The sequence below is a fragment of the Arthrobacter sp. NPDC093125 genome, assembly GCF_044754225.1.
Lineage (GTDB): Bacteria > Actinomycetota > Actinomycetes > Actinomycetales > Micrococcaceae > Arthrobacter.
In genome coordinates this window covers 117,038-174,282 of sequence record NZ_JBIVOQ010000003.1, presented here as the reverse complement: position 1 = coordinate 174,282, position 57,245 = coordinate 117,038, and the positions used below count along the sequence as shown (strand labels likewise).

Below are 57,245 nucleotides of genomic sequence, written 5' to 3'. Positions count from 1 at the left end.
GTTCTCTGGAAAGGAACTGGAGCTGCAGCGCAAGCTCACCCAGGACGTCGGAGGATTTTTCCACGTCGTCGGCGGCGAGGACACCGCCGAGACGCTGACCGACTTCGCGCGGAACATCAACGCCAGCCAGATCATCCTGGGAACATCAGAGCAGCGGTCGCTGGCCTCTCTTGGACGAGGAACGGTGGACAAAGTCCGCCGGAACGCCGGAGACATTGACGTCCACCTCGTGGCCCACAACGCCGGGACCGGCACGAGTCCGCGACGCGGCCGCTCAAGGCTGGGCCGCCGTCGGGAAATCCCGGCGTTCGTCCTGGCCGTTGGTCTGCCGCCGCTCCTGCAACTGGTGCTGGACGTGCTCCCCCACCAGCAGCTGTCCACCGACATGCTGGTGCAGCTGACCGGCATCGTCGCTGTGGCCTTGGTGGGAGGGCTTTGGCCGGCAGTGGCCGCCGCGTTCCTTGCGGGACTGATCGTGAACTACTTCAGCGTCCGGCCCGTCGGTTCGCTCTCCGTGCTGGATCCGGAAAACGTGCTGGCACTGCTGATCTTCCTCCTCGTCGCCGTCGCCGTCTCGCTGGTGGTTGACCGGTCGGCCAGGCGCAGCAAGGAAGCCCACCTGGCCGGTGCCGAGGCTTCAGTCCTGGGCGAGCTGAGCCGCCGGGCTGTGGCCGAAGGAAGCAGCATCCCGGCCTTCCTGGAGCACGTGCGCGAACACTTCCAGGCAGCGGGGGCCGGGCTGTGGACCAGGAGTGAAGGCGGCCCACGGACACCACGCGTTTGGAGTCTCCAGGAGTACTCAGGGACGTCCCGCCCGGATGCCCTCACAGAAGCGGACAGTGTGGAGCCATTGGACGAGGACCGGATCCTGTCCTTGACGGGACGCGAGCTGTCCCAGGACGAACGCCGGCTGCTGGCCGCTTTCGGCTCCCATCTGCTGGCCCTGCTGCAGCGCGAGGAACTCAACGCGAGCCAGCGGGAAAATCTGCGTCTGGCCGAGGGAAACAAGATGCGCACTTCGATTCTGCGGGCCGTGTCCCACGATCTGCGGACCCCTCTGGCGGGCATCAAACTGGCTGCCAGCAGCCTCCGCGACAAAACCATCACCCTGACCAAGGAAGACCAGGAAGAACTGCTCGCCACCATAGAGTCGGGAGCGGACCGGCTCGACGGGCTCGTCAGCAACCTTTTGGACATGTCCAGGATTACCGCTGACTCCGTCTCACCTCTGATCACCCCTGTTTACTGGGCTGACGCGGTCGGAGAAGCCTTGAGGAGCACAACATCGGAGCGCCTGCGCGTGCTTTTGCCGGACAACATGCCGCCGGTGGACGCGGACCCCGGGATGCTGGAACGGGTCATCGCCAACCTCGTGGAAAACGCGCTGAAGTACGCACCGGACTCCGACGTGGTTGTCGCCGGGTCCGTAGGGGGTTCCGGCAGCGCGAGAATTGGCCAGAGACCCGCCAGTGAACTTACCGTGGTTGACCACGGGGCAGGCATTCCTGCCGAGGAGGTCCTGGCCATGTTCCGTCCCTTCCAGCGAGCAGGCGACACAACCCCGGGAACAGGAATCGGGCTGGGTCTGGCCGTCGCGAAAGGCTTCACGGAAGCCATGGGTGGGGTCCTGCTGGCCGAACCGACGCCGGGCGGCGGCCTGACCATGGTGGTCCGGCTGCCGCTGTCCACCGGTGTTCCGCCCGCCATGAGCCCGGAAGGACGCCATGCAGGCAGTACTGATAGTCGATGACGAAGTCCCGATCCTCCGAGCCCTGCAGATCAATCTGAACGCCCGGGGATACGCCACGGTCACAGCGTTCACGGGGCAGGGTGCGCTGGAGCAGGCCGCCCGGCATCCGGTGGACGTCGTGGTGCTGGACCTTGGGCTTCCTGACCTGGACGGCGTGGAGGTGATCCGCCGGCTGCGGCGCTGGAGTGACGTCCCGGTCGTCGTCCTTTCGGCCAGGCACGGCTCCGATGACAAGATCCAGGCCCTGGACGCCGGCGCTGATGACTACGTCACCAAGCCTTTCGGGATGGATGAGCTTCTGGCCAGGCTCCGTGCCGCGCTCCGCCGGGGCACGGCCAGCGAGGCCCCCGTGGTGACAACCAAGGATTTCGTCGTCGACCTGGCCGTAAGGCAGGTCACCAGGCAAGGCGTCCCCGTCCGGCTCACCCCGACCGAATGGAACATCCTCGAAGTGCTGATTCGGAACACGGGCGCGCTGGTGACCCACGACGAGCTGCTGACCCATGTCTGGGGACCGGCCTATGCAGGCGAAACAGGCTACCTGCGGGTTTACCTGGCCCAGCTCAGGCGGAAACTAGAACCGGAGCCGGCCAATCCGCGCCACTTCCTGACGGAAACAGGGCTGGGCTACCGCTTCCAGGAATAGTGACTCCGCCGGTCACCGCGGGCCTTCAGGGCCGTGGAAATGCAGGCGTTAAGAAAGCATTAAGAACCTCGAAATGACCCAATGACGCGGTCTTTGCCGGTGCTACGCTCCGGTGGTTATCAGGCCCATCCTGCAGTACAGAAAGACAGTCATTGACGGCATCAGCCCAGTTCTCGATTCCCGCGACCGTTCCTAAACCCGCGCATCAAATGGAGCCTGGCTCATCGCTCTCCAGGTGGCTGCTGGAGCACCGGGTGAACCAGCCAGTCGGGCCCGAATCGGCGGAAACCCGTGCGCCCGGGCACAGCTGGTGGAAGGTCATGTGCCTCACAGGCGTGGATTACTTCTCCACCCTCTCCTACCTTCCGGGCATCGCCGCGCTCGCCGCGGGCGCCCTGTCCCCGCTGGCGACGCTGCTGATCGTGGCCCTGACCCTGCTCGGCATGCTGCCGATGTACCGGCGAGTAGCGAAGGAGAGCCCGCACGGCCAGGGATCCGTGGCAATGCTCGAGAACCTGCTGCCCTTCTGGCGCGGGAAAGTTTTCGTCCTGATCCTGCTGGGTTTCGTCGCCACATCCTGGATCATCACCATCACGCTCTCCGCCGCCGATGCCACCGTCCACCTGCTGGAGAACCCCTACGTCCCGCCGTTCCTACATGACCAGGCAGTCCCCGTCACTGTCGTTTTGCTGCTGGTCCTGGGCGGCGTCTTCCTGCTTGGTTTCTCGGAGGCGGTGGCGGTGGCCATACCGCTCGTGGGCGTCTTCCTCCTGCTGAACGCCGTCATCATCTGTACGGGAATTTACGACGCCGTCACCCAGCCGGGTGCCATCGCCGGCTGGACGGCGGAACTCACCTCCTTTGGAGGCGGCTTCGGCGACATCGCCGGGCCGGCGCTGATGGCCTTCCCGCTGCTGGTGCTGGGCCTCTCCGGTTTCGAAACCGGGGTCAGCATGATGCCTTTGGTGGCGGCTTCGGGGTCCACGCCGGAGGAGATGCTGCAGAACCGGATCCGCAATACCCGCCAGCTGCTCACAGCCGCCGCGGCAATCATGAGCGTCTACCTGATCGGCAGCAGCTTCGTCACCACGGTCCTGATTCCTGCGGAAGCCTTCGAGGAAGGGGGCGCAGCCAACGGCCGGGCCCTGGCCTACCTGGCCCACGAACGCCTCGGCAACGGCTTCGGCTCCGTGTACGACGTCAGCAGCATCCTCATTCTGTGGTTCGCCGGAGCGTCCGCGATGGCAGGGCTGATCAACATCGTTCCCCGGTACCTCCCCTCCTACGGCATGGCTCCGGACTGGTCACGGGCTGTCCGGCCGGTCGTTCTCGTCTATACCGCAATCAGCATCCTGATCACCATCGGGTTCAACGCCGACGTCGATGCCCAGGCCGGGGCCTACGCCACGGGCATCCTGGCCATGATGGTTTCGGCGGCGGTCGCCGTCGCCATTTCCGCCGCCCGGAAAAGGCGGCGCGGCGCCGCCGTCGGCTTCACCGTCCTGACCCTGGTGATGCTGTACGCGCTGGTGGAGAACGTCATCGAAAAGCCGGACGGCATCACGATTTCCGGATTCTTCATTCTGGGCATCGTCACTATTTCCCTTGTGTCCCGTGTCAGCCGTACCACCGAGCTGCGCGTGGACCGGATCGAGTTCGACGACGGCGCCCGCCGCTTTGTGACCGATTCCCTCGAATACGACGGGCGGCTGAACATCATTTTGAACCGTCCGCAGGTGCGCGACGCCGCCGAATACGCCGGCAAAGAGGCGACGCAACGGGAAAACAACCCGGTCCCCGGAACCGCCGATGTCATCTTCCTGGAGATCGACGTCACCGACCCGTCCGAATTCAGTGAAGTTCTGGAGGTGCGGGGTGTCGAGGTGGACGGGCACCGCGTCCTGCGCGCGGCAAGCCCGGCAGCGCCCAACGCCATCGCGGCCATCCTCCTAGCGCTGCGGGACGCCACAGGAGTCCGCCCCCACGCCTACTTCGAATGGTCCGAAGGCAACCCCCTGGCACATCTGATGCGCTACCTGCTGCTCGGCCGGGGTGACACCGCCCCCGTAGTCCGCGAAATCATCCGCGAGATCGAACCCGCCCCGGAGCGCAGGCCGGGCATCCACGTCGGGTGAGTGTGGAAGCCGGATGAGCGTGGACGAAGACCAGACGGGACCCGGGATTCTGGTTTCTAAGGAGACCGGAATTCCGAGGGCTGCGGTTCCCGTCCCGTTGCGGAATCGCAAGCCATTCCGGAACCGCAAGGAGACGGGAACACGGAAAGAGTCTGCGGTCCGCCGCGCGCTCTCCCATCCCGTCCGCTCTGTTCCGTTGGCATTCCTCTGCGTCATCGTCATCGGCGCCGGACTGCTGATGCTGCCGGTGTCACGCACAGGCAGTGAACCCGAGGTCTTCATGCCGGCACTGTTCGCGTCGGTTTCCGCAGTGTGCGTCACCGGCCTGATCACCGTGGACACCGCGACCTTCTGGACCCCATTTGGCCAAGGTGTCATCCTTGGACTGATCCAGGCCGGCGGCTTCGGCATCATGACCCTCGCGACCCTCCTCGCGCTGCTGGTCCGCAAAAACATCGGCCTCCGCGGCCAGCTCGTCGCCCAGTCCGAATCGCACACCGTGGAATAGCATCGACTACGGTGCGGCCGCCCCGGAAACGCTCATGGTGACCAACATCCTCATGTTCACGGACTACAGCCTTGAGAAGGTACTGTTCGAATCCATCTCCGCTTTCGCCACTGTCGGCCTAAGCACCGGCATCACCTGTAACCCTGCCGCCCTCGGCAGAATGGGTACTGATGGCCCTCATGTTCACCGGCAGGATCGGCACCGTCACCGTTGCGTCCGCGCTCGCCCTCTCCGCCCGGCCCCGCCTGTACAGGCTGCCCGAGGAACGGCCCATCATCGGATAGGGCTGTCCCTCGCGCCAGGAACATCTGCCCCTGACCAGGATAAAGGCCCCAGTGTTCTGCTCGTAGTAGGCCAGCGGCGGAGGGACCCTTCGCCGAGGCCTGGCAGCAGGGTTTTCCCAAGCCCTCCCGCGCATGGTTTAGCAGGGTCAAGCAACGGCTTCGGGGGCACCATCGGTCTCGTGCATGACGCATGTGGAGGGACCGATGGCAACACGGAGAAATGTTTTGAAGCTCGGCATGCTGGGCGGCGCTGTTGCCGTTACCGGCGTCGGAATGGGCCCTGTCTTATACGGGGCGCAAGCGAGCGGCGGGGATGACTCGACAACGTCGTCGAGCCCTTCCCCCAGTCAGCTCGCCTCCGGGAATATGCCGGTTCCGTTCCGGGCGCTGTTCCGACGCCCGCCAGAGCTGGTGCCCTATGCCACGGGCCGGGATCCAGACGGCCAACCGTTCGCGAAGTATTCCGTGTCGCAGCGTCTGGGCAGGGTCCAGATAGCGAACGGGCTGCTGACCACGATCGCCGGCTTTAACGGGATCTTCCCGGGTCCGACCATCAGGGTGCCGCAGGGTACCCGGACGGAATTTCGGATCAGCAACAGGCTGCCCGCGAAGGGTCTGCTGTACCCGGACACGTTCAACACGGTCACCCACCTGCACGGCTCAGCGTCCCTGCCCCAGTACGACGGGTACGCGAATGACCGCACGGCGCCGGGAAGGGTGAAGAACTACCACTACCCGAACTGGCAGTCCGCACGCACGCTCTGGTACCACGACCACAATCACTTGCTCACAGCCCAGGGCGTCTATTCCGGGCTCGCCGCGCTGTATATGCTTTCTGATCCCGCTGAGCAGGCGCAGCTCCCCCAGGGTGAATTTGACGTGCCAATGGTGATCTCTGACGTAATGCTCAAGGCGGATGGGTCGCTGGGCTACAACGACAACGGCCACTCGGGTTTGTGGGGCGACATCATCCTGGTCAACGGCGTTCCGTGGCCCACGATGAAGGTCAAGCCCAAGATCTACAGGTTCAGGTTCCTCGTCGCTTCAATCACGCGCTCGTACCGTTTCGCCCTCTCCAATGGGAAGCCGTTTTACATTGTGGCCACGGACGGCGGCATGACCCGTAAGGTCGAGGCGGTATCGTCGTGGCGGCAGGGCACTGCGGAGCGCTATGAGGTGCTGATCGACTTCCGAAGCTACAAACCGGGCCAGACGGTGGACCTGCGGAACCTGAGCAACAAGAACAACGTGAATTTCACCAACACCGGCAAGGTCATCCGGTTCGAGGTCGTGGCGGATTCACCGTCGCTGATGCCCGGCTCCCGGACCCTCAGCTCCATCCCCTTAACACTGGATCCCGGCGAACATCCCACAAAGGACACTGGCGGCATCGAAACGATGAAGCTGACCCCGGACATGGCGGTGGCCAAGAAGGTTCTGCGCGTGAAGCGTGAAGGCGGGGAATGGACCATCAACGGCGTGACCTGGGAGGACGTGGAAGACTCCGGCTTCAGAAAGTGCTTCTCCACCCCCGAGCGCAACGAGGTGGAGCAGTGGACCATCGTGAATGATTCCGGCGGCTGGTTCCACCCGGTCCACATCCACCTGGTCGACGGCAAAATCATCGGCAGGAACACCAACGGCGGCAAGCCTTTCGCCTGGGAGAAGGGCCCGAAGGACGTCTTCTATGCCGGCGAGAACGAATCCATCACTGTGCTGATGCAGTTCGACACGGGAAAGCACGAAGGCGGCCGGTATATGGTCCACTGCCACAACCTTGTACATGAGGACCACGACATGATGGTGCAGTTTGCCGTGGGCGACCTCGAGAACAACGATCCCATCACCGCTGACCCGCCTGTGCTGGAGACGGTGCCTGAGGGCTTCTTCGCCTCGGCCTACCGGCTCGCGTATCCGGCGGGAACCTGACATGAGTGGACGGGGCCTAAGCGCATCTGTGGTGCTGCTGGCCGCGCTATTGGCGGGCTGCACCGGCGACGGTCCCGACTTCCCGCAGCCTTCCGGGACCGGGGACGCGGCACTGGCGCAAGTGAACCAAGGCCAGGACCTGGGAAACGGTCGGCCCGACGTCAGCTACGACGGGCTGATGGTGCGGCGCCGGGTGGTGATCGCCGTGCATTCCGACATCAACGCCGAACTGCAAGGCGTCCGGGCGAAGCTTGATGCAGCAGCCGCGGCGCGGAACATGATCCTGGACGCCACTTCCCCGACCGTGCTTGAGCCGGCGGCACTCCAGCAGGTCACGCCCGAACTCATCGTGGCACTCCCGGCTTCGGCAACCCTCGACGACGGCCGGGCCTTGGTGGATCGGGCCGTCGGTGAAGGAGCGGGAGAGGGAACGGAGACCCTGGCCGCTGAGCACTTCCATGTCCTTCCCGTCCTGATGCATGACCTCCGGTTCTCGATAGGAACCGCCAGCCCCGCTGCACTCTCGGCCGCCGTAGACAGAGAGGGCATTCTCTCGGATGCCTTGGGGAATTACGTAACGACTGTGGGCAGCGGCCAGGCCACCTTTAGCTACACCGGCCCGCTGCTGGGCGATGGCACGGTGGAAAGCGTCCGCGCCGGCATCGCGCGCCAGGCGCACGTGGCCGCGTCCACCGTCGCCGTCGGCCCCCGCTCCGCGGCCGGGACAGGCGTAGACATGGCCACGGAACCGCCCTGGGACCCGGAGGTGATAGAAGAAAAGGCCGGCCACGCGCATGGCTGAGCGGCCAGTTAGCACAGACCCCACCGCAACGGGGCATAACCAGGACAACCTCGGGTATCTCTGTGAGGGAAACGCGCAACATACCACAGCGATCGGAGCAGCCGGAGATGTCCAACAGAGCCAAGACGAACGCCGCGAATCAAGGCGGCCTGCCCAAGCCGATCACGCTGCCAGGCATCCTCCTTGGAGTGGGTCTAGGCGGCTTCGTGGACGGAATCCTGCTCCACCAGGTCCTGCAGTGGCACCACATGCTCTCCAGTTCCGAGACAGCGAACATCAGCATCGGATCCCATCCCGTCACGACCATCGAGGGCCTGCAAATGAACACGCTGTGGGATGGGTTCTTCCACTCGGTCACCTGGCTGGCTGTGGTTGTGGGGCTTGGGATTCTGTACTCCCGAATCACAGTTTCCCGGGGCCGGATCTGGACGTCCAGGGTGCTGTGGGGCTGGATGTTCCTGGGTTGGGGTGCGTTCAACGTCGTGGAGGGCCTCATGAACCACCACCTCCTCGGCATCCACCATGTGATCAGCGGCGATTTCCAGACCCTGGCCGACATCCTCTTCCTGGTATTCGGCGCGCTCTTAATCGCCGGCGGCTGGCTGCTGCAGCGTTCCGGCCAGCCGGTGGACGTGGCGGACTAGCCCGGTCCCAGTTACCCGCCCCTGTACACTGGTCGAAGGTGAGCCGGGAAGTCTGGTCGGCAGTGTATTTGCTGACCCAATTTTAGGATTCACAATGAGCCAGTCACCTCCTCCCGCCCCGCCCCGTTTGACCATCTTCGGCCGTGGCAGCTATGCCGAAGCCCTCCGCATCGGGGAGATCCTGCGCAAGGAAACCGTGGGTGGAGCTCTCCTGGTTATCGCCGCCGTCGTCGCCCTGATCTGGGCAAACTCCCCCGCTTCTGACAGCTACTTTGCGCTGCGGGACTTCAAGGTCGGCTACGAACCCTGGCACTTGGAGCTCAGCCTCGGCGCCTGGGCGGCCGACGGACTGCTGGCCATTTTCTTCTTCCTCGTCGGGCTTGAGCTCAAGCGAGAGTTCGTGGCCGGCGATCTCCGCCAGCTCAACAAATCGGTGGTCCCCGTGACTGCCGCCGCCGGTGGCGTTTTAGTTCCCGCGCTGATCTACGCCGCCGTCAACATCAGCAGTCCGGAAACCCTGAGGGGCTGGGCCATCCCCACCGCAACGGACATCGCGTTCGCCGTCGCCGTGCTGGCGATCATCGGTTCACACCTGCCGAGTGCCCTGCGGATTTTCCTGCTCACGCTCGCTGTTGTGGACGACCTGATCGCCATCAGCATCATCGCCATTTTCTACTCCTCGGATATCCAGCCTGTTCCGCTGCTGCTTGCCCTCCTGCCCCTGGGCATCTACCTGCTGCTCGCGCAGAAGTTCCGGCGCTTCTTCGGAACGCATCTGGCAGCTGCCTGGTTCATCCTGCTGCCGCTGGGCGTTGTCGTCTGGGCGCTGGTGCACGCATCCGGCATTCACGCCACCGTGGCCGGTGTTCTCCTGGGCTTCGCCGTCCCGGTGCTCCGCTCCCAAGCGAGCGGAGGTCCCGACGCCGGCCCCGGCCTTGCAGAAATCTTCGAGCACCGTTTCCGGCCTATTTCCGCAGGTATCGCAGTTCCCATCTTCGCCTTTTTCTCGGCCGGAGTTGCCGTCGGCGGCGGGGAAGGCCTGGTTTCGGCCTTCACGGATCCCGTCGCCCTCGGCATCGTCCTGGCACTGGTCCTCGGCAAACCCATCGGCATCATGGGCACCACTTGGCTGCTCACAAAAACCACGAAGGCCCGGCTTGACGGCTCCTTCAAGTGGATCGACGTCTTCGGCGTCTCGCTCCTGGCCGGTATTGGATTTACGGTCTCCCTGCTGGTGGCGGAGCTCAGCTTCGGCCACGGCAGCATCCACGACGACCACGCCAAAGTCGGCATCCTCTCGGCCTCCCTGCTGGCCGCCGTCCTCGCCACCGTGGTGCTGCGGACCAGGAACCGCCAGTACCGCCTGGCCGAAGCGGAGGAAAAGATTGACAGCGACCTCGACGGAATCCCGGACGTCTACCAGAAGGACAGAACCTCCTGACGCAGTGACTTCACCCAACTCGGTAGCAGATCAGGTCGTTCCCACGCCTCAGAACAGCCACAGCTGCCACCTAGTTTCTCAGCTGCGGGTTAGTTGGGTGGCAGCGAGGGTACGGCGCTAGTAACGTGGAGCAATCGCAGGCCAAGCGCGAACCGGGAGTGGACATCGTGGGCAATGACGGACAAGGCAGCATCGATCAGCGCGGAATTGACCAGCACGGCGTCGACCAGCGCAGAGTTTACGGACGAGTTGCGGAGCAGAGCGGCGGCAGCGAAAACGGCCAAAGCAACGACGGCCAGCGCAGCCAGCATCAGCAGAGCGACCGGAGCATGCCCGCAGGCTGGAATGCCGGAGCGGTGGAACTCATCCTGGTCCGGCACGGCGAGAGCCAGGGTAATGTGGCCGCCTCCGACGCGCAGGCGGCAGGCCTGGACGAGATCGACGTCCCCGCCCGCGACGCCGACGTCGAACTCTCCGACACCGGCCGGGAGCAGGTGCAGGCCCTGGGCCACGCACTGGCAGCCACTCCCGAGGAGCTGCGTCCCGACGTCGTCATCTCCTCGCCGTACATGCGCGCCTACCAGACCGCCGACATAGCAGTCCAGACAGCGGCGTGGCCGCTGACCGTCCGCACCGACGAACGGCTCCGTGACCGCGAGCTCGGCATCCTGGACAAGCTGACCAGCATCGGCGTGGAGAACCGGTTTCCGGAGGAGGCAGAACGACGGCGGTGGCTGGGTAAGTTCTACTACCGCCCGCCGGGCGGGGAATCCTGGGCGGACGTGGCGCTGCGGGTGCGTTCGGTGCTCGACGAACTGAATGCGCTGGGCAGCGGGCACCGTGTGATGCTGGTCTGCCACGACGCCGTCGTGATGCTGTTCCGCTACGTCCTGGAAGGCATGTCCGAACGGGAACTGCTGGACCTCGCCGCGGGCACGTCCGTCCTCAACGCCTCGCTCACCCGGTACGTGCGGCCGGAAGGTGCGGGGCCGTGGACGCTGGAGAGCTTCAACGTGGCCGAGCATCTGGAACAGCAGGGCGTCCAGGTCACCGAGCACGCAGGAGATGCCAGTGTCCACCCAAAGTGAGGCTCGGTCATCCAAGGAAACTGCCGGGCAGGACGCGCCCCCGGCCCAGATCACGCCGTCGCTGCTGCGCGACTGGCCGCTCCCCAGCCCGGGAGCGGACAAGTATTCGCGCGGGGCGGTGCTGGTGATCGGCGGCGCCCGGCGGACTCCCGGGGCCACGCTGCTCGCCGGAATCGCGGCGCTCCGCGCCGGTGCCGGCAGGCTGACGCTTGCGGTGCCTGAATCTGTGGCCGTGCAACTGGCCGTCACCCTCCCGGAAGCCGGGGTCATCGGGCTCCGGGAATCCGCTGGAGGATCCCTGGGATCCGAAGGCCTGGAGGCGCTGCTCGAGGACTTTGATGCTGCGGATGCGGTGCTCATCGGCCCCGGGCTGGACGACATCGACGGCACCGAGGCGCTGCTCAGGGAGCTGCTCCGGCACGAGGCAGCGCGCACCTCCGACCAGGACGACGACGGCGGGTCCGCCGCCATTGTTCTCGACGCCTACGCGCTGGGCTGCCTTCCCAAGCTGCTGGACGACCTTGACCCGTGGGCAGGCCGGCTCATTCTCACGCCGAACCCCACCGAAGCTGCCATTTTGCTCGGCCGGGACGCGGACCTGGGCGACGAAGAAGCCCTGGCGGCCGCCGTCGTCGAAATCGCCGGGAAATACCAGGCCGTGGTGAGCTGCCAGGGCCTCATCGCCAGGCCGCCGGGCGGCGACGCGCCGGAAGCCGCGGAACGGTGGCAGATCACCACCGGCTACGGCGGGCTGGGTACGTCGGGCAGTGGCGACGTCCTGGCCGGAGCCATTGCCGGGCTGCGCGCACGCGGCACCACCGATGCGCAGGCCACCTGCTGGGGCACGCACCTGCACGCCGCCGCCGGCGACAGGCTCGCAAGCCGCCTCGGTAGCCTCGGATTCCTGGCCCGCGAACTGTCCGACGAGCTGCCTCCCCTGATGATGGAGCTGAATACGTAGCCGGCAGGCGCACAGCTTGCAGGCACAGGGTCGGCCCGGAGCCGAACGGCCCCGGGCCGACCCTCTACGGGAGAAATCCGGACTTCTGCCTGTGCGCCTAAGCGCGATGGCGTGCTCCCGGGCTAACCGCCCAATTAGGCAGACAACGCGTTCGCCGGATCCTCCCTGGCTCGCCGGAGGCTAGGCGTTAATTTCCTGCCGGGCCCCCTTGGTTTCGATTTCGATCTTCCGCGGCTGGGCCTTCTCCGCAACCGGAATCCGCAGAGTCAGCACGCCGCCGTCGTAACTGGCCTTGATGTTTTCCGTATCCAGGGTGTCCCCCAGGATCAGCTGCCGGCTAAACACACCGCGGGGACGCTCGGAGGCAATCATCTCCGTTTCCTTGCCTACGGGGTCAGGACGTTCAGCCTTCACCGTCAGGACGTTCCGTTCGATGTCCAGATCGACGGAGTCAACGTTCACGCCGGGCAGATCGAAGGCCACAACGAATTCCTTGTCCTCCTGCCACGCATCCATCGGCATGGCGGCCGGACGCGCCGTTGTGCCAAGAACCTGCTGGGCGAGCCTGTCCAGCTCGCGGAACGGATCGGTGCGCATCAACATGGCTTCCCTCCTCATGGGTGAGACGGTCCATTCAGTTATCACTACCAGCCAGATCTGTATCAGCTGGTATAGATTTTTTATAGCACTGAGGATAGGGGTGTGCAAGGGGCTGTGGAAGAATTTTTGCAACTTCCGGACCGCTGGCGGCGGCCCTCCAAGGGACGGGGGCGCGCAACCCGTTTAGGAAGTATGCTTACCATCGGACAACATACCTACTTAGCATTGGCCTGGCGTCCGGATGGTTCCGGAGCTGAAGGCCGACGCACCGCATAAGGAGTAACGCCATGATTGGATTCATCGTCGCCGGGCTCGTCATCGGAGCCCTCGCCCGCCTGATCAAACCCGGCAAGCAGAACCTGGGGCTTGGGGCCACCCTGCTGCTCGGCCTCGCAGGATCAGTCATTGGCGGCGTCATCGCCAGCCTGCTCGGAACGGGCAACATTTTCGAGCTGAACGTTCTCGGGTTCATCGTTGCCGTCATTGCCGCCGTCCTGCTGATCGGCGTTGCCGAAAGCGTCGCCGGCCGCCGCCGGATCCGCCGTTAAACCCACGCTTCACGGGTAGCCGGCCACGCCTGAGGGCGGGCCGGCTACCTGCGCTGAGTTCTGCCGGCGCCGCAAGAATTCCGCCAGCGTTGGCCTCAGTGCCACCCTTGGCCCCGCACGCCCCAGCCGCCCAGCGCCTACTCTTGTTTGCCTGCGCGGCGAGCGCTATTTTAAGCGTGGGATTGAGCTCAAGCAGTCAGGGCACAGAGACCCCATAACCAGGAGCGTGTCAGTGTCGACCATCTCCAATGCAAAACTTCCCGGTGAAGCCCACCGTCCGCCGGGCGACAGATTATGGTGCTCAGAATGCCGCACCGACGAGCACCTGATCGTCGAGTCCATCGAAGCCTTGCACCCCGCTCAGGACGGCCTGGTGGACGTGTCCTACACCTGCATCGAATGCGACTACTTCTACGGACACCCGGCAAGCATCCACGACGTTGCTGCCGTCCTGAACCGGCACGGCCAGATGATGGGCGTCCTGCAGTTCGGTGGCGAATACTTCCACTGCGGCACTCCCATGACGTCGGTCAGCTCTGGAACCAGCAGCATCCCCGGCGAGGAGCTGTCGCTGCGCCACACGATCCACGACGTCCACCTCCCCACCCGCCTGCTCCGCTGCGGATGTGGCTTTCAAATGGAGGTTCCGGACTAGACCCGGACCGCAAACGGCGGGGTGCCGCCGTCGGACTTTGCTGGTAACCGGCCCACGCAAGGTGAATAGGAAGCGCCGACGGCGGCCTGCCGGCGGTGCCGGAATTGGTGAGGAGATATGGATATGGCCGTCAAGGCACGCGACATTATGACCGGCGGTGCGGAATGCGTCGGCGAAAATGAGACCCTCGAGCAGGCAGCCAGGAAGATGAAAGAGCTCGACGTCGGTGCGCTTCCAATTTGCGGTGAAGACAACAGGCTGAAGGGCATGGTCACGGACCGGGACATCGCGATCAAATGCGTCGCCGAGGGCGGCGACCCGCGTACCGCAAAGGCGGGCGACTTCGGGGAAGGCAAGCCCGTAACCATCGGCGCCGACGACTCCATCGAGGAAGCCATTAGGACCATGCAGGAGCACCGGGTCCGGCGGCTGCCTGTCATCGACGGCCATGATCTGGTGGGCATGCTGAGCCAGGCGGACATCGCCAGGAACTACCCCGAGGAGCGGGTGGGCGAACTGGTGGAATTCATCTCGTACTGAAGTCGGGGGCCGGCCCTGGCTTCAGCCGCTTCCGGGCCCGACCGGGGCCGCCTTTATTCGAAACAAGAAAGCGCCTTTTCGGGAGCCTTGATCTCGAATGCCAAACAATTCATCAAGGATGCTTAGTATCCGATACTAATCATGCTTACTATGTTGTTGCCGGCATCGACCAAGGAGACTGATTTATGCGCAAGCTGCTCGTCATGACTACAGCCGTACTGGCCCTGCTCATAGGCGGTATTTCGTTTGCCCTGCCCTCGCAGGCTGCAACCAATGCTTTTCCTTTTTCCGCACAGGCAGCCCAGACGCCGCTCGAAGCCGCGGGCAATGTGCAGGCGGCTACAACTCCGTCACCCACCGGCGAGTCATCACCTTCCGCCGCCCCGTCAGACAATCCCGTAAATCCCGGGACGGGCGAGCCGGCTGAGGCCGAGGGGACGCGCCTCGACTGGGCCCCCTACGTCATCGCGGCGATCGTCCTCGGTGCAATCCTCGCGGCGGTCCTTTGGCGCCGCCGCCGCCACGACAAGACAGTGGTTTAACGACTTGGTCTAAAAGACTTGGCTGCTACTAGGGCAGCCAATGAATAAGGAGAAACGCAATGGTCACTTCCAATCGCGCAGCCGGCGCCAGGAGCCGACTGCAACTGGCAGCCCAGGTCGTGGGGGCAGTGTTCCTGCTCGTCGGCATTCTGGGTTTCATCCCTGGCATCACCAGCAACTTCGGTGCCATGCAATTCGCAGGGCACACCTCCGAAGCGCTGCTGTTGGGCGTTTTCCAGGTTTCGATCCTTCACAACATCGTGCACCTCCTCTTCGGAGTGGCTGGCATCATGATGGCCCGCACGCCCGGCCAGGCCAAGAGCTACCTGCTCTACGGCGGCATCGTCTACCTGGTCCTCTGGCTGTATGGCCTGATCATCAACCTGAACACGCCTGCCAATTTCGTGCCGTTCAACACTGCTGACAACTGGCTGCACTTCCTGCTCGGCATCGGCATGGTTGCCCTGGCACTGCTCCTGTCCAGGGAGGGTGTCCGCACTCCGCGCGCAGCAGGGCACTGACCCTGTTTTGCCTTTAATCACGACGGCGGCCCTGCAACTCTGCGGGGCCGCCGCACTTTTGCCCTTTTTGCCGTTGCGGCTTTTACTGTTGCGCCGCACTTTTGCGGGCTATTCTGATCCTGTCGGTTCCGTGAACCGCACCTGGTTCCGTCCGGCGCCGCAGCTTTAGAAGCGGGCCCCTGCAACGACGCCCAGGAGTGGCAGACGATGTCCAAACTTCAGCAGTCACCAGTTCCGGCGACCACCGTCGCGCCCCCTGCGCCAAAACGCAAGGGCCGCATGGCTGTCCAATGGCTCACGTCCACCGACCACAAGGTCATCGGCTACCTCTACCTGGTCACTTCCTTCATCTTTTTCTGCCTCGGCGGCGTGATGGCGCTGCTCATCCGCGCCGAACTGTTCGAACCGGGTATGCAGGTGCTGGTCACCAAAGAGCAGTACAACCAGATGTTCACCATGCATGGCACCGTCATGCTGCTAATGTTCGCCACGCCGCTCTTCGCCGGGTTCGCGAACGTCATCATGCCGCTGCAGATCGGCGCCCCGGACGTCGCGTTCCCGAGACTGAACGCCCTGGCCTACTGGTTCTTCCTCTTCGGCTCCACCATCGCCGTGTCCGGTTTCATCACCCCTCAGGGCTCGGCGTCGTTCGGCTGGACCGCGTACACGCCGCTCTCCAACACCACCTTCACCCCAGGCGTGGGCGGTGACCTGTGGGTCTTTGGCCTGGCACTGTCCGGCTTCGGCACGATCCTCGGCGCCGTCAACTTCATCACCACCATCATCTGCATGCGCGCCCCTGGCATGACCATGTGGCGGATGCCGATCTTCACCTGGAACACCCTGATCACCGCGGTCCTGGTCATCATGGCCTTCCCGCCGCTGGCTGCAGCGCTCTTTGGACTCGGTGCAGACCGGAAATTCGGCGCGCACGTCTACGATCCGGAAAACGGCGGCGCCCTCCTGTGGCAACACCTGTTCTGGTTCTTCGGCCACCCTGAGGTGTACATCATCGCGCTGCCGTTCTTCGGCATCGTCTCCGAGATCTTCCCCGTCTTCAGCCGCAAGCCGATCTTTGGCTACAAGGGCCTTGTCTACGCCACGATCTCCATTGCTGCGCTCTCGGTGACCGTGTGGGCGCACCACATGTATGTGACCGGATCGGTGCTGCTGCCGTTCTTCGCCCTGATGACCATGTTCATCGCGGTGCCCACCGGTGTGAAGTTCTTCAACTGGATCGGCACCATGTGGGGCGGTTCGCTGACCTTCGAGACCCCGATGCTGTGGAGCATCGGCTTCCTCATCACGTTCCTCTTCGGCGGCCTGACCGGCATCATCCTGGCTTCGCCGCCGCTGGACTTCCACGTCTCGGACTCCTACTTCGTGGTGGCGCACTTCCACTACGTGGTCTTCGGCACCGTGGTGTTCGCGATGTTTGCCGGCTTCTACTTCTGGTGGCCGAAGTGGACGGGCAAGATGCTCAACGAGCGCCTCGGCAAAATCCACTTCTGGATGCTGTTCGTGGGCTTCCATGCCACGTTCCTGATCCAGCACTGGCTTGGCGTGGCAGGTTTCCCCCGCCGCTACGCGGACTATATGCCGCAGGACAACTTCACCTGGATGAACCAGTTCTCCTCGCACGGTTCTTTCCTGCTGGGCGCGTCCCTCCTGCCGTTCTTTTGGAACGTCTGGATTACTGCACGCAGCCACCACCGGGTTGAAGTGGACGATCCCTGGGGCTTCGGGGCGTCCCTCGAGTGGGCCACGTCCTGCCCGCCGCCGCGGCACAACTTCACGTCGCTGCCGCGCATCCGCTCAGAGCGCCCGGCGCTGGACCTGCATCATCCGGAACTTCGGGTGCGCGAGCATGAAGCAACCCACTCCCCGGCCGCGGGCGTGCTCGGGGCAGCGGACATAGGAGCCCGCGACGTAAGGGACCCGAACCCGGAAAAGTAGAGCCGGACGCATTCGCACTGCTCGACACACAGGGCTGCTGCTTCGGCGGCCGGTACTGCGCTGAGCAGAGGACATCCCGCCCGCTGAGTGGGCACAGGATGTTCCCCGCTCAAAGACGCGGAGTTCCTGGTGTGAAAATTCGACTAATGATGCGGCTTTGGCCATTGAATGAGCCGGTGCCTCACCAGTCCGTTTCCTCAGCTCGCCATGCAGGCGTGCGGTTTTCGGACTGGCGGGCAAAGCGAAGCCTGCTGTTGACAGGCTCATTCAGCAGCGCCGCCGCAGGCGGGTGCCGCCGTCAGGCAGCGCCCGTCAGGCAGCCGCCGCCAGCGGTGCCCGGCGGGAAGAGGCACCCATGCCGGCGTTGGCAGGGGCCAGAACGCGGACATTGCATTCCGACTGCTGTGGATCAATGGAACGTGGCAAGTGGTGGGTTTCGGAGCACTCACGAAGCTGTTCCAGTGCGGACGGCTCAACGTGTGCGTGGCTGACATCCACGACGAGCCGGAGGCCTTCCCTGAGGTGGTTGGCGCGCTTCAGAACAACGTACAGAGCCTGGATGCTTCGGGCGGTTACATTTCCCTGGGCGGCGACTTGAGCTTCACCGCATTCAAGATCGAGTCGGACCAAAACCTTAAGCTTGTCGTTCAAAACATCTCCCCTCATGCTGGCCGCTACGCTGCGGCCTGGCCGCGACGCTGCGACCGAGAACTACCCTAACCCGAATGTGATGCACGTAACAGTAAAAAGACTGAATGTTGCAGAATCGCGATCATCCGCGGGCATCCGCCCAAGAAGCCCCCAAGCAACCAGCAGGCTTCGGCCCGGCGCCGTCAGAGCACCGTTGGAGCACCGCTAGACGCACTGAGCCCGCCGAAACTCGGTTTCGGCGGGCTCAGTGCGTCGGTTCGGGCAGGCGCACCTGCCGACTGGTTTCTACAGGTAGTCGTCTCTCGTGGGATCCGGGCGGAGCGGAGCTGGCCCGGGGTCCGGGACTGGAAGCGGGCCCGGCGGTTCCGGGGTAGGGAACGGACTGGGCGGCGTAGGGCCTGTTGGGTCGGGTCCGTTCGGATTAGGCCGCATGGGATCGGGCCCCGGCTCCGGCGGGAATGGCTCTGGCTCGTGCACTGGCGGAATGGTCATGGCTGCCCCTCGGCTGCTCGATTGTTTCCGGTTTGCGGACGCGAGTTCAGCTTACGCCGGAGGCCGGGGCTGGGACAGGGGTACTCACGCGAGTCTCTCGCCTCCCACATGTCACGTGCGGCCCGCGTGTCCCATGGCCGTGAGGGGCCTTCTCCCCCGGTAGCGAACGGCCGCCTAATTGTCGGTGGCGCTCTATATATTGAGGGAATGACCCAGACTCCGCTGCAGCATTCCGCAGAAACCCCCGCCGCTGCCTCCCCTGCGCCTCCGGTCGCCAAGAAGGTGCCTACTGAACGCACCCACCACGGTGACACGTTCGTGGACAACTATGAATGGCTCCGGGAGAAGGACTCCGAGGAGGTGGTGGCGCACCTGAAGGCTGAGAACGCCTACCAGGAAGCAGTCACGGCCCATCAGGAGCCGCTGCGGGAGGCGGTCTTCCAGGAGATCAAGGGTCGCACCCAGGAGACTGACCTGTCCGTCCCCAACCGCAAAGACGACTGGTGGTACTTCAGCCGCTCGGTGGAAGGCAAGGAGTACGGCATCCAGTGCCGCGTCCGCGCCCAGAACAGCGGTGACCGGGTGGCGGACTGGACTCCCCCGGCGGTGGTGCCCGGCGTCGAGATTCCGGGCGAGGAAGTGCTGCTGGACTGCAACGTGGAGGCCGAGGGCAAGCCCTTCTTCTCCGTGGGTGGCTCCGCAGTGACCGTGGACGGAAATCTGTACGCCTACGCCGTGGACAACTCCGGCGACGAGCGTTTCACGCTGCGCATCAAGGACCTCCGCACCGGCGAGCTGCTGCCGGATGTCATCGAGAATATCTTTTACGGGGTCTCCTTCTCCCCTGACGGCACCCGGATCTTCTACACGGTGGTGGATGACTCCTGGCGCCCCTACCAGGTCAAGGCGCACGTCCTCGGCACGCCGGTCACCGACGATGAGGTGATTTACCAGGAGGACGACGTCGCCATGTGGCTGGGCTTCGAGCTTTCGTCTGACAGGCGTTACCTCGTGCTGGGAATCGGCTGCTCGGAGTACAGCGAAACGCGGCTGCTGCGGCTGGACGATCCCGCTGCCACCCTCACCACCGTGATCTCCCGCGATGAACGCGTCCTCTACGAGGCCGAACCGTTCCTGCTGGAGGGCCCGGCCGGGCAGAAAACTGAGCGCATCGTCATCACCCACAACCGGAACGCCGTCAACTCGATGGTCTCGCTCGTGGAACCGTCCGAACTCTCGAAGCCGCTGGCCGAGCAGCAGTGGACTACCGTCGTCGAACATTCCGAAGACGTCCGGGTCAACGGCGCGGGTGTCACCTCCACCCATATGGTGGTCTCGGTCCGGAAGGACACCATCGAGCGTGTCCAGGTGATCTCCCTGGCCGGCCTCGGGACACCCGCCCAGGAATCGCCCGTGGAACCTGCGTTCGACGAGGAGCTTTACACAGCCGGAGTAGGTGGTTCGGACTACGAAGCGCCCGTGATCAGGCTCGGCTACACGTCCTACTTCACTCCGTCGCGGGTCTACGACTTCGTGCTCCCCACTGCGGAGCTGCCCTCCGGTGAACTGCTGCTGCGCAAGGAAAGCCCGGTGCTTGGCGGCTACAACGGCGATGACTATGTGGCTACCCGCGAGTGGGCGGAGGCCGAGGACGGCACCCGGATTCCGCTATCGGTGCTGCGGCACAAGGCGGTTGCCCGCGACTCAACGGCTGCGGGCCTGATCTACGGTTATGGCTCGTACGAATTGAGCATGGATCCGGGCTTCGGCATCGCCAGGCTCTCGCTGCTGGACCGCGGCATCGTCTTTGTCATCGCGCACATCCGCGGCGGAGGCGAGCTGGGCCGGCACTGGTACGAAAACGGCAAGAAACTCAGCAAGAAGAACACCTTTACCGACTTCATTGCGGCCACGGACTGGCTGGCGGCCTCGGGCTGGGTGGCGCCGGACCGGATCGCGGCCCTGGGCGGGTCGGCCGGCGGGCTGCTCATGGGCGCCGTGGCCAACCTGGCCCCGGAGAAGTACGCGGCCATCGTGGCGGAGGTGCCGTTCGTGGACGCCCTCAACACCATTTTGGACCCGGAACTGCCGCTGTCCGCGCTCGAGTGGGAGGAGTGGGGCAACCCCATCAAGGACCCTGCGGTCTATGAGTACATGAAGTCGTACACGCCGTACGAGAATGTCCGGCCGGCCGCGTACCCGAAGATCGCTGCGGTGACCTCCTTCAATGACACCAGGGTGCTCTACGTCGAACCGGCCAAGTGGGTGCAGGAGTTGCGCAACAAAACCACCGCGTCCGAGCCGATCGTTATGAAGATCGAGATGGACGGCGGCCACGGCGGCGCCTCCGGACGGTACGTGCAGTGGCGCGAACGGGCCTGGGACTACGCGTTCATCGCCGATTCCCTCGGAGCCACGGAGCTCCTCCCCGGCGCCGGGCTCAAATAGGTCGTCGGATTCATATGGTCCTAGGGCTCATATGAGGGTGCCGGCGTGTGTTGCGAGGGCCGTCGTTTGCCAGAAATGGCCGCCTGCGGACCGCGTCAGGCGGCCATTTTTGGCAAAGCGGCATGAAGTCGCGCCAAGAACGGCGGCGGCCGGTGGGCGATTCGCGCATGTCGGTATGGATCTAAGGGGCAAGTTCTCTTTTCCGGCGCCCGAGGTTTCCGAAAAATAGTAATCCTGCTTACTATTGACGGGCATACGGGCACTTCGTTCGGCGCCCTTGTCCGCTGGGGGCAGGGGACCCGGTGCCGGAATTGGAGCATAGCGTGAGCAATGAACAGGGATTGACCCCGCTTTCCGACGACGAACTGAACGCCCAGGCGGGCAGCGCCCTGCCGGACAAGGAAGTCGCGTCCGTACTTGACCTCAACGCCGACCTCGATCTGGGGATCAGCGCGGCAGCGCCCATCGACCTCGCCGTGGCTGCCAATGCCAACGTGGCCGCACCTATCGACGCAGCAGCAGCCGCCAACATCCTGTCCCTCGGCTCAGAGTCGCAGGCCCTCGCCGACCAGGGCGTCATCATCAACCAGGGCATCACAGCCGACGCCACCGCCGAGTCCACCCAGGACAGCACCATCACCCAGGGCAGCGGAACGGCTGACGGCGCGGCTGACAGCGGCGCTCCCGCAGCCACGGGCACCGAGGCAGCAACGGCGGAAACTGCTGACGCCGCCCTGCTTCCGGATGGCACGCTCCCTGACGGGACAGTACCGGACGGAACCCTCCCCGATGGCACCCTGCCGGACGGCACCCTCCCGGACGGCACGCTGCCCGAGGTCGGCGCGCTCCCCGTGGACCCGGCCGCGGCACTGGACGGCGATCTGCTGAACGTCAACGTGGACCTCGCCGCCGACGCCGACATCGCCGCACCAATCAACGGGGCTGTCGCCGCCAACGCCAACGTGGCCGCGCCGATCGACGCCGCGGTGGCCGCCAACATCGCATCCATCGACAGCAACGCCACCGCACTGGCACAGCAGGATGCCATCATCACTCAGAACATCGACGGCTCGGCCACTGCCACGGCTGACCAGCAGTCCGACCTGGAACAGTAAATCCTCTATGAGTACCGCATCTGGCGGGCCGTCCTTTCCGGACGGCCCGCCGGTCTCGTCCGCCTCCGCAGACCTCGCGACGACGGCGGCCGCGACCGGCACCCGCCCTGCCCAGGCGCCAGCCCATGCGGACGGCATCCAGCTGATCGGCGAGGCCAAAGGCTCCGGCTACCGGGAAGCACCGTTCCTGGTCCGCCGCGCCGATGGCCAGACCATCCAGCTGACCCGCCTGCTGTACCTCGTGCTGGAGGCCGTTGACGGGGAGCGGAACGAGGCGGACATCGCGCAATACGCCAGTACCCGATACGGGAAGCTCGTCAGCGCGGACAACGTCCGGACTCTGATCGAGGGCCAGCTGCTGCCGCTGGGGCTGCTCCGGCTGGCCGACGGCTCCGAGCCTGCAGTGCGGAAGTCCGATCCCCTGCTCGGCATGCGGTTCCGTTACACCGTGACCGATCCGGAGCGGACGCGGAAGCTCACCGCGCCCTTCGCCGCGCTCTTCCATCCGCTGATCGTGGCGGCCATTTTGGTGGCTTTCCTGGCCTCGTGCTGGTGGGTCCTGATGGTCAAGGGACTGGCGTCGGCCACCCACGACGCGTTCGCCAACCCGGGCCTGCTGCTGCTCATCTTTGCCATCACGATTCTGTCCGCGGGCTTCCACGAGTTCGGCCATGCCGCTGCCGCACGCCGCGGAGGGGCCACCCCGGGCGCCATGGGAGCAGGCCTTTACCTCGTCTGGCCGGCCTTCTACACCGACGTCACGGACTCATACCGCTTGGGACGCGGCGGCCGGCTGCGCACAGATCTCGGCGGCCTGTACTTCAACGCGATTACCGCCGTCGCCATCATGGGCATCTGGTGGGCCAGCGGCTACGACGCCCTGCTGCTGGTGGTGGTCACACAGATCCTGCAGATGGTCCGCCAGCTCCTGCCCCTGCTCCGCTTCGACGGGTACCACATCCTTGCGGACGCCACTGGTGTTCCGGACCTGTTCCAGCGCATCAAACCCACGCTTCTGGGTCTGCTGCCGTGGAACTGGCGCAAGCCCGAGCCCGAAGCGCAGGTTCTCAAGCCATGGGCCAGAGCGGTCATCACGGTCTGGGTCCTGGTCACCGTTCCGCTCCTCCTGGCCAGCCTGGTCCTCATGGTGGTCGCACTCCCGCGGCTGCTCGGCACCGCGTGGGCGAGCGTCCAGGAGCAGCAGGCCCAGCTCGCCAACGGCCTCGCAGACGGCAATTTCGCCGACGCCGCCGTGCGCGTCCTGGCGATTGCAGCCGTCGTCCTTCCGCTGCTGGGCATCGGCTACATGCTGGTCCGCCTGGTACGCCAGCTGGCCGTGGGACTGTGGAAGAAGACCAGCGGCAGGCCGCTGCACCGCGGCACCGCGATGGCCGCCGTCGTCGCGGTCCTTGCCGGACTCGCCTGGGCATGGTGGCCGTCGCCGGACACCTACCGGCCCGTGCAGCCGTACGAACGGGGCACACTGTTTGATGCCACGGCCGCCATCAATCCGGTAGCCGTGGGACGTACGTCCGGCGCAACGCTGCAGGAGGGGCGCGGAGGTCAGAAAGTGGCGTTGTGGCCCGAGGGCACGGAACTGCCCACGCGCGACAAGCCGCAGCTCAGCATGGTCCTCGTGCCGCGGCAGGCTTCGGCGACCACCGACGCCGGAGCAGGCCAGACTGGCACCGAGGAAACCACCCAAGGCGGGGCCGGCGATGAAACTGCCGCAGCGCCGTCGTGGGTTTTTCCGTTCGACAAGCCTCCGGCACCCGAAGAGGACGGCAACCAGGCCCTCGCCGTGAACACCACAGACGGGTCAGTGACGTACGACGTCGCCTTTGCCCTGGTGTGGGCCGAGGACGGGCCGGTGGATACGACCAACGAAGCCTACGCGTTCGCCAGCTGTTCGGACTGCGCGGCAGTTTCGGTCGGCTTCCAGGTTGTGCTGATCATCGGCCAGGCCGACATCGTCGTGCCGGAGAATCTCTCGGCCGCCGCGAACTACAACTGCGTCCGGTGCCTCACTTACGCCCTCGCCAGCCAGCTGGTCCTGACGCTGGACGGCCCCTTGAGCGCCGACGGCATGACCCGGCTCTCGCAGCTGTGGGAAGAGATCGCAGAGTTCGGCCGCACGCTCCAGGGAGTCCCCCTGTCCGAAATCCAGGGGCGGCTCGAGGCGTACAAGCAGCAGATCATGGACATCATCCGAAGCGACCCCGGTGCTTCTCCGGCCACGGGCCCGGCGCCCACAAGCGGAAGCGGGCAGACGCAACCTCCGTCCGGTGCGGCCACTTCGGATCCCACGCCGGTTCCTGCCGGGACTGATCCTGTTGAACCGGCGCCAAGAGAGCCTGCACCAGTGGAGACGGCACCTGCAGAGACAGCCCCCGCGGGCACGGCCCCTGCACCGGCGCCAGCGGGGCCGGCCCCGGCGGATCCTGTAACGACCGAGTCACCCGCCCCTCCCCCGACGCCGGCGCCCACCCCAGCCGGACCGGCCCCGGCCCCGGAAGCTCTCGAGCCGGCACCATAGGCACTCGTGCCATCAGCCCTCGAACCAGTGCGGAATGTTGGCCGCGGAGCGCCGCTCCCACCTTGCCCGTTTGTCATAAACGGCCGCTTGCAGACGCGCCAAGCGGCCATTATCGGCGAATGGGCAACCCGGCCTGGCCTCCGCACCCTATATTTGGACGGTGCTTAGGTTGTCGGGGCTTACGTTGTCGGGGCTCTCATTGTCGATGCTCGCATTGTCGGGGCTGAGGTTGTCGATGCTCTCATCGTGGAAGAAATACCTGCTCGTTCCCAGGCTGATGCGGCTGTCCTCCAGCGCGCCGCGGGACCCGCACGCGGCCTGGGACCAGTACTGGGGAGACATCCGCAGCACGGGCGAACCCGGCGACGTGCTCTGGGACTCCGGCGACGACCACGAGATGCTCGGCTATCTGGAACACCTGAAGCGGCAGCTGGATCCGGAGCTTCCTGTGGTGGACGTCGGCTGCGGCAGCGGCTCGTTCAGCCGAAGGCTGGCGGCCCACTTTCCCCACGTCCTCGGCGTGGACGTGTCAGCCCAAGCCATAGCCTTGGCCCGCTCGGAATCGGAGGGACTGGAAGGAATCTCCTTCGCAACAGTTGACATGTCGGCGCCGGGAGCAGCCCAGGCCGTGCAGACTGCCTTGGCCGCGGCGGGCATGGCGGGTGAGGCCAACATCTTCATCCGCGGCGTCCTCCATGTCCTCAGGCCCGCGTCCCGGGCCGCCCTGGCCGAACAGCTGCTCCCTCTGGTGGGCAAAAGGGGCCGCGTCTTCCTGGCCGAAACGGACTTCCGGGGGAACGCCGTCGAGTACGTCTGCCACCTTGGGGCCACCAGGAGCTTCATACCCGGGCCCCTCGCCCACGCCATCCGGGCCCTTCCCATGCCAGGCCGCTTCGGGCCCGTCCAGCGCCTGCGTGCCTTTCCCGAATCCCGTTGGGACCTGGTGGAGGACGGGCCCGCCGTCATCGAAGCCCACCCGCTGACCTCCGCGGAACCGGAACGGATCCCGGGGTATTTCTCGGTACTCCAAGCTCGCTGACTGCTGCTCCGGCAGGCCTCTAAGGGACGCTCATGAGGGCAGTTACGGAGCACTCGACGGGGTCGGGGCCACGCTGAGCCAGGCGAGGGCGTCGGGCTCGGAGGTGAAAAACTTCGTGGGGCACGGAACCTTGTGGATGCCGAGAAAGAAGTTGGCGAGCACCCTGTCCACGGGTGAGGAACCCAGCAGTGCAATCCGGGAAGCCTGGCACGGGCGGCCGAAGACGGCTCGTGCCCCGCGGCTCACGTCGGCGGTCGTGGCCATATCCACGAGCATCGGATGACGGCTTGTCCCGGACAAGGCATTGACTTTTGCCATCGCGGCTTCCGCATCGGCTTCCGTGATGCTGGCACCCCGTGCCCAGATCAGCCGGAGTATGCCCCCGTCATCCAGGACCAGGTTAAACAGCGCATCTTGGCCGTCTGCATCGGCATTCATTCTTGAGACCTCCCCGTGTCTAATCAGACAAGTATCAAGCTACCGCTCCCTGCGGGCTTGTCCAACGCACGCGCGTCCGGGGCCTGCAGGACCGACCTGTCCGGCTGAACACCCCCAAGGGGCTGATATTGTGAGTCGGAAAACAGGGGTGGCCGCACTGGCGACGCTCAAAACAGGGGGCAATGTGGTACAGGCACCGGCGGAAACTCTTTCCGTGCCGCGGGCAGCCGTGGTTGCAATTCCTGACGCGGATCTTCTTACCGCGACAGGAGGCGCCCTCACCGCTGCCGGATTTACCGTCCACTCAGCCCCCGACGCCGACGCTCTCGCCCTTGAACTCGCACGGAACGATCCCGCCGTCGTGCTTTTGGACACCCGCCTGGCCGAGGGTTTCACCGGGGAGGGCACCCCGGTACTGCTCCTGGTAGACCTCACGGACGACTTTGACCTGTCCCGGCTTGAGCCTTGGGGCGCTGCTGACTATGTCTCGAGAAGTGCCTGCGCACAGGAACTGGTCCACCGGGTAAATACCCTGATTGCACGATCCCAGGAGCGCCGCCGGATCCGCGCCGAGGCCGAGTCCCTGCGCGAAAGCCTGCGCAGTGTCTCTGCTGCCATCCGCGGAACGAACAGCCCGCAACAGATGGCCGGCCACCTGGTGCGTGGGTTTGGTGAGGCGCTGGGAACCGACCACGTTTGGTTTACCACCTTCCAGGATCCTCGGGTCCCCCGAATCACGTCGCAGTGGTGCAGGCCGGGCCTGTCACAGCTTCCGGACTCGCTGGGTTCGTACGAGGACGCCGCCAGGGATCTGGCCAAGTGCCTCTGGTCCGAAGCCGAGGTGCTGGCCGTGGCAGACCACCAGGCGCAACCTGTCTCACCCCTCACGGAAGGGCTGCCGGACTGGCTGCAACTGACTGGCGGGTGCGCGTCCGTGGTTGTGCCCGTGGGCGACAACGAGTCCGCGCTCGGCATCATCTGGATCGCCCAGCTGGACGCTCCGCGTGAATGGACCCGCGCTGAAATCGCCCTCATTCAGCACGTTGCAGGGAACCTGGCCCACAGCCTGATCCAGGGCCACCTCATCAGCGCGCAGATCCAGGTGCTGCAGCAGCTCCGCGAACTGGATAAGGCCAAGACTGACTTCCTGGCCACCGTCAACCACGAGCTCCGCACCCCGCTGACGTCCATCACTGCCTACCTCGACATGATCCGCGACGGCGCCGGCGGCCCGGTACCGCCAGGCATCGAGTCGATGATGGAAGTCATTTCGCGGAACTCTGAAAGGCTGCGGCGTCTCATTGAGGACCTGCTGACCGTTTCCCAGCAGGACGGTTCCGGCCGCCTCCACCTCAAACAGGTGGAGCTGGGCCAGGTCCTGCGGATTGTGGTTGCCGCGCTCCGCCCGCTGGCTGAAGCGAGGAACGTCGTCATCACCGGCGCGGATGCCCACGAAGACGTGAAGATCCGGGCGGACGAAACACAGCTCGAACAGGTCTTCACCAACATCGTGGCAAATGCCATTAAATTCACGCCCGACGGCGGCCGGATCAGTATCAGGGTCATGCTTGATCCTGCTGCGGAGGCAAACCAGACAGCCGTGGTCAGGGTTGCGGACACCGGCGTCGGAATTCCCGAGCAGGAAATTTCCCAGGTATTTTCCCGTTTCTATCGGGCCTCCAACGCGTCCTCAGCGGCGGTGCCAGGCAGCGGCCTCGGTTTGGCAATAGCGCATGATATTGTGCAGCGCCACAATGGCTCGCTTGAGATGAAATCATCGCTCGGGGCCGGAACCACGGTATCTGTTTACCTGCCGGTCGCGGGGCCCCAGGATTAGCACGCAGTGATGAAGGTGCCCGCCCCTGACGCGCCGGATGCCGTGCGGTGGGACGCACCGCCAACACGCAGCAAGAGGCTGGAGCACAACAAAAACTGCCCCAAACCAAGCGGTCCGGGGCAGTTTATTGCGTTGGCTAGTTGCCGATTAGTTTGGCCACGAACCGATATAGGAGTAGTTGGTGGTCGACTTCGAAGACGAGGAAGTGGTGGTGTCCCCGCTCTTGGGTGCGGCGTTGGCAGGAGCAGCGAAGCCTGCAACCGCCAGGATGCCGGTCATTAAGAGTGTTGCGGCAAATTTCTTCATTCCGCTGATCCTTTCGTTTTAGTCACGTTCATAGGGGCTTACGGGCGTCAGTATACGACCCTTTCCTCAAGATTTTGCAAGGTTTTTATAGGGATCACCGAGTAGAATAAATCCAAAGGTTTTATGAAAGAGTTATGGCGTAACAACCGTTGTTTAACCCGAGGTCGCACAGCGTTTCGGGCTCTCCGTGGATAATTATCAGCATGCCGATGTCTCGAAACTTGTCGCCGTTCATGATTGCAGAGTTGGAGGCCCGCGAAAGCTGGAAACGGCGGGACTACAGCGCCGGTTACACACAGGCCGGGCACGCCGCAGCACTTGCCATCGAGGAGGGCGACGAATACCGGTGGTGGAAGATGGTGTTGCTGCAGGCTGAGTGCCTGCGGGACCAAGGCTCCATCCAAGAGTGCCGGGAGCTGGCGGCCAAGCTTTCTACACATGCTGTCTCCGCTTCTGCCCCTGATCTTGGCGCGAGGGCCTACATCCTGCTGGCGGTTTCTCTCCAGGGGTTGGGCCGGCTTTCCGAGGCTGTCGATGCCGCATCCACTGCCACAAACCTGGTGGCCGGCGACTTTGAGAACGTGTACCTGCACATCCAGGCGGAACAGGCCCTCATCGCTGCCCTCGCAGAGAGCGGCCGGCTGCAGGCGGCGTGGACCGAGTGCCTCGTGCTGCAGTCGCTGCTGACGGACGCCGTTGATGAGGACACCGCGGGCAAGGCTTACTGGGTGATCGGCAACGTGGCCTTCTTGACGCACCGCGTCAAGGAAGGAAGCAAGTACCACGATTTGGCGGCAGAAAAGCTCTCGCCCTCCCGCGACGTGGACCTGTGGGCGCGCTTCAACCGTGGCTCCGCGGACATGCGTCTCAGGGCCCAACTGAGTGACGGGGCCACACTGCGCTGCATTGAACGCGCCGAGCTCGCAACGGAGGTGGTGGGAGGCAGCGAGCGTGACCTGCTGGAGATGGCTTTGGTCCGCGGCCACTGGTACTACCTGACCGGGGACCTGGACTCGGCGGTCAGCATCCTGGCTCCGCTCCGCAGCAGGTTCGATGTCCTCGCCAGCCAGACGGCGGCAGAAGCCTCCTTCATTCTGGGCAAGGCGATGATGGAGCAAGGAAATGATGCCGAATCACTGCAGATTCTCGAAGAGGCGGCTACGCTGTTCGATACGGCTGCAGCAACGGAGCGAAGCACCACGGTGCGTGAATACCTCGACTCCGTCCAGCAGCAGCAGCGGTTCCTTCAGGGGGGATAAGTGTCAGAAGCAACGACGGTTTGCGGCGGGCTTTCGAGGACGCATGCCGCACCGCACCATCAGGGTGGCCAGGGTGTCGCCTGTACTGTGTTGCCGAACCTGATCGTCAGGGCCGTGCTGGCGCAAGGCACCGACCTGAACGAGGGCACGGTGGCCCAGTTGCGCGAGCAGCTCGGTGCGCTGGCCGGCGGCCGGAAGGTCGCGGTCGTACTTCAACTGACCGGTATCGCATCCGTAAGCCGCACCGCGCGAATTGCCTTTGCCTCCATTGCCCCCGTGTCTTCGTGGGCGATCATCGGCGAAACCCCCGTGGACCGTCTGCTCGGGCAAATCCTGTTGATCGCGGACCCCGGCTCCGCCCCGGCCCGGTATTTCACCTCGGAACATGAGGCGCTGAAATGGTTGGCCAGCCTGGACAGGGCTTAGTGACGGGGATGTTCAGCAACAACGATCCCCGGCTGGCGCAACTCCTGGACGGCATCGTCCGCCTCGCCTCCGGGGAACTCCATTCGCGGATCGAAATCTCGGAAGCCAGGGACGAGCTGGACGCCGTGATCATGGGCACCAATTTGCTCGCCGAGGACCTCCAGATCATCTACCAGGAACTGGAGCAGCGCGTGGAGTCACGCACCAGGATGCTTAACGCCGCGCACCAGGAACTGCAGCGGATGGCCCTCACCGATCCCCTGACCGGCCTCTACAACCGTTCGGCGCTGGTCACCGCCGTCAATGACGCCCAGACACAAGCGGCCGACGGAGGGCTGCCGCCGGCGCTGCTGCTGCTGGACCTTGACGCCTTCAAGAGCATCAACGACACCATGGGCCACTCGGTCGGCGACCAGGTGCTGACCGGCGTTGGCCAGCGGATCCGGGCCTGCGTGCGTGCTGAAGACATGGTGGCCCGGCTGGGCGGCGACGAATTTGCCATCCTGCTGCCCGGAAGCACCCTTGCCCAGGCCACCCTTGTGGCAAACCGCGTCCTTGAGTCCCTCAACGGAACCATCCAGGTGGACGGCAAGAACATCAGGACCGGAGCCAGCCTTGGCCTGCGCCTGGCAGAGCGGGGTGAAACGTCGGAGGACCTGCTCATGCAGGCCGACATCGCGATGTATGCCTCGAAGGCCGACGGACGCAACAAACTACGGGTCTTCGAACCGGCCATGCTGCACGCCCGGCAGCTCCGCAACCAGCTCGTGGGGCAACTTCGCGAGGCCATCTCCGGCAACCAGCTGGTGCTCTTCTACCAGCCGGTCATCGAGCTGGCGACGGGACGGGTGGAGGGCGTGGAAGCCCTGGTGCGCTGGCAGCATCCCACCCGCGGCCTCATCATGCCCGACGAGTTCATCCCCATCGCTGAGGAAACCGGCCTCATCTCCGCGCTGGGCAACTGGGTGCTCAAGACCGCCGTGGACCAGCTGCGCCGCTGGCGGACCGACCCCGAAACCAGCAGGCATGACTTCTCCATGCGGATCAACATTTCGGCGGCCGACCTGCAGCGTCTGGAGTTCATCGAGGACGTCCGCGATACCCTCGCCGGAAGCGGCCTCGAGCCCGCCCTGCTTGTCCTGGAGCTGACTGAGAGCGCCATCATCCAGGGCAATGAGCTCGACCGCTACACGCTGGCCAGCCTCCGCAGACTCGGCGTCGGGCTGGAGATCGATGACTTCGGCACAGGGTATTCATCCATCAGCTACCTGCGGCGGCTGCCCGTGGACCGCGTGAAAGTGGACCGGACGCTCCTGACCACCCTCGGCAGCGACCCCGCCCAGCCGGCCCTGATCGCCGCCATCCTCCAGCTCATCCGGGCTTGCGGACTCGAAGCCGTGTGGGAAGGCGTGGAAAACGCAGAACAGGCCGAGCACCTCCGCAACACCGGGTGCATCAGCGGCCAGGGCTATTACTTCAGCCGCCCCCTCCCCGAGGCCGAGTTCACGAAACGCCTGGCCGACCAGGACATCTGGCCGGCCTAAGCCCGCCGCAGCGGCAGCGGCGCCACGCCGCCGCTGGTTGAGCCGGGCGGCGGGTCCGCGCACGGCACATTCGATCAGTGGGCTCCGACGACCGCAGCAGTGGCTTCGGCGATCGCGCGTTCCTCGTCCGTGGGCACCACCAGCACGGGGATCTGCGAGGCCGCGGTGGAAATCACGCGGGGTTCCCTGGATCGCTCACTGTTCAACCCGGCGTCGAGCTCAATGCCGAGCGCACCCAGCCGCTCCCCCACGAGCGCGCGGAACTGGTGCGAGTTCTCGCCGATGCCGGCCGTGAACACCAGTGCCTTCGCGCCGCCGACGGCCACGTGGTAGCCACCGATGTACTTGGCCAGCCGGTAGGACGTGACCGCCAGCGCCGCGGCCGCGCGGGCATCACCGGCTTCGGAAGCCTCCACCACGGAGCGCATGTCATTGTTGCCGGCCAGCCCTTTGAGCCCCGATTCGCGGTTGAGCATGGAGTCGAGGTCCTCGGCGTTCCAACCCGTGCGGGCCAGGAACACGAGGATGGACGGGTCAAGGTCGCCGGAGCGGGTGCCCATGACGAGCCCCTCCAGCGGTGTGAAACCCATGGACGTGTCAACGGACCTGCCGCCCCGGATCGCGGTGACAGAGGCGCCGTTCCCCAGGTGGGCGATCACGCCGTCGAACTCCTCCAGCGGGACATGCAGAAGCGCGGCAGCCTGGTGCGTCACGTATTCGTGCGAGGTGCCGTGGAAGCCGTAGCGGCGGATCCCGTGGTTTGTGTAGAGCTCGTCCGGCACCGCGTAGCGCCAGGCGTGCTCGGGCAGGCTGCGGTGGAAGGCGGTGTCGAACACGGCCACCTGCGGCATGTCCGGCCACTTCTTCGTGATGGCGCGGATGCCGAGCACGTTGGCCGGGTTGTGCAGCGGCGCCAGCGGGTTGAGCCGCTCAATGGCGCGGGTGATCTCGTTGTCAATGAGCACGGGTTCGCCGAACCGCTCCCCGCCGTGCACCACGCGGTGTCCCACGGCGTCCAGCTGCCGGTCGCCGAGCACCTCATGGATGGCTGCGTCCACCTGCTCAAGTGCCTCGGCGTGGTCTGCCGGGCCCACCACTTCGCCGTCGCCCTGGCCGCCGTTGGACATGCCGATCCGCTCGATCAGCCCTTCGGTGAGGATACTGCCCGCGGCGACGTCACGGACCTGGTACTTGAGCGAGGACGAGCCGGAGTTGATGACGAGCACGAGCATGAGGCCTCCTAAGCCTTGGCTTCTGCGGACGGGACGGATGCTGCTGCAGGTTCTGAGGTCTGGGCCTGGATCGCCGTGATGGCCACAGTGTTGACGATGTCCTCAACGGTGCAGCCGCGGGAGAGGTCGTTGACCGGCTTCCGCAGCCCCTGCAGGACGGGCCCAACGGCGACAGCACCGGAACTCTGCTGCACCGCCTTGTACGTGTTGTTGCCGGTGTTGAGGTCCGGAAAGATGAACACGGTTGCCTGCCCGGCGACGGATGAACCCGGCATCTTGGACTCGGCGATGGAGGCGTCCACGGCGGCGTCGTACTGGATGGGGCCTTCGACGGCGAGATCCGGGCGAAGCTCCCTGACCAGCTCGGTGGCCTGCCGGACTTTCTCCACCGCCTCGCCGGAGCCGGAGCCGCCGGTGGAGTAGGACAGCATGGCCACGCGCGGTTCGACGCCGAACTGGCCGGACGTCTCAGCCGAGGCCAGGGCAATGTCGGCGAGCTGTTCGGCGTTGGGGTCCGGGTTTACGGCACAGTCGCCGTAGACCAGCACCCGGTCCGGCATGAGCATCAGGAACACCGAGGACACGATCTTCACGCCCTCCCGGGTTTTCACGAACTCCAGGGCAGGACGGATCGTGTGCGCGGTGGTGTGCGCCGCGCCGGACACCATGCCGTCCACCACTCCCAGCTGGACCATCATGGTGCCGAAGTAGCTTTCGTCCTGCATGACCTCCAGCGCCCGGGGCAGGTCCACGCCCTTGTGCGCCCGCAGCTCGGCATACCTCGCCGCGAAGTCCTGGCGCAGCTCGGAGCTGGCAGGGTCCACGATGTTGATGCCGGCCAGATCGATGCCCCGGCTGGCCGCGAGCTCCCTGACGTCCGCCTCACGGCCCAGCAGGGTCAGGTCGCAGACGTCCCGGCGCTGCAGGATCTCGGCCGCCTTCAGAATCCGCACGTCCTTGCCCTCAGGCAGCACAATGTGCCGGCGCTGGGAGCGGGCCCGCTCAATGAGGTCGTGCAGGAACCGCAGCGGGGTCATGCGCTCGGCCCGGGGCAGGTGCAGGCGTTCGAGCATCTCGGCCTCGTCCACCTGCCGCGACCACAGGCCCAGTGCCGATGCCACCTTCCGGCGGTGGCCGCTCCAGATTTCGCTGCGGACCTCGGAGACGCGCCGGGCCGTGGTGTAGGTGTCGTCCTCCGTGGCGAACACCGGGAACGGGGCGGACGCGAGCAGGGGGTAGATGTTGGCATCCGGAGCCAGGCCGCCGGTGAGGATCAGCCCGGACGGCACCGGGAACTCCGGCGAGAACGACGACGCCAGGCAGGCCACCATCACGTCCGCCCGGTCACCCGGCACGATCACCAGCGCGCCGTCGTCGAGCACGTTCAAAAAGTTGCCCACATTCATGGCGGCGACCTTCACGTCCCGGACGTCGCGTTCCATGTCCGCGCGGCCGGCGATCTGCCGCAGGCCAAGGGCCGTGCCCACTTCGCCGGTGGTGGGCCGGGCAATCTCCTCCAGCTCCGGGAAAATGTAGACCGGCCTCCCTGACGCCCCCGGCTTCACGGCGTCGGCAATGGCCTCCACATCGGCGGGATCCGCGCGGTTCACCATCATGGCCAAAAGCGAACACTTTTCAGCGGCCAGCTCCTTGCGGGCGACGTCGACGGCGGCCGCGGCTTCCGCGGCCGTGCGCCCCTTCGCGCCCACCACCGCCACCACCGGGGCGGCGAGGTTGTTGGCGAGCCGGGCATTCAGATCGAATTCGACGGCGGCATCATGGCCGGTGAGATCCGTGCCCTCCACGATGATCACGTCACAGTACCGGGACATCTCCGCGAAGATCTCCACGCAGCGGCCGTCGATCTCCTCGCGTCGGCCCTCCGCCAGCAGGCTCCGCACCTCGGTGAAGGTCAGGCCGCCCCGGCAGCGGTCGCCGTCGAGGTCGAAACGGGACTGCATCAGCGCCACCATGGGGTCCGCGCCGGCGTCTTCGCCATGGACCACGGGTTTGAAGAAACCAAGCCGGTCCGCGTGCCGGTGCAGCGTGTCCGCCAGGCCCAGCGCTATCAGCGACTTGCCCGAACCCGGGGTGGTCGCACTGACATAAATCCCTTTGGCCATAATCAAGTCCTCTGGTTGGAAGGTCCTGCGTCCTGCGCCGGACGTGTTCCGTGAAACGTACCCACGGACATCCCGCCTAAGCAGCGGAACCCCGCCGCCCCTCCATACTTTCACTTGTTCGCAGTCTTTCGGGGGCACACAATGGTGTTGATCCCCACGTCAGCGGCTCAGCGCTCATTCGGGCACGTGGCGGCGTTCGCCACGCCCGTCCCTAACCGGTGAATCCGAACGACGGTACTGCTGATGAATGATCACAACGGCCCTGCCGCTCCGCTCTCCCTCATCAAAGACCATCCCGTAGCGGCCTTCCTGCTGATTGCCATAACGCTCTCCTGGACAGGGCAGATCCTGTCCCTCCTGCTGCTGGGAAACATCCTGCCGGGAATCCTCGCCGAACTGCTCATCCTGCTGGGCACGGCCGTCCTGGTCACCGGCGCAGCCTACGGCAGGCCCGCCCTGCGGGAGCTCTTCCGCCGGGCCTTCCGCTGGCGGGTCGGCCTTGGCTGGTGGGCGGCAGCGCTGCTCGCCCTTCCCGTGCTGACAGTGCTCATCGCACTGGCCACCGGAACGTTCCACCAGCCCTCGGCCGGCTGGTGGCCGCTGCTCGGCAACTATCTGCTGAACACCCTGATCATCGGCGCCCTGCTCGGCAACATCTGGGAGGAACTCGCCTGGACCGGCGTGGTGCAGCACAGGCTCATGGACCGGCAGGGACCGGCCATCGCGGCGCTGCTGACGGCCATCCCCTTCGCGCTCATCCACCTGCCCTTCGCCTTCGCCGACAAAGGCTTCGCCGGAACACCCTGGACAGACGTGGCACTCTCCTGGGCGGTGCTGTTCCTGTTCGCCCCGTTCTTCCGCGCCCTCATGGGGTTGGCCTACCTCAGCACGGGCTACAGCCTGCTCATAGTGGGCCTGCTGCACGCCTCCTTCAACGCCTCCGCGTCGACAAAGCTGGACGTGTTCGACGGCGACTGGCAGCAGATTGCCGCCGTGGTGGCACTGCTCGGGGTCATTGCCGCAGTCCACGCCGGTGCGTCCCGTCTCTCCCGCGCCTGGCGTGCATCCCGGGCCTCAGGCGGCCAACCACCCGAGCCCGAACGGACACTTAAGCACCAGCCCCAGCCCGAACGGATACTTAAGCACCGGCCCGCGGGCATGCGGACGAACCCGAGGGAGGAGTGACATGGTCCACCATCAGCCCGCAGAGGGATCCGGGCCTGTGGGGCGTGCCGCGCAGGGAAGGGCCGGGCGCTTCACTGCACACGGACTGCAGCGCGGGCGGGCAGGCGCGCGTGCCGCGATGCAGCGAAACCATCGCCGCGGCACCTGGACCGTCCGCCGCCGGCTCACGCTGTTTTTCATACTGGCCTTCCTCATCTCCTGGCTGATCTGGCCGCTGACCCTGCTCAACCCGCAGAGCTCCCCCATGGCCCCCTTCGGACCGGCCGTGGCCGCCGTGGCGGTGACCCTTCTCTCGGAGGGGCAGGACGGCCTGCTCCGGCTCGTGCGCCAGCTCGGCCGCTGGCGGATTCCCGGCCGCTGGTACCTGGCGGCCATCGGACTGCCCTGCCTGATGGTCGCACTCTCCGCGGCGCTGACGGTGGCGGGCGGTGCTCCGGCCCGGGATCTGGCGCCAAATCCGGGCTGGCTCATGCTTATCGGAACATTCGCATCGACCTTGGTGATCGTGGGTCTGTTCGAAGAGCTCGGCTGGCGCGGCTATGCGCTGCCCCTGCTGCAGCGGAACCACACAGCGCTCGGCGCGGCCCTCCTCCTCGGCGTCGTGTGGGCCCTCTGGCACCTTCCCGAACTGGCATCGGACCCCACAGGGCAGCGTCCGCCGGTCCCCTTCCTGCTCATGGTGATCGCGCAATCCGTGCTGCTGGCGTGGATCTACAACGGCACCGCCGCTTCCAGGGTAGGCCGGCGCGCCAGCGAGCAGAACGCCATCGGAAGCGTCCCCCTCTGCATGGTCTTCCACGCCATGTTCAATACCGCAGGAGCAGTCGTCTTTCCCGCTTTCGCAGGCCCTGACTACCTCACCTTGTGGTGGACGCTGGCGCTGCTGCATGTACTGGCGGCGCTGGTCGTGATCGCGTTCGCGGGACCCTGGCGGCTTGCCCGCACTCTTGACACGAGGCCCCTCCATGGGATTACCTAATGAACATTCGGTAAATAAAGCTGGAGGCAATGACGCATGGCTGGAACAACGGTTTCGGGGCAGACCCACCCGATCCTCGAGAACGACTACGCCTCCGAGTGGATGGGCATCGAGGTCCTGGCCCTCGGCGACGGTGAGGCATCCATCCGAATGACCCTCAGGCAGGAAATGCTCAACGGCTTCGGCATGGCCCACGGCGGAATGATCTTCGCCTTCGGCGACACCGCGTTCGCCCTCGCATGCAACCCTGCCGCCCCGGCGGCCGGACCGCTTCTGAACAACGGCGAAACCCCCGGCGCCGCCGCCGGGACTGTCGGCGCTGACGGGACAGCGAACGCTGCCGCAACGACAGACACAGCCGCCGCCTCAGACGCCGGCTCCGCCGGTGCCGGATCGGACAGCATCACTGTTGCCTCCGGCGTCGACATCAATTTCCTCAAGCCGGCCTTCCAGGGCCAGGTGATCACCGCCGTCGCGCACCGTCGCTCCAGCGCCGGCCGCAGCGGCCTGTACGACGTCCAGATCTTCGCCGCCGACCCCGGCTCCGAGATCAGCCCCGGCGAGCCGGGGGAACTCATTGCCGAGTTCCGCGGGCGCAGCCGCACCATCCCCAAGAAGTAGGAACCCCATCATGACCCTCCACGCCACAGACCCCCACGCCGCATCCTCAGCGGCGGCAACTCCTGCAACCGAGGCAGTCCTTGACCCGGAGGAGACCATGTCCCGGGACGAGCTCGAGGCGCTGCAGCTCAGCCGCCTGCAGCACACGGTGGCCTACGCCTACGACCGGGTGCCCCTGTACAAACGCAAGTTCGACGAAGCCGGCATCCACCCCGCGGACCTCCGCGAACTGTCCGACCTCGGCAACTTCCCGTTCACCACCAAGGAAGACCTGCGCCAGGAATACCCCTTCGGCATGTTCGCCGTGCCGCAGAGCGAAGTAGCCCGGGTGCACGCCAGCTCGGGCACCACGGGCCGGCCCACCGTCGTCGGCTACACCAAGCAGGACCTGGCCGACTGGGCCAAGCTCGTGGCCCGCTGCCTCCGCGCATCCGGCGTCCGCCCCGGAATGAAGGTGCACAATGCCTACGGCTACGGCCTCTTCACCGGGGGCCTCGGCGCCCACGCCGGCGCCGAGGCACTCGGCTGCACCGTCATCCCCATATCCGGCGGCCAGACCGAGCGCCAGATCCAGCTCATCCAGGACTTCGAACCCGACGTCATCCTGGCCACGCCGACGTACCTGCTTACGATCGCCGATGCCATGGCACACATGGGCATTGACCCCACCTCCACGTCCCTCAAGTACGCGGTGCTCGGCGCCGAGCCGTGGACGCAGGAGATGCGCCACGAACTCGAAGTCACCCTGAACATCAAAGCCTGCGACATCTACGGCCTGTCCGAGGTCATGGGACCCGGCGTCGCCGGCGAGGCAGTGGAGACGCAGGACGGCAGCCACATCTGGGAGGACCACTTCCGGCCCGAAATCATCGACCCCTTCAACCCTGCACCGGGCAAAGGAAACGTGCTGCGCGACGGCGAACACGGCGAGCTCGTCTTTACGTCGCTCACCAAAGAAGCCCTGCCGATCATCCGCTACCGCACCAAGGACCTCACGCGCCTGCTCCCCGGCACCGCCCGTCCGGCACACCGCCGCATGGGCCGCATCACCGGCCGCAGCGACGACATGATCATCCTGCGCGGCGTGAACCTCTTCCCGTCCCAAATCGAGGAAATCGCGCTGCGCATCCCCGAGCTCAGCCCCCACTTCCAGCTCGAGCTCACCCGGCCCGAGGGCCAGCGCATGGACCAGCTGACGGTCAGGATTGAGCGCCGCGACAACGTCACCGACGAGCAATGCACGACGGCGGCCCGCGCCCTGAAGGAACAGATCAAGATCCACGTGGGTTCTTCGTGCACCGTGGACGTCGTGGAGCCCGGCTCGCTTGAGCGCTCGAACGGCAAGCTGCGCCGGATCTACGACCTGCGGCCGAAGGGCTAGACGGCTTCGCTGTGGCCGGCTGAGGGGCCGGCCACATCGACCCCTTGCCCATGTCGACCGAACGTTCATGAGAAAATAGGCGGTATGCCCAGCACAGCAGCCAGTACATCAGCACCCACAAAGCGCGGCCGTCCCGGATACGACCAGCAATCCGTGCTGCTCATCGCCGTCGACGTCTTCAACCGCCACGGCTACGACGCCACATCCATGGGCATCCTCGCCGAGAACCTGGGCATCTCGAAATCGGCGATCTACCACCATGTGCCGTCCAAGGGCGACCTTCTCAAGCTGGCGCTGGACCATGCCCTTGGCGGCCTCGAGGCCATTCTGGAGCAGCCAGGTGCGACCTCCGGGGCCGCCGACGCCCGGCTTGAATTCGTGCTGCGCGAGACCATCGCGGTGCTGGTGGAGCGGCTGCCGTTCGTCACGCTGCTGCTGCGGCTGCGCGGCAACACGGACATAGAGCGCAACGCCATGGAACGCCGCCGGTCCTTCGACCACAAGGTGGCGGAGCTTATTTCCGCGGCCCGCGACGAGGGATCGCTGCGGCAGGACATCGACCCCCGCACCGTAACCCGCCTCCTCTTCGGCACCATCAACTCGATCGTTGAGTGGTACAAACCCGGCGGATCGCTGTCGCCCAAGAAGCTGGCCGACGACCTCATCACCATGGCGTTCGACGGCCTCCACGCGAAACCCTAGGCCCAGCCCCAGCCGGCGGCCGGGGCTGACAGTAGGAATTCAGGGACGCTTAGTAACTCAGCAGCGCCAGCTCACGTCCGGGGCTGGGCAGGGTTCGTGGGAACACCCTGCGACGGCGGGTTGACCGGAGGCCCCGCAGTCTCGGGACTGACAGGGGACCCGCCGTGACCCTGGCTTACCTCGGGCATGTCATGGGGAAGGGATCCGCTGGGCTCAGCCCCGCCGCGCAGTGCCTCCAGCCTGGACTGCAGGACCTGCACCACTGGCAGCCTGTTCCCGTGCGCCTGCTCGTACGCCAGCAGCGCCTCCACGCCACCGGTATCCAAGGAGTGGATTCGGGAAGGCAGGGTGCCAAGCGGGATGTGGTCGTAGTCGGGAAGCGGCAGATCGTTCCGTTCAGGTGAGTCGCTCATCTTTCCTCCTGGTTTTGGGTTTGACCAACCTAACAGCGGCGCTTTTGATTCGGAACCCTCCCGCACCTCCCGCCGCCAAAACCCCCACCCTCCCGCACATCCCGCAGGGAAAAATCGAACCCTCCCTCAGGGGCTGAGGAAGGGTTCTGAAGAAGTGCTGAGTGGCGCGGTCAGAGCTGGTATTCAGCCTGCTGCCCCATGCTTTCATGAACGCAGAGAATGTTATTTTCCGTATCCATGAACCATGCGCATTTCTCGGCGTCGGTCGTACAGATGTGATTCTCAGTCTTGAGATCCGGCAGGTCATAGTCCTGGAAATGGACGCCCTTGGCTTCCATATCCCGAACCGTCCGTTCGATATCCGTGACTTCGAAACTGATTGTGGTGTGTTCCGAGTGCTTTCCGTCCCTCACAGGCATCAGTTGCAGCATCGGGCCGCCTTCACTGCCAAACAGTTCGCTTCCGTCGTCTGCCACGCCGCGATGAGGAAGGCCAAGTGTTTCCGCGTAAAAACGACGGGCGCGCTCTTTGTCATCCACGGGCAGGACAGTTGTGGCTTTGTTGAGTACTAGGGTCATTTTGCCACCTCCTACGGGGGACATTTTAAGCCCGCTGCGTCGATAAAGATCTCGGGAAATTTCTCTCGGACGTGTGTCCAGACCGTTCCTCACCACGCATACCGAGGTGAGGGAGCGTTCCCGGGGTAGCCGCAGGATCTGATGGAGGGTTGGGGAAAAACCTGCCATAGGTGAGGGAGCATCCTTGGAATTGCTGCAAAAGCTGCAGGAGCGTCCCCGGGAACGCCTCAAGACCTGAGGGAGCGTCCCCGGGTAAGCTGCAGGACCTGCGGGAGGGTCAGGAAAAAACCCGCAGGACCTGCGGGAGGGTTACTTTTCCACGAGGGTGAGGACGTCGTAGGTTGCCACGATTTCGTCGTTCTGGTTGGTCAGGACGGCGTCCCAAGCCACCTCGCCGTACTCGTCGGTCTCGCGCGGGGTGATCCTCTTGGCGGTGAGCGTGACGCGGATGGAGTCGCCTGCCGCCACGGGGGTGATGAAGCGCAGGTTTTCCAGGCCATAGTTGGCCAGGACGGGGCCCGGAGCCGGCTCGACGAACAGCCCGGCACCCCAGGCCAGCAGCAGGTAACCGTGCGCCACGATGCCCGGGAAGAACGGGTTGGCTTCGGCGGCCTCCTGGTTGGTGTGGGCGTAGAAGGTGTCGCCCGTGGAGTTGGCGAAGGCCGTGATGTCTTCCAGGGAGACCTCCCGCAGGTCCGACCGGACGGCGTCGCCAATGCGCAGCGTCTCGAGGGACTTCCGGAAGGGGTGCGTGCCTTCGGTTTCTTGGGTGAAGTTGCGGTCGGCCCCGGTGTGCCAGACACCAGTCACCGCGGTCAGCATGTTGGGCGAACCTTGGATGGCCGTGCGCTGCATGTGGTGCATGACGGAGCGGATGCCGCCCAGTTCCTCGCCCCCGCCGGCGCGTCCGGGTCCGCCGTGGACCAGGTGCGGGACAGGGGAACCATGACCCGTTGACGAACGTGCGTCCTCGCGGTTCAGCATGAGCACGCGGCCGTGGTGGGCTGCGATCCCCGTGACCAGTTCCTGCGCGACAGCGGGATCGTTGGTGCAGACCGAGGCGACGAGCGAGCCGCCGCCGCGGGCGGCGAGACGGACGGCGTCGGGAATGTCCTTGTATCCGATCACGGACGAAACGGGACCGAAGGCCTCGAGGGAGTGCACCTGGTCCGCCTCGGCGTCGGCCCAGCTGAGCACGACCGGGGACATGAAGGCGCCGCCCTCGGCCACGCCCCGTGCGCCGTCCGCGTTGGTGACCGACGGCGAATCGAGCGTTCCGTACGCCAGCTCACCGCCAGCGTCGATCATGGACTGCACGGCCGCGCGGACGTCGTTGAGCTGCTCCACCGACGCCAGGGCACCCATGGTGACACCTTCGGCGCGGGGGTCACCGAGCACGACGCGCTGGTCAACCCGGGCGCCGATGGCGGAAACGACCGCCGGAACCAGTTCCTGGGGCACGATCGCACGCCGGATTGCGGTGCACTTCTGGCCGGCCTTGACCGTGATTTCGGTGACGACGGACTTGATGAAGGCGTCGAACTCCGGCGTCCCTTCCACCGCGTCCGGCCCGAGGATCGCGGCGTTCAGGGAGTCAGTCTCGGACGTGAAGCGCACGCCGCCCAGCACCACGTTCGGGTGCGCCTTGAGGGACTGCGCGGTGGACGCGGATCCGGTGAAGGCCACAAGGTCGCGGTAGTCCAGCACGTCGAGGAGCCCGCGGACAGAGCCGGAGATGAGCTGCAGCGAGCCCTTGGGCAGGATGTTGGATTCGATGATCGCCTTCACCACGGCAGCCGCGACGTAGCCTGTGGGGGTTGCCGGCTTCACGATCGTGGGAACGCCGGCGATGAACGCTGGGGCGAGCTTTTCCAGCATGCCCCAGACGGGGAAGTTGAAGGCGTTGATCTGCACGGCTACGCCCGGAATACGCGTGTAAATGTGCTCACCGACGAACGAGCCGTCCTTGGACAGCACCTCCATGGGCCCGTCCACTACCACCTGGGAATTGGGGAGTTCGCGCCGGCCCTTGGAGCCGAACGTGAACAGCACGCCGATGCCGCCGTCGATGTCGATCATGGAGTCGATCTTCGTGGCGCCGGTCTGCGCCGAGAAGGTGTAGAAGTGCTCGCGGCGGGCGTTCAGGTACTGCGCCAGCTCCTTGAGTTTGAGGGCACGCTGGTGGAAGGTCAGCTTGCCAAGCTCGGTCTGGCCGGTGGTGCGGCCGTAATCCACGACGGCGGCAAGGTCCAGTCCGTCCGTACTCACCTTCGCCAGGATTTCGCCGGTGCTCGCATCACGCACGGGCACGGCGGAAGCTGCCGAACCGGCGTCGGGCGTCCACCAGGAGTCCTGCACGAAACTCGGCACGGTCTCCACGGTGTCCAGGGCGGGCTGGGGAGCGGTAGCGGTTGTGGTCATCGTTGACGGGTCCTTCCAACGCGGAACATACAAATCCGGGCGATCCGGGAAACAGGCCAGCGTATTACTGACCGTCCGTTCGGTAATATGTCTACAGTACATGAATGTCCCGCGCTGCACACTAGCGCTGCAAACTGGGAGTACAGCACTCCTGCCAGTCCCCCGCCGCGTCCCGGCGCCGTGTTCGAACCGTACGAGGAGACCAAAAATGACGCCCCAGCCCCGCAACGTGGACCTGCAGGCCGCGGAGCCTGCTTTCCAAGAGCGCGCAGGCCATGACCCTGCAGCCCAGGAGCCTGCAGCCACAAAACCGGCAGCCCCCAAACCTGCGCGGGAACTTTGGAAGATCACGCTCGGTGAACTCGACGAGAAGATGGGCGTGAAAATCCTCGAGCAGTCGGTGGAGCGCGTGGTGGCCACCATGCCCGTCGAAGGGAACCGCCAGTCGTTCGGGCTGCTGCACGGCGGCGCATCGCTGGCCGTCGGCGAGGCGGTGGGCTCCTGGGCCGCCGTCATCCACGCAAGCACGCTGGGCAAGACGGCGGTGGGGGTGGACGTTTCCGCGACACACCACAAGTCGGCGCGCAGCGGACTCATCACCATCACGGCAACCCCCATCCACCTGGGCGGCACCCTCACCACCCATGAGGTGCTGATCACCAACGACGCCGGCCAGCGGCTCTGCACACTGCGGATCACCAACCTGCTGCTGGCGCCCAAGGTCTAGCCTGCACGCTCCCCGGCCAGCCCGCGGATAGGCTGGGCGCGTGAGTGAAGTGACCAGCCTGGGTCCCGTCCTGGGCCCCACCCTGCTTGCCATCGGCCTCCTGATGGTGCTGACGGCCGCCGTCCTTTCGGGCTTCCGTGTACCCCACGCGTACTCACCGGCCCTCGCCGTTGTCCGCGGCGCTGCGCAGCTCGCAGCGGTGAGCCTGATCCTGGGGGCCGTGATCACCAGCGGCACCTGGGTGGCGGTTGCCTTGGGCGTCATGTTCCTCGTAGCCTCCGCAACCGCCACGCACCGCCTCGGCTGGAGCTGGGCACACCTCGCCATGGTCAGCTCGTCGATGGCGGCCGGCATCGTCCTGACCCTCATCATCATTTTCGCCACGGGATCGATCGAATTCACCAGCCGCTACGCGCTGGCAATCGGCGGCATTGTCATAGGCAACTCGATGACCATCGCGGCGCTGGCAGGCCGCCGGTTCAACGAGGCCGTCATAGACCAGTGGGACGTCGTGGAGGCGTGGCTTGCACTGGGCGCCAGGCCGCGGCAGGCCACCAGGGATATGGCGCGGCATGCAGTCGCTTCCGCCCTCATACCCTCCGTCGACCAGACGAAGACCACCGGCCTTGTCACGCTCCCAGGGGCGTTCGTGGGCGCCATCTTCGGCGGGCTCTCCCCGCTGGAGGCAGGTCGCTTCCAGATTGTGGTGCTGGCCTCGATCGTGGCCGCCGGCTCCGTGACGGCGGTGATGCTGGTGCATATGCTCGCCCCCGTCCGCAGGCAGCCCGCCCGGATGCCTTAGGCCGGGAGCTGGGCTAACGGCGACGCCGGCGTGCGGCAACCAGCAGCAACCCGCCCACGATCAGGGCGGCCGCGGCCCCTCCGGCTGCCAGCAGCAGTCCGGAAGCTCCGGTGTCCGCGAGCGCAGCCGCCGTCGGGACCGCCCAGGAGTTGGCGTGGCCCTGCAGCTGCACGGCCACGACGGACGGCTCAGGCGCCGGGGCCAGCACTGCGGGCGTAACGGGGCGCACTGGCTTCGACCCGGCTGGCGTATCCTCTCCCGTTGCACCGCTGCCCCCTGGCCCACCGGTGGCCGGAAGGGACGGGTCCGGATCAGGCGGGGCCGGCGCCGGCATCACTGGGTGTGCCGGGCTCCGCAACGAGGTGATGGCTGAGCTGCTGAACCCGTTGATGGCCTGCGCCGAGAACTGGATTGTGGAGGCGGGCGCAACAAAGGACCACCTGCCATCCGCGTCAGCTGGAACCTCCAACGGCTCCATGGCCGGAAAGGTAATCCGGACACTGGAGCCGGCCGGAACACTCGTTCCGGGGAGCGCGGGAATCTGTCCCGAGACGCTCTGTCCCTCCGCAATCGGTCCTGGAGGCAGGGGTGTGGTCAGCACAGGCTTGTTGAGGAACAGTCGGAGTTCGACGCCGGGCAGCACCTGGAGCGAATCCTGCAGTGTGGCGGCCACCGCGTAATTTTCCAGGGACCTCCGGGAATTACCGGCCGAGTGCGTGCCGACCGCGTAATTGCCGCTGATCCACGGACCACCGGAGTCGCCCCCGGCGGACTGCACGGAATAGGACAGGAATCCCCTGAATGACCTCAGGTCGTCCGGCTCTCCGGAGGGGCCGCCGACGACGTAGATCCCGACCTCGTCCACGGCGCCGCACGACCAGCCCTCGGTCCGGCCGGAGCGGCAGACGAACTGCCCGACGACCGGCGCCGCGGAGCCTACGATCTGCACGGAGCCCTTCCCCAGGTTGGCCGGGTCCTCCCACGTCGTTGCGGCTGGCAGGACATCCAGGTCTGCACGGATTGATTCGACCACGGCGATGTCCCTGCCGGGCTCTCCCGGGTTGTCCAGGTCCCCGGTAATCCAGGCATTCCCGGGCCCGCCGAACTGGCTGAAGCCGAACGTTCCCAGGTCACCGGTGACAGCGCTTCCTGCACCGGCGCCGCCGGCGGGATCGCCGGCCGGCAGCGTGACCTCGGCAAGCTTGGCGGCACCGTCGTCGGCGCAATGCCCGGCGGTGAGCACCAGCGGCTCACCCGCAGGGCTGAACGCGCTGAAGCCCGCGGAGCAAACCACTCCGCCCCCGTCGACCCGGTACCCCTGGCCGCCGAGGAAATCCTCTTCGCTGGCGAGCGGTTCGCCCTGTTCCAGCACCACGTTGGCGTACTTTGAGACAAAGTCCGACGGCGACATGACAGGTGTGCCGGAAGCTTTACCTCCGTGGTTATCACCTTGGTTATCAGCCTGCGCACCGGCTTGCCCGCCGGCCTCGCCAGCTGATCCGTCCCCCTCCGGGCGCTGACTGCCGGGTTGCCCCGCAGTCTCAGGTGAATTCACGTCCCCGGTGCGGATAATGAATTTCCCGTCAGCCTCGGCCACGGCCTGAAGCCCGACGGGCCCCACCTCGCGCACGTATGCCCGGTAGAGCTGCTCGACGCTGTTGGCCTGAAGCTCCACGCCTCCCGCGCTCTCGGCTGCAGCGGTCTCGGCTGCTGCATCGGCCGCCGGGGCGGGATCCGCCGAGGACTCCGTAGGCTCATCCGGGGTCTGGCCCGGAGCGGAGCTAACGAGGACGAACTCGTCCCTTCCGGTCCCGCTGGCCTTGTTGAGCGCGACAACGCGGTTTTCCAGTTCCGGGCCCGAGCCTTCCACCTGAATGCGCCCGTCCTGCAACCGGACCGCAACGAAACCCGGCAGGTCCCGGAGTACGGCCAGGGCGTCGGCTGCACGCTTCGCCTGCGCGCCCGCGGCGTTGAACTCCGCCAAGGTCATGCCCAGGTCGCGCGCTACTGCCTCGGCCAGGCTCTCGTCGCCAGGTGCAGGGGCTGTGGCTGTGTGCCCGGCCACTGACTTACCGGCCGCTGCCTCATTGGTGACTGCCGGCGTCGGGCTTTCCTCGGTTGCATACGCCGGCGCTGAAGCCGCGGCAGTGCCGAAGGCGAGCATCGCCACGATCCCGAGGGCAGCACGGCGGCCCGCTCCACGGCGAGCGCCGGGAGCGTATCCATGGAACGTCACAGGCCACCCCTCGCACCAAGCAACAAGAGGATTCTGTCCAGCTCGGCTGGCGTGACGCCGTGCGTGAGCAGGTAGTCCCTGGTCTTCAGCGACCTCACGAACTGCAGGACGCCGGCACCTCGAATTTCCAGGAGCGGTGCCAGCTCGTCTTGGTCCAGGTACCGCTCGTGGGGATGCGGCGTTGTCATGGTGCGGTGGCGCTCATTGATGCCGCGCATCGCGGCCTGGTAGGCGGAAACGATGTCGTCATCAGTTGCGCCGGCGAGGTCTTGGAGCATGGCAGCGATCATGCCGCTGCGGTCCCGGCCGGCGGAACAATGGATCACGACGCCGCCGGGAGACTTGGCCACGCTCCTGAACACGCCGGCGAGCCTGTCCGGAAAAAAGCGCGCGTTGGCAGCGTAGAAGGCCGGATCGTTGAGGTAGGGGACGCAGAGTGCCTTGAATTCCGGATGGTCCGGGTCCTCCGTAGGAGCGTGGACGACGTCGAAGGGAGCGAGCGCTTCCCCCACCTCCGGATCCGCGGGCCGCGGCTGCCGCTCGGCAGGATTCCGGAGGTCGATGACGGTCCGGACGCCGTCGTCGTATGCCTGCTGCCAACCGGCAGCGGTGAGCCACTCACGCCTGCCCATCCGGTACACGGAGCCAGCCACGCGCCAGGCGTTTACGGCCCCGTCCCAGCCAACCGGTACCTGCTCCCTCGCCTTCACGCAGACAGCTAACCACATCTTCCTCACCAGCCGCACGGGATGCGGACCAAGTAGTGCGGAACGACACGGCGGAAAAACGGGTACCGCGCACTGGTCCGCACCGTTCTGCCCGGGAGTACCCTAAGGCCCATGCGCACCGCGCCGCACCGAAAGTCTTCAATGCCTGCCACATGGCGGGCATTCGTCATCGCCCGCCGATGTCCTGCAGCATTCCCTGCGCGCCCATGGCTTCCCTGAAAGAGGGGTTTCATCGTGATAACCAAAATGCTCCGACGCCGCACCGCCCGCATGACGGGAGTCATCGCCGTCCTGGCACTCAGCACCGGCGTGTTCTCCGCCCCCGCTTCCGCTGATCCTGGCCCGTCGTATGTCGGTCTTGGCGACTCCTATGCAGCGGGGATCGGAGGCGGGCCGTATGTTGCAGGGCCCGCATTTGAGGGTCTGCCGCCGTGCATACAGACCGATGCGGCTTACTCCAAAGCTCTTGGCGGCCTCAACCTTGCGTGCGCCGGCGCCACAACCGCCGACGTCTCCAGAATGGTGACGGCCGCCGCGAATGATCCGGGCATGGCGCGCACCGTCAAACATGCCTCCCACATCACCGTCACCGTGGGAGGGAACGACATCGATGCCGCCGGCGCTACTGCACAATGCGCGGCACTGGTCTCGACTCCGGAATGCGATGCGGCGATCATCAACTCGATTGCCGTCAAGCTTCCCCAGCTGCCGGCGAAGATCAAGGCCATGGTCGCGGTGATCAAGAGCAAGGCGCCTCGGGCCAAGATTATCCTTACCGGGTATCCGCGGCTGTTCACCGTCAACAATTTCATGACCACTGAGCAGAAGTCGATGGCCACGACCGTCAACGCCGCCGCCGATCTCCTGAATGCCACCATTGCCGTCTCCGCCGTCGCCAACCGTGTGGGGTATGTGAGCGTCACGCAGCGGTTCACCAACCGCGGCGTCGGGTCCGCGCAACCCTGGATTGTAGGACCGCGGCCGGTCTGCTCGGCGACTCTCAGCTGCGCTCCCGAAGAGCGGCCCGCAGACGTGTTTCACCCCAATGAGGCGGGACACTTCCACGGTTATCAAGGGGCCCTTGAGGCGGTACTCACCCGGTAGCTGCTGAGCACGTGCTTTCAGGATCCGCCCCTGAAAGCACGTGTGCGGATCAGGTTGTCTCGCTAGGCTGAAGCAATGATCAAGGTTGCGGGTACAGTCAGCGCTTCGCTGCCGGCGCGGACAGCCTTCGCCTATTTGTCCGCGTTCGAGAACACCGCCGAATGGGACCCCTGGATCGAAAAAGTGGAGAAGCTTTCGGCGGGCCCGCTCGCGCTCGGGCACCGCTACCGCAGCGAGGTCCTGTTCCGGGGCAAGCGCCAGTTCCTCGAGTACGAGGTCATCGAACTGTTCGACAACCACATCAAGCTGCGCGGCGAAAACGAGAAGGTGGTGGCGTTCGATTCCATCGATGTGCGCTCCACCGGACCCGGCTGCGACGTCCTCTACACAGCGGAGTTCGCGATGAAGGGCCCGTTGAAGCTGCTGCAGCCCTTCCTCGGACCCGCCTTTACGTCGTTGCGCGATCCGGCGCTGGAAGGATTGCGCCAAAAGCTCAACTCCCTTTGACAGCAATCAGCACATCCGCCTCATCCGAACCACTGCAAGGAGGACATCGTGTCGGGTCAGAATCCAGATCCCCTCGAAGACAAGCTCACCGGGCTGGAACCCGGCGGGGGCGTGCCTCCTGGCGAGACGCCGCCGGGGGAAGCGTCCACCGGCGGCCCGCAGGGACACGATGAGGGCGCCCGAAAAGGGATACAGGTTGTAGCCATGGTGACGATCGGCATCGTCGTCCTGCTGTGCCTGGTCTTCTTCATCGGCTACATCGTCGGCCTGCTGTAGCCAGGAACCTAGTCAGCCCAGTCGAAGAAGCCCTTGCCCGTCTTCCGGCCGAGCTCGCCGCGGGCCACTTTGTCCCGGAGGATCTGCGGCGGCGCGAAGCGCTCCCCCAGGGTCGACTGCAGGTATTCGGCTATGCCCAGCCGCACGTCCAGGCCCACGATGTCCGTGGTCCGCAGCGGTCCGGTGGGGTGCTTGTAGCCGAGCACCATGGCGTTGTCTATGTCCGCCGCGGAGGCGACGCCCTCCTCCACCATGCGCATGGCCTCCAGGGCAATCGCCACGCCAAGGCGTGATGAGGCGAAACCGGGAGCGTCATTGACGACGACGGCGGTCTTGCCGAGCGCTTCCGTCCACCCTTTCGCTGCGGCTGCCAGCTCCTCGGAAGTCTCCCCGCCGAGCACCACTTCAATGAGCGTGGACGCCGGCACGGGGTTGAAGAAGTGGAGCCCCACGAAGTTGGCCGGACGCTGGAGTTGCGCTGCAAGATCGGTGACTGAGAGCGAGGAGGTATTCGAGGCCAGGAACGCCCCGGCGGCCAGCTGCTCCTCCACAGCCTTCAGGGCGCTGACCTTCAGCTCGAAGTCCTCGGGAACGGCCTCCACCACGAGGCCGCAACTGGCAAACGCCGCGTAATCGGTGGAGGTGCTGAACCGAGCCAGAACGTCCTCCGGAGATCCGTTCAGAACGCCGCGCGCTGCGGACTTCGAAACCGCAGCGGCGACCCGCGTGCGGGCGCCGGCGGCAGCATCGCCGTCGCGCTCGACCACCACCACGGTGGCTCCGTTGATGAGGAAGGCGTGGGCGATTCCGGCCCCCATGCGCCCGCCGCCGAGAACGCCGACAGTGTCAGGAAGGACGGTGATGGGAGGCCGGGCCGGCAGTGTCGAATTGCTCATGACTGTGTCTTCTTCTCGTCTTTCTTGGCTGTCTTCTTATCCAGAAATGCCTGCATCCGGTCGAACTTCGCCTGGGACTCAAAAAGGATGCCCTGGGCCAGCTGGTCGATGATCGGGTGGGCATCGGAGGGCGCATGGAAAACGGACTTTGTGATCCGTACCGCCAGCGGGTCCTGCCGGGCAATGCGGTCGGCGAGCTGGTGCGCGCCGTCCATCAGCACGGCAGCCTCGTGGATCTCGGTGATGAGGTTGACTGCAAGCGCCTCTTCGGCGCGCAGGACGCGTCCCGCCAGCAGGATTTCCTTGGCCACCGGTTCGCCCACCAGTTCCTTCAGCCGCCAGCTGGCACCGGCCGCGGCCAGGATGCCCAGGCCCGTTTCCGGATTGCCGATCCGGACGCTTGGTGTGCCGATGCGGAAGTCGGCGGCATATGCCAGCTCCGCACCGCCGCCGAGGCAGAAGCCGTCCAGCGCCGCAATGACAGGCATGGGCAGCTTGGCGATGCGGACGAAGATCGTTGAGTTGATGCCCTGCAGCGCGTCACCGCGCCGCCGCTCACGCAGCTGGGCGATGTCGGCCCCGGAGGCAAACACACCCTCGACGCCGGCGATGATCAGGACCCGGGGATTCCGCTCGAGCGCCGCGCAGACCAGGTGGAGTTCGTCCACCATCTGCTGGTCGATCGCGTTGCGGACTTCCGGCCGGTTGAGGAGCACGACCACGCGGTCGTCGCGCTCCTCAACCAGGAGGGTGCTGAAGTTGTGGGTGCTTAAGTGTCCGTTCGCACTGTCCTGGTTCGCGCTGTCCCCGTTCGCACTGTCCGGTCCCGCCACTACACGCGCTCCAGCAGCATGGCCGTGCCCTGGCCGACGCCGATGCACATGGTGGCCAGCCCGATCCGCGCGTCTTCGCGTTCCATCCGGCCGAGCAGGGTGATGGCGATCCGTGAGCCGCTGGAACCCAGCGGGTGCCCCAAAGCGATGGCACCGCCGTCGTTGTTCACGATGTCCGGCTCAAGCCCCAAACGCCGCATGCAGGCCAGGGACTGGGTGGCGAATGCCTCATTAAGTTCGACGGCGCCCAGGTCACCGACGCTGAGACCGCTCCGCTTGAGCACCTTCTGGGTCGCCGGCACCGGGCCGATGCCCATGATCTCCGGTTCGCACCCGGCAGAGGCACCGTCGATGATGCGGGCGCGGGGCGTGAGGCCAAGCCGCTGGATGGCCGCTTCGGAGGCCACGATGATCGCGGAGGCGCCGTCGTTCAGGGAGGACGAGTTGCCTGCCGTGACCACAGAACCGCCGTGCACCACCGGGCGGAGTCCGGCGAGCACGTCCATGGAGGTCTCCGGGCGGGGGCCTTCGTCCGTGTCCACGACTTTCTCGGACTTCCGGGTCTTGACGGTCACCGGAACGATTTCATCCTTGAACCGGCCGGCCTCGATGGCGGCGATGGATCTTTCATGGGAACGGACGGCAAAGGCGTCGGCGTCCTCGCGGGAAATGCCGTCAACGCGGCCGACTTCCTCGGCCGTTTCCGGCATCGAGAAAGTCATCTTCCCGTCGCGGGACAGCTCGCCCTTCTTGAAGGCCGGATTCACAAAGCGCCAGCCGATGGAAGTGTCGAAGATATCACCGGGCCGTGCGAAGGCCGTCTGCGGCTTCTCCTGCACCCAGGGCGCACGGCTCATGGACTCCACGCCGCCGGCCACCACGATGTCAGCGGCGCCGGACTTGATCATCTGGCTGGCCATGATGATGGCGCTCAGGCCTGAGGAGCAGAGGCGGTTCACCGTGATGCCGGGGATGTGCAGGGGAAGTCCGGCCAGGATAGTGGCCATGCGGGCGACGTTGCGGTTCTCTTCGCCCGCGCCGTTGGCGTTTCCGAGAATTACTTCATCAATGGCATCCGGGTCCACTCCTGCGCGGGCCACGGCTTCGCGGACCACAAACCCAGCAAGGTCGTCCGGCCGCACTGCAGAAAGCGCGCCTCCGTAGCGCCCTACCGGGGTACGGGCACCGCCAACCAGAAAAGCCTCGACCATGAGAACATCCTTTACGCAGGGAGCTGGGCCGGAACGAATAATTTACCGACCGTTCGTTCTATAAAGATTACACGGCAGGATTCTCCGGTCAACCGTGCCTTTCCCTACAGCGACTCCGCTTTGGCCGCGATTTCCGCGAGGTCCTTCGCCAGGGACTTCCGCGTAGCCTTCATGCCAAGCTTGCCGAACAGCGCCATCATTACCTTGCTGACCACCGTGGGCCGGAGAACTTCGGCGCCGAAGGTCAGCGTGAGGTCCGTACCCCCGTCGCGCTCGGCCAACTCAAACCGGGACGTGTATTCGGCGCCGCCGTGCAGCGCCATGACGGTGGTGCTCCGCGGCGGGTCCGCCTCCGAAACCCACATTTCCACCGTTTCCCGCCGCCCCAACACGGAGCGTGTTTCCTTCCAGCGCGTCCCCTCGCGATAGGGCCCCTCGCTGACCATCTGGATGGATTCGACGCCGGAAAGCGTCGCGGCCGAGCCGGGGATGTCCGAGATGACCGCCCACACCTTTTCGGCGCTTGCGTTCACGTGCTGCGTCAGGCTGGTGCTGTGATTCATGGTTCGAGCCTAGCCCGGGGTACGGACAAGGAACACGGAAATCACCACACCTTCAGGTAGGGAGGGTAATAGTAAGCATGCTTTGTGTTAGCCTGAAATGGCTTTGTCAGAGCAACCGACAACGGAAGGTGGTCAACACCATGGGTATCGGAGACAAGATTGCGAATGCAGCAGAAGACCTGGGCGGCAAGGCCAAGGAAGCTGCAGGTAACGCAACGGACAATGACCGGCTGAAGGCCGAAGGCCAGAAGGACCAGGTTGTGGCCGACGCCAAGAAGGTCGGGGAAGACGTCAAGGACGGCTTCAAGAAGGACTAGGTCCAAAAACCTACATAAAAGCACGACGACGGCGGACTCTCCTTGGGGGGTGTCCGCCGTCGTCGTTGTTGCATGAGGAGGGGCTCAAACCTCCATCCAGGAATACGCGTGGTCCCCCGAAAACGCCGACGGCGGGCGCCTTCACAAAGGAGGGCCCGCCGTCGTGACCACTCAGCGAACGTCGTGATCATGCGAAGCAGAAGGAACTAGCTGTACAGCTCGCTCTTCGGTTCGTTGTTCTTGACCTTCTGCCAGCCGAGCCACAGCAGCAGTGCGAAGAAGGGGATGGTGGCAAGGGTCCAGAGTCCGAGGTAGAACACCTCGCCGCTCTTGCTGGTCATGGTGTCGAACCCGATCAGCACGGTGATGGCGAGCAGGCCCAGGAGTCCGGCCCAGCTGGTCCACGGGGACCCGGGCATCGGGAGGCTGGACGTGATGCCCTTGCGGTGGCGCAGCGCGATCTGGCTGGCGAAGATGGCGCCCCAGGTGAAGATCACGCCGATGGAGGCGGTGTTCAGCGCGAGGTCGAATGCGTGGGAGCCGCCCAGCCAGATGTTAAGGAGGATGCCCACCAGGTAGAACGCTGCGATGGCCAGGATCGCTGCGTACGGGACGTGCCGCTTCGACATCCGGGTCAGCCACTGCGGTGCGTGGCCGTTGTTGGCCATGGTGCGGAAGACGCGGCCGATTGAGTACAGGCCCGAGTTGCAGGAGGACAGGGCTGCGGTGATGACGATCATGTTCATGACGTCACCCACCCAGCCGAGGCCCATCTGGCCGAACACGGTGACGAACGGGGAGACGCCGGCCTTGTACTGGTCGGACGGCAGCAGCATCGCCAGCAGCGTCACGGAGCCGACGTAGAAGACCACAATGCGGAGCACGACGGCGCGGATCGCCTTGGGCACTTCGCGTTCCGGGTTCTGCATCTCGCCGGCGGTGATGCCGACGAGTTCGATGCCGTTGTAGGCGAAGATCACTGCGTTGAGCACCAGGACCATGACGAGGGCGCCCTTGGGGAACATCCCGCCCTCGGCCGCGAAGAGGTTGGCAACAGAGGCGTTGCCGTCGCCGACCTGGGCGTTGGTGAGCACCATGAAGGTACCGACGGCCAGGAAGATCAGGATGGCGCCGACCTTGAGGCAGGACGCCCAGAATTCAAACTCACCGAAAGCCTTGACGCTCAGCAGGTTCACTGCCACGAGGAGCGCCAGAGCAGCGATGGCGGAGGCTTCGACCGGCACGTTCGGGAAGAAGAACTGGAAGTACAGGCCGATCGCGATCAGTTCCGCGATACCGGTCATGCCCCAGTTGATGAAGTACATCCACCCGGAGAGGAAGGCGCCCTTCTTGCCGAACATTTCACCGGCGTAGCTGACGAAGGAGCCCGAGGTCTGGCGGTACATGATGAGTTCGCCCAGTGCCCTCATGAGGAGGTAGGCGATGACGCCGGCGATGGCGTAGGAGAAAATCAAGGCCGGGCCGGTGGAGGCGAGGCGTCCGCCGGCTCCCATGAAGAGGCCGACGCCGATGGCGCCGCCCATGGCGATCATGGTGACGTGGCGCCTGCCCAGGGTCTTCTTGTAGCCCTCGGCGCTGAGGGTCGAGTCGACGGCGACGGATGGGGCCGTCCGGCTCTCAACTTCTGTGGGGGTAATTTGAGGCACAGCTGTTCCTTGTAGGTTGTGGTGTTGCCGCAGGTCGGGATTACTGCCGGTTGGGAAACCTGGAGTTTTTGTACAGATAATTCGCGTTCCGGCCCCTCTTGAGGGCCGTATGTGTACCAAAACTCATGAAGCACCGAAGCTTCGCGCGACCTGTCCATAGTACAAGATTCCGCCGGTGCTTCGTGACGCGCACAACATTTCCAGCTGCCGCCGCCCTCCCGGCGACCCGCCGGCACAGCTTCTATTTCGAATGGATAAAAACACTCCTGCTCAGGAGCATTTACGGATACCCTTTGCACCATGGGGGGCGACGTGCGTCTCTCTCCGGCGACCACGCCGCCTGCGTGGGCAAATGGCACTCGTGCCATTCCTCAGGGGGGACTATGAGAATAAGAGCACTACTGCCTGCAGTTTTGCTGCTGGCAGTTGCCGGGTGTTCAGGCGGCGGCTCCGGTCCTGGCGGACCGGGTGCAAGCGAATCGGCGCCTGCCTCAGCAACGGCAACAACGGGTTCGACGGCGGGATCGGAAACGCCGCTGATCTCCGCACCACCGACCACGGCACCATCCTTGCCGACGGATGTATCGACCACGCTAAATGCGATCAAAGACCTGCAGAATCATTCCTGCTCAGCGGGCGCGGACGGGTCCTGGACCTTCAAAGGGACGCTGGTCAACGCTTCGGAGAAGGCCAAGACCTACACGGTGGCGGTTGCGGTGACAGTGGGTGCGGCTGTTCAGGGCCACACCCTCATCACAGAAACCGTCCCGGCCGGGAAATCGGCTGAAGTGTCGGCCGAGAACTTCGCGAAAACCACTGGCTCCGCGGGTCAGTGCGAACCGGTCGTCTCGGCAAAGGATGCTCCATGAAAAAAACACTACTGACGGCTGCCCTGCTCCTGAGCTTCGCGGCCGGATCCCTGACGGCCTCGCCCGCCCTGGCCGAAGACTCCGCGACTCAGCCGGGCGGTCCTGCGGGCTCCGCCAGCACGGCGGACACAACACCGCCGGCAACGAGCACAGACCCGGGCGCAACAGTGCCCGCCCCCGGCGCCGGGACGACCGAGCCCGGAGAGGCCGATACCGGTACCACTGCACCCAACTCCGAGCTTTCCGAACCAGCGCAGGAACCTGTTGTGGAACCTCCTGCGCCCGCCCCGGATCCAGCGCCGGCCCCCGAACCAGAACCGGAGCCCGCGCCCGATCCCGCACCGGATCCTGCGCCAGCGGCCGACCCGGAGTTCCCAACAGGCGGCGCCATAGGCAGCAAATGGATTGCCCTCAATGGCGCAGACGGCGTTCTGGGAAACCCAACATCAAATGAATCGTGCACCACGGGGCCGTGCGTACAGACATTCGAAGGCGGCTCCATCTTCTGGAGTTCAACGACCGGGGCCCACCCGGTCTTCCTGTCGGCAGGACAGACTGGCCCCTACTGGCATAAGAACGGAGGCCGGGCCGCATTTGGCTATCCGGTCACCGATGAAACGGCACGCACCGGCAAGACGTTCCAAAAATTCTCCAGCGGGAAAATATTAGTGTGGACCGGCACTGCGGTTGTGGTTTTCTCGACGACGAGCGGAATCGGAAGCAGCTGGGTCCTGAGCGGCGGTGAGGCTGTCCTTGGCCTGCCGCTGTCAGCAGAGACCTGTGGACTCATCAACGGAGGCTGCTCCCAGGCCTTTGACAAGGGCGCAATTTTCTGGTCACCCACCTCAGGAGCCCACTTTGTCTGGGGCGGTATTGCAGCGCAGTGGCGGGGCGCGGGGGCGCAGAACGGGATACTCGGCTACCCCACCAGCAACGAGGCGTGCGGCCAGACAGGAGGCGGCTGCGTCCAGAGCTTCCAGAGGGGGAACATCTACTGGTCCCCCTCCACCGGCGCAAGGATCACCAACGGAGCCATCGGCGCCCGCTACAGCGCAGCCGGCGCCCACCGCGGCGTGCTGGGCTACCCGACCGGCAACGAGGCGTGTGGCCAGACAGGAGGCGGCTGCGTCCAGAGTTTCCAGAGGGGGAACATCTACTGGTCCCCCTCCACCGGCGCAAGGATCACCAACGGAGCCATCGGCGCCCGCTACAGCGCAGCCGGCGCCCACCGCG

At 65.4% G+C, this 57,245-nt stretch carries 52 protein-coding genes and 1 pseudogene (1 of these 53 cut by a window edge); 37 read left to right on the top strand and 16 right to left on the bottom strand.

What is annotated here, in order from left to right:
• From ACIP9X_RS08060 to ACIP9X_RS08015, 10 genes are all read left to right on the top strand, one after another.
• Positions 1–1,750: the 3' portion of a DUF4118 domain-containing protein gene (locus ACIP9X_RS08060; protein WP_400479197.1), read on the top strand. 815 nt of this gene lie to the left of the window's left edge; the window shows 1,750 of its 2,565 coding nt (coding positions 816–2,565); the start codon falls outside the window, past its left edge; its stop codon occupies positions 1,748–1,750.
• The gene (locus tag ACIP9X_RS08055) at positions 1,725–2,396 is read left to right on the top strand and encodes a response regulator (RefSeq protein WP_400479196.1); all 672 of its coding nucleotides are present in this window, start codon (positions 1,725–1,727) and stop codon (positions 2,394–2,396) included. Before ACIP9X_RS08060 ends, ACIP9X_RS08055 begins: the two co-directional genes overlap by 26 nt.
• Positions 2,397–2,548: 152 nt before the next feature.
• Positions 2,549–4,531 (top strand): amino acid transporter, encoded by a 1,983-nt coding sequence (locus ACIP9X_RS08050; protein WP_400479195.1) that lies wholly within the window; start codon positions 2,549–2,551, stop codon positions 4,529–4,531.
• 13 nt (positions 4,532–4,544) lie between these two features.
• Positions 4,545–5,039 (top strand): hypothetical protein, encoded by a 495-nt coding sequence (locus ACIP9X_RS08045; protein WP_400479194.1) that lies wholly within the window; start codon positions 4,545–4,547, stop codon positions 5,037–5,039.
• Positions 5,040–5,527: 488 nt separating this feature from the next.
• Positions 5,528–7,252, top strand: coding sequence for a multicopper oxidase family protein (locus ACIP9X_RS08040; RefSeq protein ID WP_400479193.1), 1,725 nt, complete (start codon positions 5,528–5,530; stop codon positions 7,250–7,252).
• Position 7,253: 1 nt separating this feature from the next.
• Positions 7,254–8,054: a hypothetical protein gene (locus ACIP9X_RS08035; RefSeq protein ID WP_400479192.1), complete on the top strand. Its 801-nt coding sequence runs from the start codon at positions 7,254–7,256 to the stop codon at positions 8,052–8,054.
• A gap of 107 nt (positions 8,055–8,161) precedes the next feature.
• Positions 8,162–8,698: a DUF2243 domain-containing protein gene (locus tag ACIP9X_RS08030; protein WP_400479191.1), complete on the top strand. Its 537-nt coding sequence runs from the start codon at positions 8,162–8,164 to the stop codon at positions 8,696–8,698.
• A gap of 94 nt (positions 8,699–8,792) precedes the next feature.
• Complete coding sequence (gene nhaA / locus ACIP9X_RS08025) at positions 8,793–10,139, top strand: Na+/H+ antiporter NhaA (RefSeq protein ID WP_400479190.1); 1,347 nt, start codon at positions 8,793–8,795, stop codon at positions 10,137–10,139.
• Positions 10,140–10,468: 329 nt separating this feature from the next.
• Positions 10,469–11,227, top strand: coding sequence for a histidine phosphatase family protein (locus ACIP9X_RS08020; protein WP_400479494.1), 759 nt, complete (start codon positions 10,469–10,471; stop codon positions 11,225–11,227).
• A gap of 49 nt (positions 11,228–11,276) precedes the next feature.
• Positions 11,277–12,188, top strand: a complete 912-nt coding sequence (locus ACIP9X_RS08015; protein ID WP_400479493.1) for an NAD(P)H-hydrate dehydratase — start codon at positions 11,277–11,279, stop codon at positions 12,186–12,188.
• Between the two features lie 180 nt (positions 12,189–12,368).
• Here ACIP9X_RS08015 and ACIP9X_RS08010 read toward each other — a convergent pair whose 3' ends face one another.
• Complete coding sequence (locus ACIP9X_RS08010; RefSeq protein ID WP_400479189.1) at positions 12,369–12,791, bottom strand: Hsp20/alpha crystallin family protein; 423 nt, start codon at positions 12,789–12,791, stop codon at positions 12,369–12,371.
• 284 nt (positions 12,792–13,075) lie between these two features.
• Here ACIP9X_RS08010 and ACIP9X_RS08005 point away from each other — a divergent pair, with 284 nt between their 5' ends.
• The 6 genes from ACIP9X_RS08005 (at position 13,076) to ctaD (ending at position 17,550) form a co-directional block, all read left to right on the top strand.
• Positions 13,076–13,336, top strand: coding sequence for a GlsB/YeaQ/YmgE family stress response membrane protein (locus tag ACIP9X_RS08005; RefSeq protein WP_400479188.1), 261 nt, complete (start codon positions 13,076–13,078; stop codon positions 13,334–13,336).
• Between the two features lie 232 nt (positions 13,337–13,568).
• Positions 13,569–13,991: a hypothetical protein gene (locus ACIP9X_RS08000; protein WP_400479187.1), complete on the top strand. Its 423-nt coding sequence runs from the start codon at positions 13,569–13,571 to the stop codon at positions 13,989–13,991.
• A 123-nt stretch (positions 13,992–14,114) separates the two neighbouring features.
• Positions 14,115–14,531 carry a CBS domain-containing protein gene (locus tag ACIP9X_RS07995; protein ID WP_400479186.1) on the top strand — a complete coding sequence of 139 codons (417 nt, stop codon included), beginning with the start codon at positions 14,115–14,117 and terminating at the stop codon, positions 14,529–14,531.
• Between the two features lie 203 nt (positions 14,532–14,734).
• A complete protein-coding gene (locus ACIP9X_RS07990; RefSeq protein ID WP_400479185.1) occupies positions 14,735–15,073 on the top strand; it encodes a hypothetical protein in 339 nt (112 codons plus the stop codon).
• 59 nt (positions 15,074–15,132) lie between these two features.
• On the top strand, positions 15,133–15,594 hold the full coding sequence (locus ACIP9X_RS07985) for a DUF4383 domain-containing protein (RefSeq protein WP_400479184.1): 462 nt from the start codon (positions 15,133–15,135) through the stop codon (positions 15,592–15,594).
• 207 nt (positions 15,595–15,801) lie between these two features.
• Positions 15,802–17,550, top strand: coding sequence for a cytochrome c oxidase subunit I (gene ctaD / locus ACIP9X_RS07980; RefSeq protein WP_400479183.1), 1,749 nt, complete (start codon positions 15,802–15,804; stop codon positions 17,548–17,550).
• Between the two features lie 312 nt (positions 17,551–17,862).
• On the opposite strand, the gene ACIP9X_RS07975 is transcribed toward ctaD, so the two are convergent.
• Positions 17,863–18,201: a hypothetical protein gene (locus ACIP9X_RS07975; protein WP_400479182.1), complete on the bottom strand. Its 339-nt coding sequence runs from the start codon at positions 18,199–18,201 to the stop codon at positions 17,863–17,865.
• A gap of 699 nt (positions 18,202–18,900) precedes the next feature.
• Between ACIP9X_RS07975 and ACIP9X_RS07970 the strand changes: the two genes are divergently transcribed.
• The 4 genes from ACIP9X_RS07970 (at position 18,901) to ACIP9X_RS07955 (ending at position 25,831) form a co-directional block, all read left to right on the top strand.
• Positions 18,901–21,141, top strand: a complete 2,241-nt coding sequence (locus ACIP9X_RS07970; RefSeq protein ID WP_400479181.1) for a S9 family peptidase — start codon at positions 18,901–18,903, stop codon at positions 21,139–21,141.
• A 323-nt stretch (positions 21,142–21,464) separates the two neighbouring features.
• Positions 21,465–22,256 (top strand): peptidoglycan-binding protein, encoded by a 792-nt coding sequence (locus ACIP9X_RS07965; protein WP_400479180.1) that lies wholly within the window; start codon positions 21,465–21,467, stop codon positions 22,254–22,256.
• Positions 22,257–22,263: 7 nt separating this feature from the next.
• Positions 22,264–24,792 carry a hypothetical protein gene (locus ACIP9X_RS07960; protein WP_400479179.1) on the top strand — a complete coding sequence of 843 codons (2,529 nt, stop codon included), beginning with the start codon at positions 22,264–22,266 and terminating at the stop codon, positions 24,790–24,792.
• Positions 24,793–25,027: 235 nt separating this feature from the next.
• Positions 25,028–25,831, top strand: coding sequence for a class I SAM-dependent methyltransferase (locus tag ACIP9X_RS07955; protein ID WP_400479178.1), 804 nt, complete (start codon positions 25,028–25,030; stop codon positions 25,829–25,831).
• A gap of 42 nt (positions 25,832–25,873) precedes the next feature.
• Here the strand turns inward: ACIP9X_RS07955 and ACIP9X_RS07950 are convergent, their stop codons facing one another.
• A complete protein-coding gene (locus ACIP9X_RS07950; RefSeq protein WP_400479177.1) occupies positions 25,874–26,269 on the bottom strand; it encodes an STAS/SEC14 domain-containing protein in 396 nt (131 codons plus the stop codon).
• A 130-nt stretch (positions 26,270–26,399) separates the two neighbouring features.
• On the opposite strand from ACIP9X_RS07950, the gene ACIP9X_RS07945 reads away from it, so the two are divergent.
• A complete protein-coding gene (locus ACIP9X_RS07945) occupies positions 26,400–28,106 on the top strand; it encodes an ATP-binding protein (protein ID WP_400479176.1) in 1,707 nt (568 codons plus the stop codon).
• A gap of 147 nt (positions 28,107–28,253) precedes the next feature.
• Here ACIP9X_RS07945 and ACIP9X_RS07940 read toward each other — a convergent pair whose 3' ends face one another.
• Positions 28,254–28,412, bottom strand: a complete 159-nt coding sequence (locus tag ACIP9X_RS07940; protein WP_400479175.1) for a hypothetical protein — start codon at positions 28,410–28,412, stop codon at positions 28,254–28,256.
• A gap of 233 nt (positions 28,413–28,645) precedes the next feature.
• Here ACIP9X_RS07940 and ACIP9X_RS07935 point away from each other — a divergent pair, with 233 nt between their 5' ends.
• The 3 genes from ACIP9X_RS07935 to ACIP9X_RS07925 are packed head-to-tail and all read left to right on the top strand — an operon-like array spanning position 28,646 to position 31,641.
• Positions 28,646–29,671, top strand: coding sequence for a hypothetical protein (locus tag ACIP9X_RS07935; RefSeq protein WP_400479174.1), 1,026 nt, complete (start codon positions 28,646–28,648; stop codon positions 29,669–29,671).
• Positions 29,672–30,097: a hypothetical protein gene (locus ACIP9X_RS07930; RefSeq protein ID WP_400479173.1), complete on the top strand. Its 426-nt coding sequence runs from the start codon at positions 29,672–29,674 to the stop codon at positions 30,095–30,097. It begins immediately after the preceding gene.
• An 8-nt stretch (positions 30,098–30,105) separates the two neighbouring features.
• Positions 30,106–31,641 (top strand): putative bifunctional diguanylate cyclase/phosphodiesterase, encoded by a 1,536-nt coding sequence (locus ACIP9X_RS07925; RefSeq protein WP_400479492.1) that lies wholly within the window; start codon positions 30,106–30,108, stop codon positions 31,639–31,641.
• A gap of 74 nt (positions 31,642–31,715) precedes the next feature.
• On the opposite strand, the gene ACIP9X_RS07920 is transcribed toward ACIP9X_RS07925, so the two are convergent.
• Positions 31,716–32,873: an acetate kinase gene (locus ACIP9X_RS07920; protein ID WP_400479172.1), complete on the bottom strand. Its 1,158-nt coding sequence runs from the start codon at positions 32,871–32,873 to the stop codon at positions 31,716–31,718.
• 8 nt (positions 32,874–32,881) lie between these two features.
• Complete coding sequence (pta, locus tag ACIP9X_RS07915) at positions 32,882–34,996, bottom strand: phosphate acetyltransferase (protein ID WP_400479171.1); 2,115 nt, start codon at positions 34,994–34,996, stop codon at positions 32,882–32,884.
• Between the two features lie 243 nt (positions 34,997–35,239).
• On the opposite strand from pta, the gene ACIP9X_RS07910 reads away from it, so the two are divergent.
• The 5 genes from ACIP9X_RS07910 (at position 35,240) to ACIP9X_RS07890 (ending at position 39,864) form a co-directional block, all read left to right on the top strand.
• Positions 35,240–36,181: a lysostaphin resistance A-like protein gene (locus tag ACIP9X_RS07910; protein ID WP_400479170.1), complete on the top strand. Its 942-nt coding sequence runs from the start codon at positions 35,240–35,242 to the stop codon at positions 36,179–36,181.
• Between the two features lies 1 nt (position 36,182).
• On the top strand, positions 36,183–37,160 hold the full coding sequence (locus tag ACIP9X_RS07905; protein ID WP_400479169.1) for a type II CAAX prenyl endopeptidase Rce1 family protein: 978 nt from the start codon (positions 36,183–36,185) through the stop codon (positions 37,158–37,160).
• Between the two features lie 36 nt (positions 37,161–37,196).
• Positions 37,197–37,781, top strand: coding sequence for a hotdog fold thioesterase (locus ACIP9X_RS07900; protein WP_400479168.1), 585 nt, complete (start codon positions 37,197–37,199; stop codon positions 37,779–37,781).
• 10 nt (positions 37,782–37,791) lie between these two features.
• A complete protein-coding gene (gene paaK / locus ACIP9X_RS07895; protein WP_400479167.1) occupies positions 37,792–39,162 on the top strand; it encodes a phenylacetate--CoA ligase PaaK in 1,371 nt (456 codons plus the stop codon).
• Positions 39,163–39,246: 84 nt separating this feature from the next.
• Entirely contained in the window at positions 39,247–39,864 is a 618-nt protein-coding gene (locus ACIP9X_RS07890; RefSeq protein ID WP_400479166.1) for a TetR/AcrR family transcriptional regulator, read from the top strand.
• A gap of 71 nt (positions 39,865–39,935) precedes the next feature.
• On the opposite strand, the gene ACIP9X_RS07885 is transcribed toward ACIP9X_RS07890, so the two are convergent.
• The 3 genes from ACIP9X_RS07885 to paaZ all read right to left on the bottom strand — a co-directional run bounded on the left by ACIP9X_RS07885 (position 39,936) and on the right by paaZ (position 43,276).
• A complete protein-coding gene (locus ACIP9X_RS07885) occupies positions 39,936–40,277 on the bottom strand; it encodes a hypothetical protein (protein ID WP_400479165.1) in 342 nt (113 codons plus the stop codon).
• A 170-nt stretch (positions 40,278–40,447) separates the two neighbouring features.
• Positions 40,448–40,855 (bottom strand): VOC family protein, encoded by a 408-nt coding sequence (locus ACIP9X_RS07880; RefSeq protein WP_400479164.1) that lies wholly within the window; start codon positions 40,853–40,855, stop codon positions 40,448–40,450.
• Between the two features lie 309 nt (positions 40,856–41,164).
• The gene (paaZ, locus tag ACIP9X_RS07875) at positions 41,165–43,276 is read right to left on the bottom strand and encodes a phenylacetic acid degradation bifunctional protein PaaZ (RefSeq protein ID WP_400479163.1); all 2,112 of its coding nucleotides are present in this window, start codon (positions 43,274–43,276) and stop codon (positions 41,165–41,167) included.
• 373 nt (positions 43,277–43,649) lie between these two features.
• Between paaZ and ACIP9X_RS07870 the strand changes: the two genes are divergently transcribed.
• Entirely contained in the window at positions 43,650–44,003 is a 354-nt protein-coding gene (locus tag ACIP9X_RS07870) for a PaaI family thioesterase (protein WP_400479491.1), read from the top strand.
• Between the two features lie 40 nt (positions 44,004–44,043).
• A complete protein-coding gene (locus tag ACIP9X_RS07865) occupies positions 44,044–44,805 on the top strand; it encodes an ABC transporter permease (protein WP_400479162.1) in 762 nt (253 codons plus the stop codon).
• Positions 44,806–44,818: 13 nt separating this feature from the next.
• On the opposite strand, the gene ACIP9X_RS07860 is transcribed toward ACIP9X_RS07865, so the two are convergent.
• Both ACIP9X_RS07860 and ACIP9X_RS07855 read right to left on the bottom strand, forming a co-directional pair.
• Positions 44,819–47,041 (bottom strand): S1 family peptidase, encoded by a 2,223-nt coding sequence (locus ACIP9X_RS07860; RefSeq protein WP_400479161.1) that lies wholly within the window; start codon positions 47,039–47,041, stop codon positions 44,819–44,821.
• Positions 47,038–47,769 (bottom strand): tyrosine-protein phosphatase, encoded by a 732-nt coding sequence (locus tag ACIP9X_RS07855; RefSeq protein WP_400479160.1) that lies wholly within the window; start codon positions 47,767–47,769, stop codon positions 47,038–47,040. Before ACIP9X_RS07855 ends, ACIP9X_RS07860 begins: the two co-directional genes overlap by 4 nt.
• A 234-nt stretch (positions 47,770–48,003) precedes the next feature.
• On the opposite strand from ACIP9X_RS07855, the gene ACIP9X_RS07850 reads away from it, so the two are divergent.
• From ACIP9X_RS07850 to ACIP9X_RS07840, 3 genes are all read left to right on the top strand, one after another.
• The gene (locus tag ACIP9X_RS07850) at positions 48,004–48,873 is read left to right on the top strand and encodes an SGNH/GDSL hydrolase family protein (protein ID WP_400479159.1); all 870 of its coding nucleotides are present in this window, start codon (positions 48,004–48,006) and stop codon (positions 48,871–48,873) included.
• A 75-nt stretch (positions 48,874–48,948) separates the two neighbouring features.
• Complete coding sequence (locus ACIP9X_RS07845) at positions 48,949–49,380, top strand: SRPBCC family protein (protein WP_400479158.1); 432 nt, start codon at positions 48,949–48,951, stop codon at positions 49,378–49,380.
• Positions 49,381–49,428: 48 nt separating this feature from the next.
• The gene (locus ACIP9X_RS07840; protein ID WP_400479157.1) at positions 49,429–49,656 is read left to right on the top strand and encodes a DUF6480 family protein; all 228 of its coding nucleotides are present in this window, start codon (positions 49,429–49,431) and stop codon (positions 49,654–49,656) included.
• Between the two features lie 8 nt (positions 49,657–49,664).
• Here ACIP9X_RS07840 and ACIP9X_RS07835 read toward each other — a convergent pair whose 3' ends face one another.
• The 4 genes from ACIP9X_RS07835 to ACIP9X_RS07820 all read right to left on the bottom strand — a co-directional run bounded on the left by ACIP9X_RS07835 (position 49,665) and on the right by ACIP9X_RS07820 (position 53,159).
• On the bottom strand, positions 49,665–50,552 hold the full coding sequence (locus ACIP9X_RS07835) for a 3-hydroxyacyl-CoA dehydrogenase family protein (protein ID WP_400479156.1): 888 nt from the start codon (positions 50,550–50,552) through the stop codon (positions 49,665–49,667).
• Positions 50,549–51,298: an enoyl-CoA hydratase/isomerase family protein gene (locus ACIP9X_RS07830; protein ID WP_400479490.1), complete on the bottom strand. Its 750-nt coding sequence runs from the start codon at positions 51,296–51,298 to the stop codon at positions 50,549–50,551. The genes ACIP9X_RS07835 and ACIP9X_RS07830 overlap by 4 nt, the downstream gene beginning before the upstream one ends.
• 86 nt (positions 51,299–51,384) lie before the next feature.
• Entirely contained in the window at positions 51,385–52,596 is a 1,212-nt protein-coding gene (locus tag ACIP9X_RS07825; protein ID WP_400479155.1) for a thiolase family protein, read from the bottom strand.
• A 104-nt stretch (positions 52,597–52,700) separates the two neighbouring features.
• Entirely contained in the window at positions 52,701–53,159 is a 459-nt protein-coding gene (locus ACIP9X_RS07820) for an SRPBCC family protein (RefSeq protein WP_400479154.1), read from the bottom strand.
• Positions 53,160–53,299: 140 nt separating this feature from the next.
• On the opposite strand from ACIP9X_RS07820, the gene ACIP9X_RS07815 reads away from it, so the two are divergent.
• Positions 53,300–53,476, top strand: coding sequence for a CsbD family protein (locus ACIP9X_RS07815; RefSeq protein WP_400479153.1), 177 nt, complete (start codon positions 53,300–53,302; stop codon positions 53,474–53,476).
• Between the two features lie 206 nt (positions 53,477–53,682).
• Here ACIP9X_RS07815 and ACIP9X_RS07810 read toward each other — a convergent pair whose 3' ends face one another.
• The gene (locus ACIP9X_RS07810; RefSeq protein WP_400479152.1) at positions 53,683–55,143 is read right to left on the bottom strand and encodes an amino acid permease; all 1,461 of its coding nucleotides are present in this window, start codon (positions 55,141–55,143) and stop codon (positions 53,683–53,685) included.
• Positions 55,144–55,712: 569 nt separating this feature from the next.
• On the opposite strand from ACIP9X_RS07810, the gene ACIP9X_RS07805 reads away from it, so the two are divergent.
• The gene (locus ACIP9X_RS07805) at positions 55,713–56,012 is read left to right on the top strand and encodes a hypothetical protein (protein ID WP_400479151.1); all 300 of its coding nucleotides are present in this window, start codon (positions 55,713–55,715) and stop codon (positions 56,010–56,012) included.
• Positions 56,009–57,245, top strand: a pseudogene (locus ACIP9X_RS07800) (hypothetical protein); the annotation flags it as partial. The gene ACIP9X_RS07805 and the pseudogene ACIP9X_RS07800, both read left to right, overlap by 4 nt.

Bases quoted from the DNA above. Each gene is read 5' to 3' on its own strand.
- ACIP9X_RS07815 (WP_400479153.1), top strand. From the start codon at position 53,300: ATGGGTATCGGAGACAAGATTGCGAATGCAGCAGAAGACCTGGGCGGC.
- ACIP9X_RS07990 (WP_400479185.1), top strand. From the start codon at position 14,735: ATGACTACAGCCGTACTGGCCCTGCTCATAGGCGGTATTTCGTTTGCC.
- ACIP9X_RS07920 (WP_400479172.1), bottom strand. From the start codon at position 32,873: ATGCTCGTGCTCGTCATCAACTCCGGCTCGTCCTCGCTCAAGTACCAG.
- ACIP9X_RS07985 (WP_400479184.1), top strand. From the start codon at position 15,133: ATGGTCACTTCCAATCGCGCAGCCGGCGCCAGGAGCCGACTGCAACTG.
- ACIP9X_RS08055 (WP_400479196.1), top strand. From the start codon at position 1,725: ATGCAGGCAGTACTGATAGTCGATGACGAAGTCCCGATCCTCCGAGCC.
- ACIP9X_RS07885 (WP_400479165.1), bottom strand. From the start codon at position 40,277: ATGAGCGACTCACCTGAACGGAACGATCTGCCGCTTCCCGACTACGAC.
- nhaA (WP_400479190.1), top strand. From the start codon at position 8,793: ATGAGCCAGTCACCTCCTCCCGCCCCGCCCCGTTTGACCATCTTCGGC.
- ACIP9X_RS07960 (WP_400479179.1), top strand. From the start codon at position 22,264: ATGAGTACCGCATCTGGCGGGCCGTCCTTTCCGGACGGCCCGCCGGTC.
- ACIP9X_RS07900 (WP_400479168.1), top strand. From the start codon at position 37,197: ATGGCTGGAACAACGGTTTCGGGGCAGACCCACCCGATCCTCGAGAAC.
- ACIP9X_RS08010 (WP_400479189.1), bottom strand. From the start codon at position 12,791: ATGTTGATGCGCACCGATCCGTTCCGCGAGCTGGACAGGCTCGCCCAG.
- ACIP9X_RS07855 (WP_400479160.1), bottom strand. From the start codon at position 47,769: ATGTGGTTAGCTGTCTGCGTGAAGGCGAGGGAGCAGGTACCGGTTGGC.
- ACIP9X_RS08005 (WP_400479188.1), top strand. From the start codon at position 13,076: ATGATTGGATTCATCGTCGCCGGGCTCGTCATCGGAGCCCTCGCCCGC.
- ACIP9X_RS08045 (WP_400479194.1), top strand. From the start codon at position 4,545: ATGAGCGTGGACGAAGACCAGACGGGACCCGGGATTCTGGTTTCTAAG.
- ACIP9X_RS07935 (WP_400479174.1), top strand. From the start codon at position 28,646: ATGATTGCAGAGTTGGAGGCCCGCGAAAGCTGGAAACGGCGGGACTAC.
- ACIP9X_RS07905 (WP_400479169.1), top strand. From the start codon at position 36,183: ATGGTCCACCATCAGCCCGCAGAGGGATCCGGGCCTGTGGGGCGTGCC.
- ACIP9X_RS07870 (WP_400479491.1), top strand. From the start codon at position 43,650: ATGGGCGTGAAAATCCTCGAGCAGTCGGTGGAGCGCGTGGTGGCCACC.
- ACIP9X_RS07995 (WP_400479186.1), top strand. From the start codon at position 14,115: ATGGCCGTCAAGGCACGCGACATTATGACCGGCGGTGCGGAATGCGTC.
- ACIP9X_RS08040 (WP_400479193.1), top strand. From the start codon at position 5,528: ATGGCAACACGGAGAAATGTTTTGAAGCTCGGCATGCTGGGCGGCGCT.
- ACIP9X_RS08030 (WP_400479191.1), top strand. From the start codon at position 8,162: ATGTCCAACAGAGCCAAGACGAACGCCGCGAATCAAGGCGGCCTGCCC.
- ACIP9X_RS07925 (WP_400479492.1), top strand. From the start codon at position 30,106: ATGTTCAGCAACAACGATCCCCGGCTGGCGCAACTCCTGGACGGCATC.
- ACIP9X_RS08035 (WP_400479192.1), top strand. From the start codon at position 7,254: ATGAGTGGACGGGGCCTAAGCGCATCTGTGGTGCTGCTGGCCGCGCTA.
- ACIP9X_RS07890 (WP_400479166.1), top strand. From the start codon at position 39,247: ATGCCCAGCACAGCAGCCAGTACATCAGCACCCACAAAGCGCGGCCGT.
- ACIP9X_RS08020 (WP_400479494.1), top strand. From the start codon at position 10,469: ATGCCCGCAGGCTGGAATGCCGGAGCGGTGGAACTCATCCTGGTCCGG.
- ctaD (WP_400479183.1), top strand. From the start codon at position 15,802: ATGTCCAAACTTCAGCAGTCACCAGTTCCGGCGACCACCGTCGCGCCC.
- ACIP9X_RS07880 (WP_400479164.1), bottom strand. From the start codon at position 40,855: ATGACCCTAGTACTCAACAAAGCCACAACTGTCCTGCCCGTGGATGAC.
- ACIP9X_RS07825 (WP_400479155.1), bottom strand. From the start codon at position 52,596: ATGGTCGAGGCTTTTCTGGTTGGCGGTGCCCGTACCCCGGTAGGGCGC.
- ACIP9X_RS07955 (WP_400479178.1), top strand. From the start codon at position 25,028: ATGCTCTCATCGTGGAAGAAATACCTGCTCGTTCCCAGGCTGATGCGG.
- ACIP9X_RS07835 (WP_400479156.1), bottom strand. From the start codon at position 50,552: ATGAGCAATTCGACACTGCCGGCCCGGCCTCCCATCACCGTCCTTCCT.
- ACIP9X_RS07845 (WP_400479158.1), top strand. From the start codon at position 48,949: ATGATCAAGGTTGCGGGTACAGTCAGCGCTTCGCTGCCGGCGCGGACA.
- paaZ (WP_400479163.1), bottom strand. From the start codon at position 43,276: ATGACCACAACCGCTACCGCTCCCCAGCCCGCCCTGGACACCGTGGAG.
- ACIP9X_RS07950 (WP_400479177.1), bottom strand. From the start codon at position 26,269: ATGAATGCCGATGCAGACGGCCAAGATGCGCTGTTTAACCTGGTCCTG.
- ACIP9X_RS07820 (WP_400479154.1), bottom strand. From the start codon at position 53,159: ATGAATCACAGCACCAGCCTGACGCAGCACGTGAACGCAAGCGCCGAA.
- ACIP9X_RS07970 (WP_400479181.1), top strand. From the start codon at position 18,901: ATGACCCAGACTCCGCTGCAGCATTCCGCAGAAACCCCCGCCGCTGCC.
- ACIP9X_RS07910 (WP_400479170.1), top strand. From the start codon at position 35,240: ATGAATGATCACAACGGCCCTGCCGCTCCGCTCTCCCTCATCAAAGAC.
- paaK (WP_400479167.1), top strand. From the start codon at position 37,792: ATGACCCTCCACGCCACAGACCCCCACGCCGCATCCTCAGCGGCGGCA.
- ACIP9X_RS07940 (WP_400479175.1), bottom strand. From the start codon at position 28,412: ATGAAGAAATTTGCCGCAACACTCTTAATGACCGGCATCCTGGCGGTT.
- pta (WP_400479171.1), bottom strand. From the start codon at position 34,996: ATGGCCAAAGGGATTTATGTCAGTGCGACCACCCCGGGTTCGGGCAAG.